A 57,671-nucleotide genomic window follows, 5' to 3' on the forward strand; every position below is an offset into this window, starting at 1 on the left:
ACCGTCTCCCTGGATATCTCACCTTCCCGGAGCATCTCCGCCACCGATTCGAGAACCGATTCCAGGGGGCCCACCTTCAGGCCCGTCATCTCCCCCTTTTCGTTGAAGGAGGGCATGGACCCGTTGCCGTCGGAGCTCAGGGTGATGTTCCCCGCCGGAACGCCCCTCTCCAGGAGGGTGGCCACCACCGCTGCCGTGGCGAGGCCGAACAGGGGGTTTTTCCCCGGGGCGGCGGTGATGTCCAGGTACCCGCCCCGGAGCCCGAAGGCCGCGGACTGCTCCACCAGGGCCTCGCACCTGGAAATATGGGTGGGAGCGAACTGGGTGATGGGGATGTCCGTTCCCTCCATGGCGTCGAGAAGAGGCGTCAGCCCCGAGGCCTCGCTCCCCATGTGGACGCAGAGGCAGCCCGCCTTGCCGGAGAGGATGCCCCCCACCCGGACGTTGGAGGCGGCCCGCCGGATCTCCTCCACAGAGGGGTGGGAACTCCGATGGTCCGACACGGCCAGCTTGAGGCCGATCACCTTGTCGATGAGGCAAAGGTCCCTCGCCACGGAGCCCGTGAGGGTCGGCGAGGGAAGGCCGTAACTCCCCGTGAGGATCCACGTGGAAATGCCCTCCTCCTCGAGTCCCCTGGCCTTCATGAGGAGTTCCTCCAGGGCGCGGCAGGTGCCGTCGGTCCCCAGCATCCCTACGGCGGAGGTGACCCCCGCCCGGACGAAGGAGGAAAGCTGGAGGGGCGGGGTCCTGTTGGCCGGTCCCCCTTCGCCTCCGGCACCGTTGAAGTGGACGTGCCTGTCGAGAATACCCGGCATGGTGAGGTTTCCCCCGGCGTCTACCGTCCTAAAATCGGCGGAGAGGCCTGACAGGGCCGCCGGGTCCGCCGTTCCGGCGGGGTATACGGACAAAATGCGGCCGGCGGCCATAAGAATGTCGCACAGCCCCTTGTGTTCAGGGTCATACAGGTCGGCGTTCCGAATCAGAAGCATGAAATGGGTTCTCCTTTCCTCCGTCCCGCCTTGGCGGGGGAAGACAAACTTTTTCTTCTTGGGTCAGTGTACCGGAAGGTGTAGGGAAGGGCAACGGTCCCCGGGGAGCCGGGGCTCCCCGGGGAACCGGGTGGATCAGGCGGTTTTCTTTTTGTCCGACGGCCAGATGGCGATGCCGGTGAAGCCGTAGAACCAGGCCGTCAGGAAGCCGAGGTAGCACAGAATGGCCCAGGGCACGTACTCGAAGACGGACACCCCGAGAACGGTGGACATGTAGATGCCCGCCGCCGACCACGGAATGAGGGGCACCACCACGGTGCCGGAGTCCTCGAGGGTCCTCGAGAGCACCCTGCGGGAGATGTTCATGTCGTCGGCAAGATCCTTGTACATGGTGCCCGGGACGATCTCGCTCAGGTAGGAATTTCCCGTGCCGAGGCCGGTGAGAATGCCCGTGACGGACGCGGACACGACAAACCGTCCCTTGCTGTTGCCGATGAAGCTCTCCTTCAGGGAGGAGCAGATCTTCCGGAAAGTGCCCGTGTACTCAAGCTGCCCGGCGAAGATGTAGGCGAAGAAGACCACCACCACCGAACCTGACATGAAGGCCAGACCGCCTCTGCTCAGGAGCTTGTCCAGGCTCGCCACCTCGGTGACGATCTTCGGACCGGAGGCCATGGACTTCACGATGGTGGTGAGATCATAGCCCTGCATCATGGCAAGGGGCACGGCGAGGACGATGGCGATCCACAGCACAGGAAGGGTGGGATAGCGCCGGTAGGCCAGCACCAGCACCGCCAGGGGCGGAACCAGCACGAGGGGGGTCATTTTGAAGGTCTTGGAAATGCCGCCGAGAATTTCATTGACGGACGTAAGGTCGATCTCGCCGGAGGCGTTCGACCCCACGTAGCCGTACACCGCGAGGCTCACGAGGAATGCCGGGATGGTGGTCCAGAGCATGGAGCGGATGTGGTCCACCACCTCAACCTCGGCCACCGCAGCCGCAAGGACCGTGGTGTCCGACACGGGGCTGAGCTTGTCGCCGAAATAGGCTCCGGCCACCACCGCTCCCGCAGCGGCAGCCAGGGGCACGCCGAGGCCCTGGGCGATGCCCATGAAGGCCACGCCGAAGGTGGCGGCGGTTCCCCAGGATGTTCCCGTCATGGTGGACGACAGGGCGCAGATCACGAAGGCAGCCATGAGGAAGGATTTCGGGCTGAGAAGCTGAAGGCCGGTATAAATCAGGTAGGGAATGGTCCCCGACAGCATCCATGCTGCGATGAGGGGGCCCACCGTGAGCAGGATCATGATGGCGCCGGACGCCCGGGCGATCATGGGAACGACGCCCTTGTCGAAAAGCTCCTCCCACGTAAACCTGTAGTGGAACACGTACACGGCCGTGGTGAACATGCCGATGAACATCAGGAGCAGGGCCACGTCAAAGCCCAGTATCAGCCGTCCGACGACGATGATCGAGAGAATGATTCCGAAGATAAGAACTGCTCCGCCGAGAGAAATATCCCTGTGTTTCCGTTCTTCAGGCACTGAATTCTCCTCCTTTTTTCCCCTGTGGGGATGGGTTTCGTTCACTTCCCCTTCAGACACGTTTTTCCCGGATCTTTCGCTGCCCCCTTCCTGCGAATCCTAAAATGGATACGTTTATGGATATCATTGTGCTTTCGTTTCCTTCTGTCAAGATGATTTAATTTTAGAATTTTATAAATCAAATATTAATTGAACATTTTTACAGGCAATGCGTTTGTCCGGAATATCTGGTACACTCATGGGCAGCTCTTTTTATCCGATGCGCTTTTGAGGTGATCCGTGGTCATGGAATCTCTTTCAGCTACCGACAAGGCCGGCAGGGAGATCGTCCGTCTTATTGCAGCCCACCGCTTCTCCCCAGGCGAGCGTCTTCTCGAGACGGCCCTCGCCAGGGAACTCGGCATGAGCAGGACCCCCGTGCGGGAGGCCCTGGGGCAGCTCGCGTCCACAGGGTTTCTCGTCAAGTCCGAGGGATCGAGGGGATACCAGATTCCCCTCCTCACGCCCAAGGACATCGAGGACGTCTTCTTCATGCGGGGAATCCTGGAAAGCAAGGCCGCCATGCTCTGCGCCCGCTCAGCTTCGAAAGAAACGGTCCTGGAGCTCCGGAGGATCAACGCCCGGGAAGAGGAGACCTTCAGGGCCAACCTGAAGGGGGAATATGCGGAGCTGAACGAAGACTTCCACATGCTCCTGGCTGATTCGTCGGACAATCCCTACATGAAGATGTATATCCGGCAGCTCTACTGGAGGTCGAACCTGTACGTCCTGTTTTTCATGAGTTTTTACTGCCTGGAGTCGGACTACGACACGAAGCGCCTGAGCTACCTGGAGCACAGGAAGATAGTGGACGCCGTGGAAGGGGGGGACCCCGGCGCCGCCGAGGCCGCCATGAGGGACCACATCCTCAGCAGCTACAACCACCTGCTGTTCCCGAAGAAACCCCTCGAAGGAATGTCCTGATCCGGCACGAACACAACGCCCGGGGCTCATCGCCCCGGGCGTTGTTTTTCTTCCCGCCGGTCCGACGGCCAGAGGGCGATCCCCGAAAAGGCGAACAGCCATGCCGCCGGCACGCCGGAGTAGCATATCACCGCCCAGGGAAGATATTCCCCCGCTGAAACGCCGAGCACCGCTGACATGTAGACCGCAGCGGCAGACCACGGAACGAGAGGGACCACCACCGTTCCCGAGTCCTCCAGGGTGCGGGAGAGAACCCTCCTGGAGATGTCCATCTCGTCGGCGAGGCGCCGGAACATGGTACCGGGGAGGATCTCGCTCAGGTAGGAGTTTCCCGTGGCGACGGCCACCGTCATCCCCGTGAGGGAGACGGAGAGGACGAATTTTCCCCTGCTGCGGCCGATGAACCGCCTCTGGAGAAGGCCGCTGACCCGACGGAAGGTTCCCGTGGCTTCAAGCTGCCCGGCGAAGACATAGGCGGCGCAGACCACTGCGGCCACCCCTGCCAGGAAGAGCAGCCCTCCCCTGCCGAGAAGGTCGTCCACCGCCGGGTTTCCGGTGACCACCCGGGGACCGGCGGCCATGGCGGCCAAAATCTCCCATGGGCCGTACCCCTGGAACAGGGCCAGGGGGAGGGCAAGCCCCACGGATGTCCACAGGGCCGCCAGGGTGGGAAACCGTTTCCATGCCATGACCAAAAGGACCAGGGGAGGAAGGAGCAGAACGGGGCTGAGGAAAAACCGTCCAGAAAGGGCCGATGTCATTGCCGCGATTCCAGCCATGTCCATGGCTCCTCCGGCCCCTGACCCCGCCGCGGCGTAGACGGCCACGCTCAGGACCGCTCCGGGGATGGTGGTCCAGAGGGTGGACCTGATATGGTCCATGACGTCCACTTCCGCCACAGCGGCGGCGAGGACCGTGGTGTCCGAGACGGGACTGAGCTTGTCGCCGAAGTAGGCGCCCCCCACGATGGCCCCGGCGGCGGCGGCGGCGGGAATGCCGAGGCCGCCGGCGACGGCGGTGAGGGCTACGCCGAAGGTGGCCGCAGTACCCCAGGACGTGCCCGTGAGCAGGGAGGCGAAGGAGCAGAGGAGAAAGGCCGCGGGCAGGAAAATCCGGGGAGTGAGAAGATCAAGCCCTGTGGAGACAAGGTAGGGAATGGTGCCGGAGAGGGTCCATGCGGCGATGAGGGGCCCCACGCTGAGAAGGATACCAAGGGCCCCGGACGCCCGGGAGAACATGGGGAGCACTCCGTCGACGAAGAGGAGCCTCCACCCGAAGCCGTACTGCAGCCGGAAAAAAGCCGTGGTGAATATCCCGCAGAGGGCCAGCAGCACGGCGATATGAATTCCGAACGCCAGGGTGCCCCCGGCGAGGATGGCAAGGATGCCGCCGAGGGCGGTCAGCGCCCCGGCAGCGGAAATGTCGCCCTGCTGTTCCTCTTTCGCCATGCCCGTCCATCCCCTTCCGTAAAGCTTCCGGAAGACCACTATACCAGAGAAGGAGGGTGCCGGCGGGAATAAAAAATGGTAGGATGTCCGGAAGAAGAGCGAAGGAGGGTTCCCCGTGGCAGATTTTCAGGACAGGCTTCCCCCCTACGGCGTGGAATTCAGCAGCCGGAAAACTCTGCAGATTTCAGTCCACCCCGGCGGCCGGGTGACGGTGAAGGCTCCGATGTTTCTGGACCGGGCCGCCGTGGACAGGGCTGTAGAGGAAAAAAGGGAGTGGATACTGAAAAAACTGGAGTATTTCCGCTCCGTCCCCGCCCCCGTTTCCCGTGCTCCCCTGGGGCAGGGAAGCCCGATCCCCTTTCTGGGAAAAATCTACCCGCTTGATATCAGGGAGGGGAAACGGTTTGACGCCCTGATCGAGGGCGGTACCCTGCGGGTCACCCTGCGCAAGGGCACGGAGCCCCAGGCGTCCCTGCCCGGGCTTCTGAACCGGTGGTATTCCCTCAAGGCCGCTGAGGAGTTTCCCCTCGCCATGAAGCGGTGTCTTCCCATGTGCTCTTCTTTTCTGAAGGATGAGCCGCCCCTCCGGATCCGGACCATGCGCTCCCGGTGGGGAAGCTGCACCGGAAAAGGTGTCGTCACCCTGAATACCCTGCTGGTGAAGGCTTCTCCCGACTGCATCGACTACGTGCTGCTCCACGAACTCTGCCATACCGTCCATCCGGACCACGGCAGGGGATTTTACTCTCTGCTGGAAAGTGTCCTCCCGGAATGGAAGGACCGAAGAAAGGAACTCCGGGAACGGGCGAAGGACCTTCTTTTCGTCTGAAAAAATTATCTTTTCCGCTCAAAAATTCTGCGGGCCAATTGCGAAAGAGGCTCATTCTGATACAATAAATCTGCATCTCAGGATATTAACCGTTTACTCATACTGCCCTGCAGCCCTTTGCCCCGGAACGGGGCGCCCGCAGCAGGATGAATTATATTCAGCGCTGTTATATTTTTTATTTATTTGTTTTTTCTTGAAATACTGTTTCATATAATGATAAAATACCGTGGTCTGTACCGGTCCCTCCCGATGGATCCTGTACCTTTTCCAGGAGGGGCACCATCCACCCGGGAGGCGGGGTAGTGACAAAGCGCTGGGTAGTTTTTTCCGCGGCTTTTTTGTGTATAATTTCACTTTTTCTCTGGCGTGGTACGCCTGAGATTGTGCCGGTGGCACTTCTCTTCGACGAGCGGGACACTACCGGAGCGGTGGTTTCCCGGCAGGCCCTCCAGTCCGTGGTGCTGGCCATGGAATATTTCAATTCCCGCTCATCCTCCAGAAAATTTCAGCCGGTCCTCCTTTCGGAGACCGACCCCTCCTCCGCCCTCCGGACAGCCGCTGAACGGAACGTCTCGGCCGTGGTGGGGGGAATTTCCGTGCCATCCCCGTCCCTTCTCTCCGAAGCCTCAAACCGCTTCGGGATTACCGTCATCTCCCTCGCACCGGGATCATTCCTCGCCAAGGGGGACGATCTTGTCTTTCGGCCCAGGCCGGACAGCGGCGGCCGTTCTCTTGGATCGGAGGCTAAAAAGCGGGGCATGACAAACTATTCCGCCATCGTGAGCGGCTTCGAGAGCGGCTACGTACAGGAGTTCATCCGGGACTTCGAGGCAGGAGCCGGTGCTCCTCCCCGGAGGACCATGATTTTCAGCGGCGACCTGAACAAGCAGATCGAAGATTTCGGACGGGTCGCCTCCGGGATGGACGCCATGCTCCTCGTCCTGCCCGACTGGCTGGCTGCCATCGCCCTCAGGGAGCTCCGCCTCAGAACGCCCGGGCTGCCTGTCTACGCTTCCAACAGGGCCGTATCCCACCGGACACCCCTCCTCGCGGGCGATACCGGTGAAGGACTGCTCACCGCCGCCGTCCTTCCCCGGGAATGGTTCCCCGGAGGAAGCGGTTTCCCCGGTTTCGTGGCTGATACCTACGGGGAACACATCCCCCCCATCACCCTCTCCATCGGGTACGACGCCATTGCCATGCTCGACGCCGTCCTTGACCGGGCGGGAACGACGGATGCCGGGGCCGTGGCCCGCGCCATGGCCGGACTGGAGCGGGTTGAATCTTCCGCCGGGCCTGCATCCCTCGACGCCGGGGGCGACCTGCCCCTGCCCCAGGGAATCTTCTCCCTGACGAAACAGGGATGGATTCCCGTCTCCGGGTCTTCCTCCCCCCGTTTTTCCTCCGTCACTCCGGGAGAAATCCCGCGATGAAACGGAAGACCATTTCCCTCGGCGGCTTTTTCACCGCCATTCTCCTGTTCTTTCTGTGCATCATTCTCCTCGAGGGAGGGCTCACCGCCTACTTCCGGATCAGTTCCCAGCTTCAGGAGTTCACCGAGCGGGGGGAGACCTTTACCAGGGTGGGCTCCCACTTTCTGAAGCAGCAGGTCCGCCGGGGAGAGGCCTCCGTCCGGGGGCTCGTCAGGGGATGGTCATCCCCCGACAGGGAAAACGGCGTGCTCCTGGCCGCCGTTATGGAAGACAGCGCCATTGCCTCCGTCCTGAAGGGCTGGCTGCCCGAGGGGATGATCCTTCCCCGTGAAATCCTCGCTCCCGGCTGGAAAATGAACGATCTCCTCGACCAGTTCGGGAGGAACCTTCTCACCGGCACCATGACCGTGGACGGAAAAACCGTGTTCGCCGCCCTGGACCTGGATCTCAACGAGCTGAACGTGGCGGGGACGCCGGACATCCTTCCGGTCCTCTCCACCCCCACGGGATCGGTGGTCTGGACAGGCTCCGGGGAAGAGTCGCCGGGCCTGGTCTCCCACATCCGCGCCCGGGGCCTCGTGGCCAGAAAAGAAAGCGCCGAGGGCGCCTGGTCCCTCCTCCCGTCACACTACGGCGAGCGGGTGGTCCTCCGGCAGGAACCCTTTCTTTACGGTCTTCAGCTGAGTCTCGTCTATCCCCTGTCAAGCCTTATCCGCAGCGCCATGTACGGCGCCGCCTTCTCCGGCTCCGCCACCGTGGCCGCCCTGCTGGCCATTTTCCTCATCTGGTTCGTCTGGAGACGGGGAATCTACAGCAGCATCAGGGACATCACGTCCCTCGCCGAGGACATGAGCGCCAGGCTGGGAGACCTTGAGGGAGGGGACCACATCAGGGCCGCCGAGGCCATGTATTCCCTTTCGAGACGCTTCGCCGACCTGAAGGAAACCTTCGTCCTCGAGATGAACGCCTTCACCGGCAATCTGCGGAACCTTTTCCAGGTCATCTCCCAGCAGCAGGAGGAACTCACCGCCTTCAACGAGGAGACGGAGGCCATGAACCAGGAGCTTGAGAATGTGAACAACCGCCTCGTCATGAGGGAGGCCCTGTGGGAGAGAACCCTGGAGTTCTCCCACACCTTCGCCCGGAGCGAGGATTCCCACCAGGCCATTTCCTCCACCCTCCACACCATACGGAGGGACGTGGGGGCCTTCGGCGTGCTCCTCTCGTCAGTGGAGGGAGACCACTACCGGCTCACCGCGTCGAGCGGGTACAACGGCGAACTCGCCCCCTTCACCATCCCGAAGAACGGCATTGCCGCCACGGAAAGCGTTCTCACCGGCGCCCCCCTGTGGGTGGAGGACATTTCCCGGCACCCTTCGGCAAGCCCCGTACACCCCTCCGTGAAAAGCGAGCTCCTCGTTCCCCTCTTCCAGAGCGGGGAGGAGGAGGGAGTGCTGGAGATCGCCTTCGACCGGGTCTCGAAGAAGGATCCCTTCCTCATCGAAACCCTCGTTCCTGTGGCCTCCTACCTCGGCGGGCTTGTCCACGGAGAGAAGATGCGCCGGGAGGTGGAGGCATCCTACTCCTACCTCGCGGAAAAGCTCCAGTTCGTCACGGGGATCTACCATGACGAGACGGAAAACCACATCGCCCGCATCGGGGAGTACTGCCGGATTCTCGCGGGAGAGCTGGGCAAAAGCCATGCGGAACAGGAAAAAATAGCCCTCTTCGCGAGGCTGCACGACATCGGCAAGCTCAAGGTCCCGAGGGAGATCCTCTCAAAGCCGGACATTCTCACCGCCGAGGAGTTCAGGGTCATCACGGGCCATCCGGCCTGGGGCGCTGATATTCTCGGCGACGCGGCGTGGCTTGCCATGGCCAGGAGGATCTGCCTCACCCACCACGAAAAATGGGACGGAAGCGGTTACCCCAGAGGCCTGAAAGGCAGGCAGATTCCCTGGGAGGGACAGGTCACCGCCCTGGCCGACGTGTACGACGCCCTCCGGTCGTCCAGGGCCTACAAGCCCCCCTTCTCCCACGAACAGGCGGTGGAGATCATCACCAGGGGCGACGGCAGGGTGGAGCCCGGTCATTTCTCTCCGGAAGTCCTCCTGGCCTTCATCAGGCGGAGCGGAACCTTCAGGGAGATTTTCGAAACCATGAAGGACAGGGAGTTCTCTCCCGGGGAGCGGGAGCTTTCTCCTGACCGTTCCTGAAGTTTTTTGTGGATAACCTTCCCACACTGTCCACATTCCCGCCCGGATTGTTTCAAAATAAGCTCTTTCCTGTATCATGGAATGACAGAATTCCGGAAAGAACTCTGGGAGGAGGTCCGTCCATGAAGGGAAAAACGCTCTTAATCCTTGCGCTCGCCTGCATTCTGGTCCTGCCTGCACCCTCCGCCGGCTCGCCGGAGGCAACCGGTCCCGTTCCCTTTGTGTTTTCAAGGGGTGACGGGCTGTTCCTCACCGACACGGAAGGAAACAGCCCGGCTCTTATTAGAAAAGGATACGATCCGGAGATCTCCCCCGACGGAACCGAAGTGGCCTTCACCGTCGCGACGGGAAAGGACGGGGGCGGAAGGCAGATCGGCCTGTACACCATCTCCACCGCGAAATCGAGAAACTACAGGTCCGTCATCCCCGGGGAGAACAGCTACGGTCCGAGGTGGTCCCCCGACGGAACCATGATCGTCTTCAACCACTGGGACCCGGAGCAGTCCGACTGGGTCCTGGGGCTCCTCACCCTCACCGACGGAACCTTCCGGGTGCTCGCTCCCGAACTGAAGGGGGTCTACTCTCCCTTCTGGTCCGACGACAGCGCCTCGGTCTACTGCCACGACCTGGAGAACTTTTTCCGCGTCTCCGTGGAGACGGGACGCACGGCGGCCCTCCGGAGGTTCTCGGAGATTCTCGGCGAAGCCATGCCCACCAGCGCCATCCGCTTCGCCGTCTCTCCCGACGGAACCCGCTGGCTTTTCGACGGTGAAGTGAAGGACACGTCCGACTGGCTGAAAAGCGGCGACGGTCTCATCTCCGCCCTTTTCCTCCATACCCCCGCCGACGGGACGACCCGCCGGATCACCGGCGACCGCATATGCGCCATCGGCCCGGCATGGCTGCCGGGAGGGAAGGACTTCCTGTTCTACGGGTACACGGAGAAGGAGATCAGCGGAGAAGGCTCGGGTTTCGCCGTCTTCCGGGGCACCCTGCCGGAAGGAAAGACAACCCTTTTGGTGCCCGACGGAGGAACCCCCTCGGCACGGATCCGCTGACAGGAAAGATTTATCCGAGGAGCGCCGGATTCAGCCTCCAGACCGAATAGGCGAGGACAGCGGCGAAGGTGGTCCAGGCGAGATAGGGAACCAGCAGCAGCGCGGCCGCCGGGCGTATTCTGCGAAATTGTTCCATGGTGGCCGCAAGGAGAACCAAAAGCAGGAGAATCTCCGTGAAGGCAAGGGCCCCGCGCCGCCAGAAAAAGAATATCCAGCTCCAGAGGGCGTTTGCCCCGAGCTGGAGAAAAAAGAGGCCGAAAGCGGCGGGAGCTTCGCGGAACCCCCTCTCCCGCCAGGCCGTCCATGCGGAGAGCCCCATCATCAGGTACAGGACCGTCCATACGGGGCCGAAAATCCATGCAGGAGGGGCCCATGAGGGCCTGGACAGCTCCCCGTAAAAGGAGGGTGCGGCCGCCGTCGCCGCCCCACCGGCCGCCGCGGCGGCGAAACAGAGGGCAATCCAGCCTGCAAGCCCGGCAGCGTCCTTCAACCCGGTCACCCGTCGTTTTTCAATCATTGTTCGCCCCTCCTTGCCAACGGACCGGGATCACGTCCCGGAACAGGGAATGCACACGGTCCGGCCGTCAGGAAGGGAAAGAAGCCGCGTTTCCATGGCTCTCTCGCCGCAGAGGGCACAGACCCCCGATTTTCTGATCACGGCCTTTTCGGGCATGGGTTCCTTCGGCTCCCCCACGGTGAACAGAACTTCATCGGCCTCCTCCAGAAGTCGCGCCGCCGACTCCTCCCTCGTGAGCTCCCTTTCCGGGGCGTTGAGGACAAGCCGGACCCCCTTGCCGTCGGAGCGCCTGAAAACGGTGAAGGCTTGCTTGCCGTAGTCCCGGAAATGGAGATTGCCCTTGCCGAAAGTGCATCCGAGGATGAACTGCACCGCGTCCACGCCGCAGGCGTCGTTCTCCGTCACGGCCACCATCTCCTCGTCCCTGTCGCGGGACATGCCGAGAAGCTTCAGGGCAAGATTTGAGGCCCGCCACCCGATAAGCACGCCGGGGCAGAAATGCCCGTGAAAATCCACAAGGGGTTTCAGTTCTTCGGGAAGAGGAAAATCGTTTATATCCATTGTTGGTCTCCTTGAAATCATTCGGGGTGTAATGCCACGTTTTTAAAATTTCGTAGCATCATTGTATCACCTTTTTACCGGGCGCCACCCGGAATTTCTGATTTTCACAGTTTTTTTCTCTTTTTTTCTCCGGGAAAGAGAAAAAAACAAAATCAGTAATTTTACTGAGAAGAACCCGCCGCCTGTCCGATACCATAACGTAATCATCGGTAATGCATCCTTATCGAGGGAGGCGATCCTGTGCCTTTTTTCCGGCGTTTCGCTTTCTTATCCGTTCTTTCATTCTTTTTTTCCGTTCTTGCAGTTCTTTCCTTTTCTCCGGCCGTTTCGGCCAATTCCCTTCCGTGGGTGGAACATTCGGTTCGCAGCGGTGAATCCGTGGCCTTCATCGCGGGAAGATACGGCGTATCCCCCCGGACCATCGAACGGGCCAACGAACTGTCCGTCCGGGAGGATGACGTCCTCCCCGGCGAGAAGCTGCTCGTTCCAAGGAAGGATTCGGATCTCCTGGCCACCATGGCGGAGTACAGGGCCCGCCAGAGAGGGGAAACCCTCGTTCCGCTGATCCGCATCGAAGAACCCCTTCCTCCGCCCCCTCCGCCGAAAAAAGCGGAAGCGGACCTGGCAGACGGAATCGAGCCCCTGATCAGGCCTCTCGAGGGAAGGGTGACCTCACCCTTCGGGAAAAGAGGAGGCAGGCTTCATGACGGCATCGACATCCCGGCCAGGCCGGGAACTCCCATTCTGGCCGTCCGGTCGGGAAGGGTCATTTTTTCAGGTGTCATCCGCGGTTTCGGGAATACAGTGACCATCGACCACGGCAACGGGTTCGTCACCCGGTACAGCCACAACAGCACCAACCTCGTCAAAAAAGGAGCCTGGGTCCGTCGGGGACAGCCGGTCGCCAAGGTGGGAAAAACCGGACGGACAAACTGCCATCACCTTCATTTCAGCGTTCTGGTCAACGGAAAACCAGTGAATCCCGAAAAATACCTGCCGAAGTGACTGAAGCGGCAGGCACCTCCCCCGCTTTTTTCGTCAATAACAGAAAACCCCGGACCTGTCCGGGGTTTTCTGTTATCAGTCCCAGGGAATGAAGAAGGGATCCCTTTCCTCCACCACGGCGTAGATCCTTCCCCTCTTCCGGTCCCAGGCGTACCTTCCGTTGGACTGAGGGCTCCCCGCGCCGTCAAGAAAGACCATATCCTCCGAAAGGGCTCTTCCATAGGTCACCCAGCCGCGGACCGGGGCGGCGAAAGGCAGCGTGCCCGCCACGGTGCTCTCCGGCCATTTTCCGAAGGAGGGAAGAAGGCCACGGGCGGTCATTTCCGACGCCAGGGTATCGTACTCCGCCGGTCCCGTGGTGAGAAAGAAGTGCTTTGCCCGGGACGACTGGAGAAGTCCTTCGAAGAGAGAGGCCGCCAGGTGACCAGCCATGTCCTCCTCCATGCGGAGGAGATACAGGGCTGCCATGTAGACCGCATCGGCAGCGGCAAGGGGTTTCGGCGTCTCGGAAGGGTAGAAGAAGCCGGAGGCTGTGTCCCACAGGGCAGGATCCCCGTCCTTCACAAGAAGGGAGAGAAGGGAGAGGGCGTTTGCCGCCCCTTTCTCCGGCTCCGTCCCGGGGCGGAAAAGGGACCGCCAGAGTTCGTAGGGCGACATCCTGTCGGCCCGGGACTCGAGAGCGTCCCGGTACTCCGCGGCCCCTGCCCTGGCTTCGGTCCGGGCGCCGTACCGGAGGACAAGATCCTCAAACCGCTTTTCCACCGTTTCCGCCGCCGCACCTCCCGCAAAGGCCAGGAAAACAGCCGTCATGGCAATCCACGAGAAGAAGCGAATTCTCCCTTTCTTTTCCATCGCTGCCGCCTCCTCCATATTCATCAGGTATGATCAGTCATTATACCCTCTTTCAATGTTAAATCCCATTGCGGAAAACCCTGTTTTCGTGCAGAAGAGTGTATTTTCAGGTAGAATTTCAATACTTCTCCGCTGGAAGGGTGGGATCATGATGGAAGAAAACCGTTCCCGGCAGCCCGACACAGTGCTTTCCGGCATTCTGGCCGTTCAGCCCCTGCTTGATTCCCTGGGGCACGAACTCTCCCTCCTGGACACGAACATGAGGTACCTCTGGGTTTCTTCGTCCATGGCCGGGCGGGCAGGAAAACCGAGAGAGGACCTTATAGGCATGACCTGCCATTCCCTCCACCACCGCTCCTCCGCCCCGTGCGGCGGCTGCCCCGTCCATGAAGCCCTCGTCACCGGTGAACCCGGGGAAAGGGTTATCATCTCCAACGGAAAAGTTTTCCTTTCCCGCGGGATTCCCGTAAAAGACGAATCCGGTACTGTGTGCGCGGTCTTCGAATGCGAGCGGGACATCACCCTGGAAAAAGAAAAGGAGAAGAGTTACGTCGATCTGGAAAACCGCTACATCGAACTGGTGGAGAACGCCCCCATCGGCATGTACAGGGTCACCTTCGACGGAAAATACCTCTCGGCCAACATCCACCACGCCCGGATTCTCGGCTACCCTTCCCCCGCCGTCCTCATGGAGGAAGTCAACAGGACGTCGGCAACGGTCCACTATGCCGAGCCGGAAGCCCGGAAAGGGGTGGTGGACCATCTGCGCAGCAATCCGAACCGGTGGCTGGAACGGGAGACCGTCTTTCTTCGGAGGGACCGCTCCCCCATCCACGTGCACCTGTACCACCGGAGCGTCTTTTCTCCGGACGGGGAGCCCCTGTACATCGACGGCTTCCTGGAGGACATCACGGAAAGGAAAAAGCTGGAGGAAAAGGTCCGTTCCGAACTGGAGCTGAGGCAGCAGATCTTCGACGCCGTTCCCGTCCATCTTTACCTGAAGGACAGGGAGGGAAGGTACACCTTCGGGAACAGGGCCTTCACGGAGTTCCGGAACCTGCGGAACGAGGACATTATCGGCAGGACGACCTTCGGTGTCCTTGGTGAGCCCGCCGCATCCATAGCCCGAGAGGAGGACAGGGAAGTGCTCCGCACGGGCAGGCCGCTCCGGGACCGGGAGCGGCGGGTGGAGGGCCGCGGAGGGGAATTCTGGTACAGGATCACCAAGAGCCCCATCCTCGATGAAAAAGGAAACGTGGAGGGCATCGTGGGGTGCGGGTACGACATCACCTCCCTCAAGGAGATTTCCCAGTCCCTGGCCGAGAGCGAAAAGCGGTTCCGGTCCCTGGCCGAGGATATGCCGATCCTCATCTCCACCATCCTTCCCGACGGTACAATCCTCTACGCCAACTCCGCGTACTGCCGGTGGTTCGGCAGGGAACACCAGGATATCCTGGGAGTTTCCTTCCTGGATTTCCTTCATCCCGACGACCGGGCGGCAGTGGAGAAAACCCGTTCTTCTCTCTCTCCGGAACAACCGTCCTTTTCCATGGAGCAGAGGGTGTTCGCCCCCGACGGTTCCCTGCGGTGGCAGCGCTGGATCAACAGGGCTTTCTTCGACTCATCGGGAAAGCTCCAGTTCCTCCAGGCCGTGGGGGAGGACATCACCGAGAGAAAAAACGCAGAGGAAGAGATCAGGGCCGCCAGGGACGAGGCAGAAAGGGCGAGCGCTGCCAAATCGGAGTTCGTGGCCAACATAAGCCACGAGATCCGGACGCCCATGAACGGCGTCCTCGGCATGTCGGAACTTCTTCTGCAGACACCTCTCGACCCGTCCCAGCACAATCTTGCCGGGATGATCCACGAGAGTGCCGAGCACCTCCTTACCGTCCTCAACGACCTTCTCGACTTCTCCAAGATCGAGTCGGGGACTTTCGGCCTCTCGGTGCTTCCCTTCCCCATCCGCAGAACACTGGAAGATACGGTCGTCCCCTTTCTGCCCGAGGCGGCGGAAAAGGGACTGCCTCTCTCCCTGGAAGCGGACCCTGCTCTCCCGGCCGTCCTGATTGGGGATCCCATCCGGATACGGCAGATACTCACGAACCTTCTCAGCAATGCCCTGAAATTCACGGAAAAGGGATCCGTCACCCTTTCGGTCCGGCTCCTCGGCAGGGAAGACGGGGAGGCAAAAATAGCCTTTTCGGTCACCGACACGGGCATCGGTATCCCGGAAGAATTTCTGGGTGAAATTTTCACGCCCTTCAGGCAGGGGGAAGCGTTCCGGACCAGAAAGTACGGCGGCACGGGGCTCGGTCTCTCAATTTCCCGGAAACTCGTGGAGATGATGGGGAGCGGCCTGTCGGTGGAAAGCACTCCCGGAAAGGGTTCCGCCTTTTCCTTCGTCCTGTCGCTGAAGACAGGGGATTCCGCCGGCGAGAGCGACAAACCCTGGCAAAGTTCCTTCGTTCCGGCGTTCGGAAAGGAAGCGGGGGTAAAGAAACCATCCGTTCTCGTGGTGGATGACAACAGGGTGAACAGGGAACTGGTGCGGCTGCTTCTGGAAAAAGGGGGCTATCTGGCTGAGACTGCCTCCGACGGAAGGACGGCAGTTGAACGGCTTTCCCGGACACGGTTCGACCTGGTGCTCATGGATATCCAGATGCCCGAGATGGACGGCTACGAAGCCACCGCATTCATCCGGGATCCCGGGTCTCCCGTGCTGGACCACCAGGTTCCCGTGGTGGCCCTCACAGCCCATGCGGGAAAAGGGTTCGCCGAGGAGTGCCTGAAAAAGGGAATGAACGACTACCTTCCCAAGCCCTTTTCATCGAACGAACTCCTGGGACTGCTCTACAAGTGGATTCCTCCTTCGGGAACTCCGGTCCGGGATACCGGGTCGCCTCCCTTTTCGCAGGAGGAACTGAAAAAGGAAGAAAATACCCTTTTCGACGGGGACAGTTTCTTCGCCAAGCTCCTGGGAGACAGGGACGAGGGGAAAATGCTCCTCGAACTGTTTCTGGAGGCGGTGCCGGAGGACCTGGAGGCCCTGGGCGACGCCATTGAAAGGGAGGATGTGCGTGCCTGCGCGAAAATAGCCCATACCATCAAGGGAACGGCCTCCAACGGGTGCGCCCCGGAACTCAGCCGAGTAGCGAAATCCATCCAGGCGGAGGCGGAAAACGGCCGTCCGGAAGAGCTTCCTGAGCTGTTTTCCAGGCTCCGGTTTTATTTCTCCCTCACGGCGGAGGCCATGAGAAAAGAGCTGGACCGCTGAAAAAAGCTCCCTACTTGTCGGGAAACCGCATGCGGTAGAGGGTCATGAGGGAAGCAAACCTCCGGGCGAGGTTCTCCCGCTCCGGAGAAAACTTCTCCTTCACTTCTTCGAAAGCCCTGTCCACATCCTCTTTTTTCGGCTTCACCAGTGCCGGTTTCCCGCGCTTTCCGGCCCTGGGAGGGGGAGAGGTCTTCCCCACCACCACTTTCACGGCGGTCACTTTCACTCCCGAAATTTTCGAGGCCTCCCGGGCCACGGAGGCCCCCCTCATGGAGAGGGCCTTCGCCGAAGAGGGGCTGTCCGCCTTCACGAGCAGAACGCCTTTTTCAATGTCGTCCGGCCAGGTTTTTTTCGCCAGCATGGGGCCCACCGCGGAGGCCCATTTGTCCCTCAGGCCGGGAAGGGCGAGCTTTTCCTCCGCTCCCCTGGGCATGACCAAATCCAGGAGGGCGGCCACAGGTCCCGGAACTCCTTTACTGCGCCTGATATTCCTCATCGTCCGCTTCCCTCCGCGACAGAGAATTGAGGTACACCGACAGAAGGTGAATGTCCGTGGGAGTCACGCCGGAAATGCGCCCCGCCTGCCCCAGGGTGAGGGGACGGAGGGCCTCCAGCTTCTGCCTGCTTTCGGCGAGGAGGCCGGAAATGGAGGAATAGTCGAGACCGGATGGAAGACGTACTTCTTCCATCCTCGAGAGCCGTGCCACCTGCCGGTGCTGTCGTTCGATATACCCCTCGTATTTGATTTCCACCTCGAGGGCCTGCACTTCCTCCCCCCGGGGAGGTTCCGGCGACGGAGAAAACCGCTCCACCAGGGAATAGGGAACCCTCGGCCGGCGCAGCAGGTCAGCCGCCGACACCGTCTCCGAAAGGGGAGCCGATCCCAGGGCCGCCAGGGCGGCGTTCAGTCCCTCAGAAGGGGAAACCTTCGTTTTTTCGAGCCTTTCCGCTTCAGTATCGATCCGCTTCCACCTGGCAAGGAGGACATTCCACCGTTCATCCCCGATGAGGCCGATCTTCCTCCCGATGGGAGAGAGCCTTCGGTCGGCATTGTCATGGCGCAGGAGCAGCCTGTGTTCGCACCGGCTGGTGAGCATCCGGTAGGGTTCCTTCGTTCCCTTGGTGACCAGGTCGTCCACAAGCACCCCGAGATAGGCCTCGGAGCGGGAAAGAACCACCGGCTCCTCTCCCCTGGATTTCAGGGCGGCGTTGATGCCCGCCAGGAGCCCCTGGGCGGCGGCCTCCTCGTACCCCGACGTGCCGTTGATCTGCCCGGCGCAGAAAAGCCCTTCCACCCTCTTTGTCTCCAAATAGGGGTGGAGCTGGGTAGGGATGACGTAATCGTACTCTATGGCGTACCCGGGCCGGGTGATGTGGGCAGAGGCGCACCCGGGAAGGGAATGGACCATGGCAAGCTGTACATCGTAGGGAAGGCTCGTGGAGAAATTCTGCACGTAGACCTCCCTGTTTCCCCGGGACACAGGCTCCAGGAAGATGAGATGGCTTTCCTTCTCCGGAAACTTGATGACCTTGTCCTCGATGGAAGGGCAGTACCGCGGTCCCGATCCCTCCATCCAGCCCATGTAGAGGGGAGACCTGTGGAGGTTTTCCCTGATGATGCCGTGGGTCCGGGGATTGCTCCTCGTAAGGTGGCAGAAATACCCCTCGTGGATCTTTCCCTTCCCCCAGAGGGAGAAGGCCAGAGGTTCCGCTGCGCTGCCCTGGGCGGTAAGGGAAGAAAGGTCCAGGGTATCCATATGAAGCCGGGGAGTGGTATCGGTACGGGTCCTCGCCGTCTCAAGACCCGCTTCCCGGATGGACCGGGAGAGTTCCTCCGCGGGAACCTGCCCGAGAGGACCGGAAGCAAAACTGTCCTCCCCGATGTAGACCTTGCCTCCGAGATAGGTTCCCGTGGCGAGCACTACCGTTTTTCCCTCGTAGACAAGACCGTACTTCGTCCGGACACCCCTGATCCTGCCCTTTTCCGTCCAGAGATCCGTCACCACGTCCTGGTGGATGTCCAGGTTCTTCTGGGTCTCCACGGCGAGGGTGTAATGGGCAGCATAATCCCGGAGGTCGCACTGGGCCCGGAGAGCCCGGACGGCAGGTCCCTTGGACGTGTTCAGCCAACGGACCAGCATGGCGGAGCTGTCGGCGGCCTCTGCCTGCTCTCCTCCGAGGGCGCTTCCTTCCCTGACGAGGTGCCCCTTTGCCGGCCCCCCTATGGAGGGATTGCATGGCATGAGGGCCGTGTTGTCCAGGTAGAGGTTGAGCTGGAGCACCGCCGCTCCCATCCGTGCCGCGGCAAGAGCCGCCTCGCACCCGGCATGGCCTCCTCCCACCACGATGACATCATATTTTTTATCGCACACTGCTGCCATTCCGTTCTCTTCCTTTCAGGATCCCATTTCTTTTCTCAGCGGCAGGGGAGCACGGCTCCCTCCTCCACTTTCCACATGCTGCCCGGCCACTCGTCTGCCGTCATCTCCGCCGCAGCGGCCACTACCTGCCATCCCGTTCCCGCCAGGGAGGCCATGGTGATCTTCCGTCCCTCCCGGTCAAGCTCGGAGGCTATTTCATCGAGAAGGATCAGGGGCTTCCGTCTCAGCCGTGCCTCCACGGCCTTGCCCGCCGCGAGCATAAGGGCGACGGAGGCCCTCCGTATCTGGCCCCTGCTGAAAAAAGCCGCCGCTTCCCGTCCGCCCGTCCGGACCATAAGGTCGTCCCGGTGAGGCCCCACCAGGGAAAGGCAGCTTCTCCTTTCCCTCTCGCTCCAGGTTTCCAGGGACTTCCACCAGTCATCGAGGGGATTTTCCGTTCCCGAACCCCCTCCCCGGACATGGGCAAGCTCCAGGGGAGCGGGGGAAAGGTCAGGAAAATGGGCCAGCCCGAGGGAAAGAAGCCCCGCCGCCTCGTCCCTGCACGACCATATCCATGCCGCCAGGGGAGCCATGGCCCTGGATACGGACTCCGTTCTTTTTCCCGCCCTGAGGAGAAGGGTCCTGTGACGGACCACCCTCCGGAAATCGCTGATTCTCCTGGCGTACAGGGGGAAGAGGAGGGCACATAATTTATCCAGAAAATTCCGACGAATAGTAGGAGATCCGTCCAGCAGAGCCATATCCCCGGGAAGGAAGGCCAGAGCGGGCACCCTCGCCCTGACCTCGGGAAAAGAAACCCGCTTTCCGTCGCACTTCACCACGGTGGAACCGCCGACGGCCATGGCGAGAAACAGGTCTTCCTCGCCGCAGAAGGTACCGGTGATATACGCCCTGTCTCCTTCATTCCGCCATGAGGGAAGGTCTTTTCTTTCGCCGAAAGGACCCCATCCCGTCAGCAGATGGAGTCCTTCAAGGCAGTTGGTTTTACCCGCCCCGTTTTTTCCCGTGACCAGGTTCAGGCCGGGATCCCAGGAAATCCGGACCGGAGAAAGATTGCGGAAATTCCGGACGAGATACTCGGAACACCACATGCCCTATTCTGTGGGAAAATCCTCCTCTTCCCCGGCGTCTTCCTCGAAGGAGAGGTCGCTTTCCGTCAGCTTGATGGGCATAACCATGTACAGAAAGTCCTTCTGGTCCGGCCGGAGCATGGTCATCTGTCCCTCGGGGCCGTTGAAGCTGATGAAGGCCCGGTCGCCGTAGAGGGCTTTCAGACCGTCGAGGAGAAAACCCACGTTGAAGGCCACCGTCAGGGGCTCGCCTTCGATCTTTCCGTCAAGAATTTCTTCCACCGCTCCCGTTTCAGGAGCTTTACCCGTGAGGACGAGATCTCCCTGGGGTGAGAGGCGGAAAAGTACCATGCGGCTGAATTCCCTGACGATAACATCCACCCGCTCAAGGGCGGCCGCAAGGACGTTTCTGTCTATGTCCAGGCTTGTGGTGCTCTGAGGGTTCAGAATCTTTTCGTAGTTGGGGAATGCCGCCTCCACCCTCCGGACGGAAAATTCCAGGCTGCCCATCTGGAAGAACACCAGGGTGGTATCGGCGAGAACCCGTACGTGAGTTTCACCGTCCATGGAGGAAAGCAGACGCTGAAGCTCCTTCAGGCCGGTGATCGGCAGGAGAAAATCACCGTCTTCTCCTTTTTCCGCCGGATAGCATTTGGACAGGGAGAGCCGCCGTCCGTCCGTAGAAATGACCCGGAGCTCCCCGTCCTTCATCTGGAAGAATGCTGTGCCGAGATACTTGGGAAATTCCTCGCCGACGGTGCTGGCCACTGTTCCTTCCGAAATGGTCCGGAGCAGCTCCGAGGCGCTTATGGAACAGAAAAAAGGAGCGCTTTCCGATATGGGAAGAGTGGGAAATTCCCTGGAAGGGTAAGTGGTGAACTTGTACCGGTTCCTTCCCGCGATGATCAGCCCCTTCCCGTCGGTGACGGAGACGGTGAAGACGCTTGTGGGCGCTTTTTTGAAGAGTTCCCCCACCACCTTGACCGGCAGGACCGCTTCTCCCTCTTCTTCCACCAGGATTCCCCTGGAGATGCATTTTACAGATGTTTTCAGGTCGGTGGCCTCGAGACGGACTGTGTTTTCGTCGTCCTCGCCGGAGGCTTTCAGCAGTATGCCCGTAAGAGAGCTGATGGTGCTTTTCGAGCTGGTGCTCCTTTCGGCAATCTGCCAGTTTTTCATGAACTCTCCCTTGTTGATCTGAAGTCTCACAATGTTTCCCTCCCCGAAGTACATCTTTTATTGTTTTTTGGTTTTAGTGACAGTAATGATAATAGGTGGTGTGAATACTGTGGATAACCTGACGGCCGGGCCGGATGACGGGATTTCCTCCTGTGGATAAGATTCCATCCGGACGGCAAAGTTATTCACAGTATCCACAGGAAAAATTAAAACCGTTCCATACCGGTCAGGTTATCCACACACAGGAAGGTTCATTCACAGTTTCCCCTCGATAGTATCCACAATCTGCCGGATCCGGGGCTGTTCCTTCACCATCTGGCTGATCTTCCTGTGCGCGTGGAGTACGGTGGTGTGATCCTTTTTCCTGAAGGAAAGGCCGATCTGCTGCAGGCTGACCTCGGTGAGCTTGCGGCAGAGGAACATGGCGATCTGCCTGGCGAGGGCCAGGTCGGATGTTCTCTTGGCGCTCAGGAGATCGTCCACGCTCATGCTGAAAAATTCGGCCGTCGCGTGCTGGATGGCATCCACGCTCACAGGCCCGCGGATATCCTTGCGGATCACGTCCTTGAGCCACTCTCCCGTGTTTTCCTCCGTGATGGGCTCGCTGGAAAGCTCGGCGCACGCCACCACCCTGTTGAGGGCGCCCTCCAGCTCCCGGATGTTGCTCGGGATATTGACGGCGAGAAAGTTGATCACCTCGTCGGGGATGTCATACCGCCGGAGCTGGGCTTTTTTCTGCAGGATGGCTATCCTGGTCTCCAGGTCCGGGGACTGGATGTCCGTGACAAGCCCCCACTCGAAGCGGCTCACGAGCCGGTCCTCGATGCTCTGGATATCCTTCGGGGGTCTGTCGGAACAGATGACGATCTGCTTTTTGGAGGTGTGGAGCTGGTTGAAGGTGTGGAAAAATTCCTCCTGGCTGCTCCCCTTGTTTCCCAGGAACTGGATGTCGTCGATGAGGAGGATGTCCACGCTCCTGTACTTGGACTTGAACTCCTGGGTCTTGTTGTTCTTGATGGACTGAATGAACTCGTTGATGAACTTTTCCGAGCTCACGTAGGTCACCTTGTGGTTCGGGTTCCTGTCGAGGACGTAATGGCCGATAGCGTGCATGAGATGGGTCTTTCCCAGGCCGACGCCTCCCCAGATGAAGAGGGGGTTGTAGGCTTCCCCCGGGGTTTCCGCCACGGCGAGACTTGCCGCGTGGGCCAGCCTGTTGGACTTTCCCACCACGAAGGAGTTGAAAAGATAGCCCTGATTGAGCCCTCCCCGTGATTCGGCTGAGCCGCCCGAGGCAGCCTTCTGGGCCCGCTTCTGCTCGTCCTTTTTCGTTTCCGACCCCACCCGGAGCTCGATGTCGTCGCTTTTGCCCGTCTCCCTGCAGATGCGGACCAGGTCCTTCAGAAACCGGGAGGAAATCTGCTCTTTCACGAAAACGTTGGGAACGTCGAGAACGAGGGATCCCTCCACAAGGTCGGTGGGGATACAGGTTTTTAGCCAAAGGTCAGCGGTTCCCGCGGGAAGGGACTGGGACGCTTCCGCCAGAATTTCTTCCCACAGCCGGTTGAGATCTTTTTCCACAATGCTTCACCTCATGCTGAGAATGGCACCATATTATCACAAGGAGCGGAATGTGGATAACTCGGGAAGAAGGCATCCGCAGGAAAAGAAGAGTTTTTTCCTTTCCGGTTCTGTGGATGAAAGGAGGATGGAGAATATGTTGTCCACAATACTTGTCCACATATCCACAATCGGGGTTTATTTTTGTGGATAGGTAAAAATACGGATGCTGTCCGCTGGAACAAAGTTGTTACAAAATTCTCCGTCCGTCACACAAATTTTGAGCCGCTTACGGGAACAGGTCTTGCGGGTTATCCACAACTTGCCCACAGTTGTGCACAAGTTCATTTTTCCTCCCTCCCCGCAGGCGGAGAAAACCGCCTGTGGACAACTTTCGCTTCATGATGGAAAATGAACTCGGTCTTCGGATAAGAAACTCACTTTGGTTATTTCGGAGGAGAAAGAGATATGAGTTCTTCCCTTCTTCATGTAATAAGTCACACGGACCTCGACGGCATCGCTGCGGCGGCGGTTGCATGGCACCGGTGGCGGCGGGAGCGTCCCCTGAAGGTCTCCCTGGCCGGGTACGGGTCAGTGGACGGCCTGATCCTGGAAAGCATCGCCGCAGGGCAGGAATTCCTCGTGGCGGATCTCTTCTGCCAGGACAGCCGGACCGTGGATGCTCTCGACAGGCATTATTCCGAGGGGGAAGACCCCTTCGTCTTCGACCACCACGAAACCACGGCGGCCCGGTACGGGGGCCGTCCCTGGGCGGTGGTGGATACGGCCTTCTGCGCGGCGAAGGTCTATTACCGCTGGCTTGTCGGAAGGGGAGACCCGGGAATGGAGCGGCTCTCTCCCCTGGTGGAGCTTGCCAACGACAGGGATCTCTGGATCAACGAAAATCCCGACAGCCGCCTCTGGCAGGCCCTCATCACCCTCTGCGGCCCCTACAGCCTCCTGGCAAGGCTGGCGGAAAACCCGGACCCCTCTCTCGCTCCCCACGAGCGGGCCACGGGGGAGGATTTCGTGGAAAAGCAGGAAAAACGGTTCGCCCTCGCTGTGGAAAAAATGGGGAAGGGCTCGGGTGACCTGGCCTTCGTCGAGCCGGGAGTTCTGGAGTTCGGCGACGTGTCCGATTTCGGCGGCCTCGTGCTGGACCGGATGGCGGAACCGCCTCTTCTGGTGGCCGTGGCGGCGAAGCGGTTTTCCGGCGAATGGGCCGTCTCCCTCCGCAGCCGGAGCGAGATGGCGGGCAAGGTGGTCGGCATGCTCCGGGACGGAAAAAAGGTGCGGGGTGGGGGGCACGACGATTCGGCGGCCCTCTATTTTCCGCCCTCCTATAGCCCGGACCAGATCTGGACCACCCTCCAGGCGGCCATGCGGACCATCCGGGACCAGGAGCGCCCCACGGGAGTCACCCTGGGAGACCTTTTCAAGACCGGCGGCCAGAACGAATCAGGCGGCTGAAGAGAAACGGGCTGCGGCCTGAAGGAGGATTCCATCATGAAAGTGCTTGTTACGGGCTTCGACCCCTTCGGGGGCGAGCCGGTCAATCCCGCCTTCGAGGCGGTGAAGCTCCTGCCCAGGACAACTGCCGGGGCGGACGTGGACATCCTGGAGATTCCCACGGTGTTCCACAAGTCCATCGAGGCGGTAGTGAAGAGGGCAGAGGAAATGTGCGCGGACAGGATCCTCATGGTCGGCCAGGCCGGAGGGCGCTTCGAGATCACCGTGGAACGGGTGGGCATCAACGTGGACGACGCCCGGATCCCGGACAACGAGGGCAACCGGCCCGTCGACGTGCCCATCGACCCCGACGGCCCGGCGGCATATTTCGCCACCCTTCCGGTAAAGGCCATGACGGAGCGGATCCGTTCCCGGGGCATTCCAGCGAAGGTGTCCAACACCGCGGGGACCTTTGTGTGCAACCACGTGCTCTACGGCGTGCTGAACGCCGCAGCGAAGAAGGGTCTCCCGGTGAAGGCGGGCTTCATCCATGTTCCCTATCTTCCGGAACAGGCTGCGGGAAAGGACAGCGTCCCGTCCATGTCCGCGGTCACCATCGCCGCGGCCCTGGAAGCCGCCGTGGAGGCCATGGCGACCACAGGCGAGGACGTGAAGGTCTCCGGCGGAAGGGAACACTGAGGAGGAGGAATCTTTCGGCCTTCCCGTTTTTTCTGGGCGGCGAAAGTGCTAGAATAACGGCGCCGGCTAAGGACCCGACACAGACAAATACCGGTTATGTATAGTTTTTTCGATGCCATTCCTGCGGGGAGGTTTTCACCGGCCATGCAGCTCTTCTTTGAGCAGTTGCTCAACGGCGTCGCCATGGGGGCGATCTATTCCCTCATCACCCTCGGCCTCGCCCTGGTGTACGGCGTCATGCGCATTCTCCACGTGGCCCACGCCGCGGTGTACACAGCGGGCGCCTACGTGGGACTGTACGTTTTTTCGATTACCGGCAGCCTGCTACCGGCAGTGCCCGCGGCCATGGCGGCCTGCGCCCTTCTGGGAACTGCCATCGAGCGGCTGGTCTACACTCCCCTGCTGAAATACCCGCCCTTCGTGCCCCTCATCGGGAGCATCGCCGTCTTTCTCGGCCTGGAGGAGATCTTTCGCCTCGTGGGCGGCCCGTACATCCTCTCCTTCCCCGCCGAGTTCCCCTTTCCGGGGATCACCGTCCGGGGGGTGGTCATCTCCCCGGCCATCATTTCCATCTACGCCGTCAGCGCGGCGGTGCTGCTGCTCCTCTGGTTCATCGTGACGAAGACGGAGCTCGGCCTCGCCATGCGGGCCACGTCCCAGGACCGGGAGATCGCCGGCGCCATGGGCATCAACAGCTCCTACACCATCAGCATGACCTTCGTCCTCGGATCGGCGGTGGCCGCGGTGGCAGGAATCCTCGTGGGGATCTACTTCAACCAGGTCTACCCCACCATGGGAGCCGTCCCCGCCTACAAGTGCCTCGCCCTCATCGTGGTGGGGGGCCTCGGGTCCCTGCCCGGCGCGGTGCTCGCCTCTCTGCTTCTCGGGGTGGGGGAGACGCTGCTCATCGGGTACGCCAATATCCCCCTGCCGAGGGATTCCCTGGCCTTCATCGCCATGATCGCCGTGCTCCTCTGGCGTCCCCAGGGACTCCTGGGCAACAGGTAGGGAGGGAAGGATCATGAACGACTATTCCATCACCATCCTGACCTTCATCGCCATCCAGGCCATCGTGGCCTGCGGCCTCAACGTCATCGTGGGGTACGCCGGGCAGATATCCCTCGGCCACGCCGCCTTTTTCGGCATCGGGGCCTACTCCTCCGCCCTCCTCACCACGAAGGCCGGCCTCACGTTCTGGACGGCCCTCCCGCTGGTGATCCTTCTCACGGGCGCCATCGGGCTGGTGCTCGGCATGCCGAGCCTCCGGCTCCGGGAGGACTTCCTGGCGGTGACCACCATCGGCATCAACTTCATCGTGGAATCGGTCTTCCTGTACGTCCCCTTCTTCGGGGGGGCCCTGGGGCTGGGGGGAATACCGAGCATCACCCTCCTCGGCACGAGGCTCCGGGGACCGAATTTCCTGTACCTATGCCTCGCCTTCCTGGCCGTGGTCCTCTTTCTCTCCCGGCGGTTCACCAGGAGCTGGGGGGGCCTTGCCTGCTTCGCCCTCCGGGAGGAGGAGACGGCGGCCTCCAGCATGGGGGTCTCCCCCATCCGCTTCAAGCTGCTGGCCTTTGTCATCGGAACGGCCATGGCGGGATTGGGCGGTGCACTGTACGCACACCTCATGCGGTTCATCAGCGCCACGGACTTCGGCTTCACCCTCTCGGTCTCCATGATGTCCATGGTGGTCCTGGGGGGGATCGGCACCCTCTGGGGCCCGGTGCTCGGCGCCCTGATCCTCGGCGTCCTGCCCGAGGTCTTCCGTCCGCTGATCGACTACCGCATGCTGCTCAACGCCGCCATCCTGCTGCTTATGATCCGGTTCCAGCCCGCGGGGCTCCTCGGCGAGGGAAGCCTTCTGCGGCGGCTGTTCCGTCCGGGGAGGGATTCGGCTCATGAATGACATCCTGCTCCGCCTCGAAGGCGTTTCGCGCCATTTCGGCGGCCTGAAGGCCGTGGACGACGTCTCCTTCTCCCTCGCCCGGGGGGAGATCCTGGGCCTCATCGGCCCCAACGGCGCGGGAAAGACCACCTGCTTCAACCTCATCTCCGGCGTCTACGCCCCCACGAAGGGGGACATCGTGCTTGAGGGAATCTCCACCGCCGGCTTTCCTCCCTACCGCATGGCGGCCATGGGAGTGGGGCGGACCTTCCAGGTGGTGAAGCCCTTCTCCACCCTTTCCGTGCTGAACAACGTGCAGGTGGCCCTCGGCCTGACCCGCTACGGGAGCGTCCTCTCCTCCCTGGGCCCCTGGGACACAAAGGCCTCCAGGAACGAAGCCCTGGAGATCCTGGAGGAGGTGGGCATCGCCCATCTCGCCGGAACGCCTTCCGGGCAGCTTCCCCTGGGAAACCAGAGGCGCCTCGAGCTCGCCCGGGCCCTGGCCCTGAAGCCGAAGCTCCTGCTGCTGGACGAGACCTTTTCCGGCCTCCGCCACGAGGAAGCGGCCATGCTCTCGAAGCTGGTGCTCGGGGTGCGGGCCAGGGGTATTTCCGTCCTCCTCATCGAACACAACATGAAAGTGGCCATGGGGCTCTCGGACCGCCTCGTGGTCCTCGACCACGGCAGGCTTCTCGCCGAGGGAAAACCGGAAGACATCCGGTCCGATCCCCGGGTCGTGGAAGCCTACCTCGGGAAGGGGGCATCCTCCCATGCTTCTTGAACTGCGGGATCTCCAGGTCTTCTACGGGGACATCCACGCCCTGGACGGTATCTCCCTGTCCGTGGCGGAGGGAGAGCTCGTTTCAGTCATAGGCGCCAACGGCGCCGGGAAAAGCTCCCTGCTGAACTGCCTCATGGGGGTCGTTCCCGCGAAGGGCGGCTCGGTGACCTTCGCGGGGAAGGATATTTCCTCCATGCCGGTCCACGGGCGGGCCCGGAGCGGCATCCGCATTGTTCCGGAACGGGCAAGGGTCTTTCCCAGGCTGTCCGTGTATGAAAACCTCCTCACAGGGTGCTTCGGAATGAGAAACACCATCGACCTCGCCGGCAAGCTGTCCTGGCTCTACTCCCTCTTCCCCGTCCTGGAGGAGCGGAAATCCCAGCTCGCCTCAACCCTTTCGGGAGGGGAACAACAGATGCTGGCCATCTCCAGGGCACTCATCGCGGACCCGAAACTCCTGCTGGTGGACGAGGTCTCCATGGGGCTCATGCCCATGCTGGTGGACAAGGTTTTCGAGGTGCTCTCCATGCTCAACCGGGACCACGGCCTCACCATCCTGCTGGTGGAGCAGAACGCCCTGGCCTCCCTGGGCATTTCCTCGAGGTCCTACGTCCTCGAGACGGGCAGGATCGTCCTCGAAGGACCTTCCGGCCGGCTTCTCGAGGATCCCAGGGTCCGGGAGGCCTACCTCGGCCTGTAGTGAAAAACGGCTGTACGGGACAGGATGGCCTGTCCCGGGAGAATAGAACGGCAACTCTCAAATTTTCGGAGGTGGGAAAATGCGTATTCTGAAAACGGCAGTACTGGCTCTGTGCGCGGTGCTTCTTGTCTCGTCCGCGGGCTTCGCCGCGGATACGGTGAAGATCGGCCTGCTCGTTCCCCTGACCGGCCCGGCGGCGGCCGACGGCACGAGCGCCCTCTATTCGGTCCAGATCGCCCTCGACCAGGTCAACGCGGCGGGAGGCGTCCTGGGCAAACAGGTGGAACTGGTGTACTACGACGACAGGGCCGACGCCAAGGAAGCGGTCGCCCTGGCCCACAAGCTCATCGAGCAGGATAAGATAGCAGCCTTCGTGGCTGGGTCGTACAGCCTTCCCACCCGGGCCGTGGCCCCCATCTTCCAGGAGGAGGAAATTCCCCTCGTGGCGGCCTACGCCATTCACCCCGACGTGACCCGGGCCGGAGATTTTTGCTTCCGGAACGGCTTCCTGGGCATGGTGGAGGGAAAGGCGGCGGGATACACCGCCCACAAGCTCCTCGGCGGAAAGACCGTTGCCCTTCTGACCAGCGACAACGACTTCGGCCGGACCCTCGTGGAGGGCTTCAAGGAGTACGCCTCCAAGTTCGCCCCCGACCTCAAGATCGTCAGCGAGCAGGCCTACCCCTTCTCCGAGAAGGACTACAAGCCCTATCTCTCGAAAATCAAGGAACTCAACCCCGACGTGATCTTCGCCAGCGGATACTACTTCCAGACCGGCCCGCTTCTCCGCCAGGCCAGGGAGCTGGGCATCCAGTCCAAGATCCTCGGCGAGGAGGGCGCCGACTCCCCGAAGCTCATGGAGATCGCCGGCGACGCCGCTGAAGGGTTCTATATCGTCACCAACTTCGACCGGGACGACCCCCGTCCCGTGGTGCAGGGCTTCCTCGCGGAATTCCGGAACCGCCACAAGTTCGAGCCCGACATGGTGGGTGCCTCCGCCTACGATGCCTTCATGATCATCATGGACGGAATGAAGACGGCAGGGAGCACCGACGGCAAAAAGGTCCGGGACGCCATCGCCGCCGTGAAGGACTATAACGGTCTCACCGGCATCATCGGCGGCTTCGACGAGATTGGTGAAGTCGTCAAGCCCGTCCAGGTGCAGGTGGTAAAGGAAGGGCTCTTCCGGCACTTCGGCGTGGTCACCGACCCCGAGCTCATCAAGCCCTGACCTGAACGGTTCTGCGGCGGAAGCGATTATAAAAAAAGCGTCCCCCCCTGGGGGGCGCTTTTTTTAGGGAATCCGTTTTTCAAAGGACAGGATTCGCCGCCCGCCTTCATTTTACGCGGCGCTCCAGGGATTCCTTTGTTGGAAAAACCCCGGCAAGGGACCCGCAGGGGTGATTATCGGGGTTTCCATTTATTTCCCGGTTGTGAGGACAGCATTGTTCACGGCAGTCTTCAGCTCGCTCCATAATTCCTCGGACGCGTCGTCGATATTCTCCCAGGCCTCGTCTCCAGCTTCGAAAAGCTCATTCAGTCGCTCTCTCGTCTCTCCTATTTTCTTTTCAAGATCACGTATTTCCTTGGGACTCCCGGCAGCCGAATGTGCGTTCTTCTCCTTCAATTCCTTTAATTTTAACAGTGCGTGAGCAAAACCCAATTGAGCCTGTATTTTACGTCTGTAGGCTGCCTTTGTAATTGCATACATTGCGCCATCTCCTCTTATCGCTTCCCAAGTCCTTTCCAGATTTTCCCGATACGCCTGAAACCGAGCCACCCTGACCGGGCATCCGATGTACCGGGATATTGTGATCGTTTTCCTGTCTCCAAAAACGGAGGCACTCTCCTGGGCCGGAATAGTGTTCGACACCGCCGGAAAACAGCACGAAATCATATCCAGCCTTTTTTCTGTAACCCGGACCTATGGGACAGGAGAGGTCCGAAAAAAAACCTCGGCAAGCCCCCCGAGGAGGCGCCGGCCGAGGTTTCCTTATAACGTATCTTCTGAGATTTTCCTTTTACTTACTTATGAAACCTGGCGGCGGCATTGCTGACGGAAGTCTTCAAAGCGCTCCAGGCGTGGTCCGCACCCTCTTTGAAATCTGTCCAGGCGGTATCGTCAGCCGCTGACAGTTCCTTTATCCTGGTCTTCGTGTTGCTCACGTTCTTTTCAAGATCCTGAATCTCTTTGGTGAATTCGATAGCCGCATCAGCCGAAGAAATCTTTGCCTGAGCCTTCAGTTGATCCAATTGAGCCTGGGCCAGTTCCAGTTCCGCCTCGATCTTATTTTTATAGGCTTCCCTTGTACTCACACCAATCATCTCCCTTTTTCGATGCCCTCTTTTTCAAAAAACGCACCTCTCCATCCGCCCCAAAGACATCATCTTGGAGGGTACTCAACATGCGGGGGTTAGAGAAATTTCCCTCCGAAGAACAGAGCCACGCCGCCGACAGCGATCGACGTCATGCTGATCCACACCGGGATGGAGACACTGCGATTCTCGTCCACAGATACTCCGATCGGTCCCAACTGGGCCTCATGGGTTGCCTGCGTATAGGTGAAACCTCCGTAGGCCAATCCCAGCACGCCGGCCACGATCAACAGTATTGCCAAAGTTTTCATTATACCCATTTCACTTCCTCCTTCAGGAGAAAACCTTCGATTACGCTTTGAACGCCGGAACGACAGCATCATCGTTCGTGCGGAAGCGAACGAGCCGCTATATAACCCTTCTGCCTTGAATCACGCGAATCACAATTACCACGGCTGCTATGACAAGGAGGGCATGTATCAGTCCCCCCATGGTGGTGGATGAGACCATACCCAGAATCCAGAGTACAATCAGTACAACAACAACTGTTTCAAGCATGTCTTTTCTCCCCTTTCCATCGAAAGCGTACGATACGTTCACGGGTTAATGCGACTTCCTTCGATAGCATTTGTCGGTTCAGTACGTTCGCTTCTAAGAAAATAATTATACACTATTTAGAAAATAAAGTCAAGAATAATAAGTCAGTTGTGTTTAAATAAATAATTGACATTATATTTTTACTGTTGCGGCGAAAGTCCTTTGGGGAGGGATTTTGAAGGGGGTATCTTTATGGAGATTCATTTCATTGTCGGCCCTTTTTATGGGTCCGTCAATTCCGGGGACGGAAACAGCCGGAATTCACTCGCAGGACGGTGGCGCGGGCTCTTGAGTGAAAGGCTCCCCTGAAGACAGGAGAGCCTTTTTCTTCCGCGTTCGAGGTGCTCATTCCGTTACTTTTTCAGCAGCAGGAACCCCATGGGAATAAGAAGGAAAAGCATGGCGGGCGTCGGGATTCCCGCGGTGCATCCCCCTCCGCCGCCCGAGGGAGGAGCCGGGGTAGCAGGGTCGCTCGTCAGCCATGGATTATAGTCTACATAGGACGAGACCCTGTTGCCGGTACCGTTGGGGTTGTTGTAGTTCGGTGTCCCGGGAAGCGTTTTCTGGTCCCTGGGTCCGCTGGAGTGGCCCCACCAGTTTCCTCTTGAATCGATCGTTTTCGTATCGCAGTACATACCGTACTGCGTGTTTCCGACGATGCTGTTCCCTTCGGCAGTAACCGAGGATGTTGTATCGTTCGCCACGTAGATGCCGTATTCCCCGTCCCTGACGATGTTGTCGTTAATGGAGACCGTTGACGAGAGGAACACGCCGATATCTATTCCCGTGCCCGATCCTTCGAAGGTGTTGCCGTCGATCCGGATCGTGCATTGAGACAATCTTTCAAGAAATACCCCGGTCGCGGAATTCTTCACGGTATTGCCGGTGAAGGAAAATGTGTTGTCCGTCATGTACCCTACGCCTTCAATGCCCCAGACACCGTGGAAACCGTAGGAGGTGAAGCCATCGAGGGAATTGTTCTTGATCGTGACCGCGTTTGCAGGATTGCCGCCCGTGTGGACGATGCCCGATGCGTTCAGGACGGATCCGGGAGTGATGGAAAATCCGTCGATGGTAACTCCGAGGCTGGGGCCGATGAATATGGTCGCTCCACCGTCGGGAATCGCCTCGGGTTTCAGACCGGAAAAGGCAGTTATCGACGATCCCCGAAGTACGGCTTTTCCCGGTCCGTCGATCGAGACGAGCGTGAGGTTATCAGTGGAAATATAGATACTTTCATTGTAGGTCCCTGTTCTCACCTGGATCACGTCACCCTGACCAGCCGCATTAACGGCTCCCTGGATCGTGGAGTAGGTGTCGGGAACCACCCTGTTCGCCGCATGGACACCCCCTACGAGAGTTAAAACAAACAGTGCGAGAGTCGCCGCGAAAAGCAAAAGCGTTCTTTTGGCATATCGTTTCATGCCACACTCCTCCTTCTTTTTTCGGGAACCTCTGAAAAACCCCGTCTTCCCGGGCGCGATATCCTGTTGACCGGATAACGCCGGGATCCTTTCCCGTTTTTCAAAGCGGGAATGAAGAGCATTTGCTCTCCATCCCCGCTTTTTCACCGTCAGCTTGTCGCTGTAGTCACGGTGCCGTCGCTCCATGTCACGGAGATTCTGAAGTTCGACGCGCCCTGGCGGAGGCTGCCGTTATCCTCCATGAACAGCTGGAGGTTGTGGTTGGGAGGAACCTCGAAAGATACGGATCCGTCGTAGTTGTTCAACAGTCCCTTCCCCCCTTTTCCGGGAAGAACCACGCCAAGAGCCCAGTTGCCGTTTCCGGGAACGGTGTCCCAGACGCCGGAGGCCGTGCCGATGCATTCAACCATAATCGCTTTCACTTGTCCCTTTCCCGTGATCTGAAACTCGAAGAGCCAGTCAAAGCTGCCGTCCGGTCCGATGCGCTCGCGAGCGCCGACGTAATCGCTGCTGGAGGCCCGTCTGGGACCGGAGAAGCGCACCTCTCTCCTGCCGTCCTGCCTCTCTCCCCGGGCCGGACGATCCGACCCGACCCGGCGGACGATCTCCCGTGAAAGCGTCCTTCCGTCGTCATACATCAGCGTTATGTGCGACACGACGTCGCGGTCGCCGAGAGAACCGTTGTCCTCTATCCAGAGGACGAGTTCGGTTTCCCTGGAAATGGAGATCAGGACTGATCCGTCGGACCGGTTCAGGATGGTGCCGTTCGGTTCCGTAACCCCGATGAGCCAGCGCCCGTTTCCGGGGATCGTGTCCCAGTGTCCGGCGGAACCGGAGGCGTTTTCGATTTTCATCCCCTTCAGAGTACCCGGGGTGCTCACCTTGAGATCCACCTTCCAGTCGTTCGTGCCGTTGCCTCTCCTGTGTTCGTTATTACCTACCAGATCACGCGTACCGGAGCCGCTGAGAACCGCCGATCCGGAAAACGTCCCTTCCGAAGCACTCGCCCCTTCGGTTTCCACAACTCGTGCAGCAACGGCTCCATCCGAGAATGTGAAACTGACTTCAAAACGGGACTTCCCGTTCGCAATGGCGCCGTTGTCCGTTACCAGCAGATCGAGAGCGGATTTTCCTCGAAGCTGTATATTTATGCTCCCGTCGGGCTTGTTCAGCACTTTATCGGACTGCATGACAGCCACAAGCCATGAATTGCTGTTCGTAAAGGTGTCCCATTGTGCCGATTCCCCTTCGATACTTCGTACGGTCACTCCCGTGAGGGTTCCCGCCCCCTGGAGGACAACCTGCATGCCGTAATCCGCGGTGCCGTCGCCGCGAAGCCGCTTGTTGCGCCCCGTGAGATCTCTCGTTCCTTTTCCCGTCATTCGGGCGTACACAATTTCAACATCGCCGGCTGCCGGTGAAACTGCTTTTGCGGTGCCGGGAACCGAAATTGTGGAATGGCTTTCGGAACCGTCCACAAATCTCGCCGTGACGGTGAATTTCCCGCCCCTGGCGATCGATCCGTCGTCAGGGACAATGAGCGTAATTCCCATTCCCATAAGGAACGGCGTCAGGGACATTCCTCCGCTGCTCTCCGCTATCACTTTACCTCCGCTTTCCGTTACCTTTATTCCGGGGATGCCGTTGCCTGCGACGGTGTCCCAGGATGACCGACCATCCTCATACTGCAGAGAGATGCCGGAGAGAGCACCTCCGATTCCCGACAGATTGAGGGAAAACGATGCATCCGGGTTGCCGTCGGGGGTGGCATTTTCACCCGAACCGAGGACATCTTCCGGTCCTATCCCGTGAAATGTAAAGTTCTGCACCTCTCCCATGGCGGCCCATCCGAACGACGCCGTCAGCAGAAGGAATAGAACCGAACCCACCATGATGTGAATATATTTTTTTCTCAATTCTTCCAGCTCCTTTTTTCTCTTTGTTGCTGTTGTTTCAGGTATTTGCTGAGAATATGGCTATGCCGCCGAACAGGGCGGAGTCTATTCGAATGCGTAGACTTTTCCGTCAAAACCGCCGAAATAGAGCACGCCGTCCACAACTACAGGATCCGACATAATCTCCCTGCCCGATTCGAACTTCCATACTTCCCGCCCGCTTGCGGCGTCAAGGCCGTAAAAATTGCCTCCGTCGCTTCCAAAGAAAACTATTCCATCGTGCACCGCCGGTGTGGAGTGAATGCCCCCCGGAACGGCGAACTCCCAGATCCGGTTGCCAGAGGCTTTATCGAGAGCGATCATCTTTCCGTTTATCGTGCCGAAGAAAAGCCGCCCTCCGGCTGCCGCGGCGGACGTTGTAATGGATTCGCCCGCGTCAAATTTCCACTGGGGAACCACTCCCTTGATGAGTACGGCTTGAAGTGTGCCGTCCCAACTGCCGAAGTACACCACCCCATCGGATACTGCCGCGGCTGAACCTATTGCACCGCCGCTTCCGCCGCCCCACTCCCTGTGGCCGGTTTTCGCGCTCAGGGCGTGGAAGACGCCTTCGTACGCTCCGATGAAAACAAGGCCGTCGCTGTACGCCGGAGCGGATCGGAGCCCCCTGCCCGTGTCGTAGTTCCAGAGAAGATCCCCCGTGCTGCCGCTGAGGGCATACACTTTGCCGTCGACGCTGTTAAAATAGACGCGCCCGTCGCCTGCCGCCGGGGATGACCATGATCCTCCCGGAGTGTTGGCTTCCTTCGGACTGTAGCGCCAGCGTTCGGTCCCGGAATTCACATCCAGGGCAAAAAAGGTTCCGTTCGTACCGCCGAAATAGACGGTTTTTTCGATGACTGCGGGCCGGCCTTTGATTGAAGCCCCCGTGTTGAATGACCACAGCGCCTTGCCCGAATTCTTGTCGAGGGCGTACAGTTTCCCGTTGTTGTCCCCTATAAGAAGAATGTTTCCTGCGACGATGGGGGACCCGGAGACGCTTGTTTCCGCGCCATAGACCCATTTCTGCACTCCCTGCCATGCCTGAGCCGGAGCGGAGCAAAGTAAACCGATGACCGCCGCCGCTAAAACCAACCCGTACATCGGGCGCCTTGTGACCTTCTTCATGGTATCACCTCTTCCTTCATAAATTTCCAATATTCCTAAATTTCAGAACTACACTATAGCACGAAATTTAACTCTTGTATATCTTTATAATAGTAGAATGGTTTGTATATTTAATACTTATATTCATTTTCTTTTGGTTCTGGTGTTGTTTTTGTCCTGAAATCCGACGTATTGGAGGTATTCCCGCTGGCCTTTTAATTCATTAAACAGCTCTCTGCAAGGCTTTCTTTAAAAATACGGAAAATAAAAAATTTTTAACTTCTTAATACTATGTTGTGGTATAATATGGAACGTGTCAGAGATTGAAAACGAATGGGGGCTTCACTGATGAAACGTAACACAAGAATGTTTTTGGCGGCCGTTTTCTCGTTCGCGCTGATTTCCTGCGCCGGTTCCGCGGGCAGGGCTTTTGCTGCCGCACCGAAAGGGCTGATACAGGACTCGGTGACAATCCTGCGTGAGATGTCTGCGCAGGAGGATGCGGGAACAATGGGTGACCTTCTCCATCACGCCAGGGGCGTGGCGATTTTTCCGTCCGTTCTCAAAGCGGCTTTTGTGTTCGGCGCCCAATACGGTGAAGGGCTGGTGCTCCGCCGCGACCCCGATACCGGCAAGTGGTTCGGACCTTCCTTCGCCTCGGTGACGGGTGTTTCCTACGGGCTGCAGATAGGCGCTCAGTCCATCTCTCTGGTTCTTGTGATCACCAACGACCCCGGTTTCAAAGGATTTATGGAGAACAACGTAACCCTCGGAGGCGATATCGCAGTGGCCGCAGGCCCCGTGGGACGCAGGGGAGAGCTTGGAACCGACTATAAGTTCGACGCGTCGATTTACAGCTATTCCATGACAAAGGGATTGTTCGCCGGAATATCTCTCAAGGGAGCTGCCGTCGGAGTGAGCGACCAGACGAACGAAGCCTATTGGGGAAAGCCCATTACCGCCGAAGAAGCCTTAAACAGACCGGCTTCCTCCGCTGACATGCAGCCTCTTATCGCAGAACTGAACAAGCTGATCCGGGAAGCGAAGTAGTCTTTCGCGTACAACAAGACGGAGCCCGCCTCTTAAGAGGCGGGCTCCGTCTTGTTGTACGCGGTTGCCGGGAGGGAAGAATACCGGGCGGCTGTCCGTTTGGAGGGATTCGGGCCTTTTCCCTCCCGGCGGGCTTGGAGTACAATATCCTGCAGGCTGGCAGAATGCAGCCGGTACCTTTTTCCGGTTCCGGCACTGAAGTGCCGGGTTTCCAGAGGAGGTCGGGCAATGATAGGAGAGTGGGGGGCGCTTCGCCGCCTTGAAGAGAAGGAAGGAATTGACGTTTTCGACGAGAGGAGCGTGGACAGCTTTCTCTCGGACGCCCACGTGGGAGCGGCCGTTATCTCTCCCGACCTGAAGGTGCTGTGGGCGAACTCCTTTTTCCGGGAAGTCTTCGGCGCTGCGGAAGGGCGCTTCTGTCATAGTGTTTTTTTCGGCGAGGATGGGCCCTGTGGCGAGTGCGGCGTCCGGGAGGTGACTGAGGGCGGGGCCGGGCGGTACGTGGCCAGGAAGAGGCCGCGGGTATCGGGGGAATGGTTCCAGGTGGTGTACACCCCCCTCCGTTCGCCGTCGGGGAAGGTGGTGGCCGCCCGGGCTCTCGCTCTGCCCATTACGGACCTTCTCCGCACCGAGGAGGCCCTCCGGACGACCCAGTCCAATCTTCTCGCCATGCTCAACAACTCCCTCCAGAGTTTCGTCCTTCTCGACAGGGATCTCCGCATCCTCGCCTTCAACCTTGAGGCGGAGGGTGACCTTGTGCGGCTTTTCGATGCCCGCCCCGCGGAAGGGGTTCCCTTTCTCGAGCTTGTTTCTCCGCCCGTGGCCAGGACGCTCTCCTCCATGTTCTCCTTTTCTCCCGGCGAGGGAAGGAAACGGGAGAATTTGGCGGTCTCATCCTACAGCGGCGAAATTTTTCATTACGAGGTGGAGACCATTCCCATCCTGGACGGGGAAGGAAACCGGACCGCCTGCCTTCTGTGCGCCCGGAACGTTACCGAAAAAGAGCAGAACAGGCAGCATCTCGAGGACCTTCTGGCTCTCCTGCCCCTGGTGATGTGGTCCTGGGACCTGCGCTCCTCCCGCCTGGTGCAGGTTTCCGGAGCCTGCGAGGAAATTCTCGGCTTCGCACCGGAGCGATTGCCCCGGGAGGGAATTCCCCCGGAGGCGTTCCTCTGTGATGAGGACCGGCCTGGTATAAGGGCTTTCCTCGACTCCATCCTCAGGGAAGGGAAGGCTTCGGGAGAATACAGGGTGCGCCGGGCCGACGGGACCTTCCGGTGGCTCTTCTCCCGGGCTTCTCTCGCCCGGGGGAATGACGGCGCCCCTCTCCGGGTGAACGGGGTGAGTTACGATATCACTTCCGTCAGGGATCTGGCTTCCCGCCTCTCGAAGACGGAGGCGAGATATCGTGCCGTGATCGGCACCACGTCCCAGGGCTTCCTTCTCCACGACCTCTCCGTGGTGGAGTCGGTGAACGACGCTTTTTGCGCCATGCTCGGAATGAACCCCGGAGAAATCATCGGAAAGAGCCCCGGCGACATCGTCTATCCGGAAGACTATCCCCTGTGGGAAGAGGCCCGGAAAAAGATTACCGTCACCGATCACAGAAATTACCCCATCCGGCTCATGCGAAAGGACGGGTCCCCCCTCCCGGTCCAGGTGAGCGCCACCACCCTCCGGGACGGCGCCGGAAAAGCCGTGGGAGCTTTCTCATTCTTCACCGACCTGTCGGAACGGACGGCCATGGAGGAAAAGCTTCGGGAGGCCCTGGCCGCGGCGGAAGAGGCAAACCGGGCGAAGAGCGCCTTCCTGGCCAACATGAGCCACGAGATCCGGACGCCAATGAACGCCATCCTCGGCATGACGTCCCTCGTCCTGGAAACGGATCTCTCCCCGGAGCAGAGGGAGCTCCTGGAGATGGTGGACGCCTCGGGAAAAAAGCTCATGACCCTGCTGAACGACATACTGGACCTCTCCCGCATCGAGGCCGGAAAGCTGAGCCTGGCCAGGGAGCCCTTTTCCCTCCGGAAGACGGTGGACCAGGTGGTGAAGCCCCTGTTCCTCCCGGCGGTGCAGAAGGGGCTGTTCTTCACAGCGGACGTGGATCCCTCCCTGGGCGACAGGTTTCTCGGCGATTCCCTCAGGCTGAGCCAGGTGCTCCTGAATCTCTGCAGCAACGCCCTGAAGTTCACGTCCCGGGGCGGTGTCTCCGTGGACGTGCGCCCTGAAGAACCGGGGCGGACGGGGATGGTCCTTTTTTCCGTGGCGGATACGGGTATAGGAATACGGGAAAACCAGAAGGAAAAACTCTTCCAGTTTTTCTCCCAGCTCGACCAGTCACGATCGAAGCAGTTCGAGGGGACGGGGCTCGGACTCGCCATCTCCAGGGAGCTGGTGACCGCCATGGGGGGGCGCATCTGGGCCGAAAGCAGGGAAGGACAGGGAAGCATTTTCCATTTCACCATCCCCCTCGAACCGGCTGAAAGTCCCCTGCCCGCCGGGCCGGAGAAAGGAACATCCGGCCCGGCGGTCCCCGGGAAGAAGAAAAAAACCGGCGCTCCGGCAGTCATGCCCGAAAAGGAAGGCAGAAGAATTCTCCTTGCGGAGGACAATCCCGTGAACGCCATCTTCGCAGAAAAGGTCCTGACGTCGGCAGGGCACACCGTGGTCCGGGCGTCGTCGGGGCAGGAGGCCCTTGATGTCCTGTCCGGAGACGGCCCCTTCGACCTGGTCCTCATGGATGTCCAGATGCCGGGAATGGACGGGCTGGAAGCGGTGAAGCGCATCCGGGCCATGGAACAGGATTCGGGAGCCCGTCTCCCGGTGGCCGCCCTCACCGCCTATGCCCTGGGTGAGGACAGGGAACTCTGCCTTGCGGCGGGCATGGACGACTGCATCACGAAGCCGGTGTCACGGGACGCTCTCCTCGCCGCGGTGGACAGGCTCTCTTCCGGCAGCGGGGAAAGGCAAGGCTGACGGGGCAGTTCCCGGTCATGTATACCCGGAAGGGGATGGCGTTTTTTCTCCGGATGGGGTATGGTATCGGCGCTATCAATGGGCCCGGAACGAAGGGGCCGGCGGAGGGAATGAAAGAGTGAAGATTGTCGTCGTTGGCGGAGGAGAAGTGGGCTACAGCGTGGCGGAGACCCTTTCCGAAGAAGGGCACGACGTCACCGTGGTGGAGGAGGACGAGGAACGGGCGGCCAGGGTCGACAATGAACTGGACGTGATCACCGTCAAGGGAAATGGAGCCAGGCCCCAGGTTCTCGAGGAGGCCGGAATCGTTCCCGGGTGCGATGTGGACATCCTCGTGGCCTGCACCGATCATGACGAAGTGAACATCCTCGCCTGCTGGATCGCCAAGCGCGCCGGGGTGAAGCGGGTCATCTCCCGGGCCAGGGGGCTCGAGTTCACCGACAGCCCCACCTGGGCGAAGGACCTGGGAATTGACGTGATGAATTCTCCCGAGCGGTCCGTGGCGAGGGAGATCCTGGAGCTGCTGTTCGTCAGCTCCGCCGTCCACACGGCAGAGCTTCTCGACGGCCGTTCAGGCATATATGCCTTCCGGGTGGCCCCGGATTCCGCTCTCGTGGGGGTGGCTCTGAAGGAACTCCGGACCCTCTACCCCCATTTCGTCGCCATCATCGTCTACATCGAGCGGAACGGCACCGGCTACATACCCTACGGCGACATGAGGATCGAGGCAGGAGACCTCTGCTATATCGTCACCTCCAGGGAACAGGCCTGGAAGATGGAAGAAATCTACCAGAAGAAGAAGAGCCGGCCCCTGAAGAAGGTCATCATCATCGGCGGCGGAAAGCTTGGCTTCCAGGTGGCCTGGAAGCTGGAAAACCAGTTCCGCAACCTGGACATCCGCCTCATCGACCATAACAGGGAGAAATGCGAACGCCTGGCCGGCGAACTGAAGCGGACCCTGGTGCTGTGCGGCGACGGAGCCGATGAAAACCTGCTCCGCCAGGAAGGCATCGAGGAGGCCGACGGCCTGGTGTGCGCCACGGAGAGCGACGAGACGAACCTCCTCTTCTCGGTGATCGGCAAGGCCCTCGGCGCCCGGAAAACCATCGCCGTGGTGCGCCACAAGATCTACATGAAGCTGGACAACTACATGTCCGTGGATTCCATCGTGAACCCCAACAGCGCCCTGGCATCGGTGATCCTCCGGTACGCCCGCTACCCCACCGGTTCCGGCGTGCTTTCCATCATCGAGAAAATCGACGCCGAGATGCTTGAAGTGGTCATTCCCGAGCGGAGCCCCGCGGTCGGTCGGACCATCATGAGTCTGGGCCTCCCAAAGGGAATTCTCATCGCCCTCATCGTGAGGAAGGGAGACACGTTCGTACCCGTGGGGGCCACGGTACTTCAGAAGGGAGACAAAGTCATCGTCTTTGCCACGTCGGACCTCATGTCCGAGGCGATGGAATCCCTTGGAGTGATCTGACCGTGCATTTTCCCGTCGTTTTCAGGGTTCTTTCCCTTCTCTCGGCCATAGTATCTCTCTCGATGATTCTCCCCCTGGGGTGGGTCGCATGGGACGGGAGCGCCGACGGAAAAGCCTTTCTGCTGTCCATTGCCGCCGGACTTCTGGTTTCAGGAGCCTTCTTTCTTGCAGGAAAGAAGGCCGGCAGTTACGACCTCGGCATAAAGGACAGCTTTCTCGTCGTCGCCCTCATCTGGATCCTGGCGTCCTTTATCGGAGCCCTCCCCTTTTATCTCAGCGGAACCGTTCCTACCTTTACCGACGCTTTCTTCGAATCATCCTCGGGCTTCACCACCACCGGAGCGTCGGTCCTCTCCGACATCGAGGCCGTTCCCCGGGGAATCCTTTTCTGGAGAAGCCTGACCCACTGGCTCGGAGGCATGGGTATCATCGTCCTCAGCCTGGCGATTCTCCCCTTCCTCGGGGTGGGGGGGATGGAACTGTTCAAGGCGGAAGTGCCGGGTCCCATACCGGAAAAAATCACTCCCCGGATACAGCAGACAGCCCTGTACCTCTGGGGCGTGTATGCCTTTCTCACCGCGGCGGAAACGGCGCTTCTCCTTCTGGGGGGGATGAACCTTTTCGAGGCGCTGACCCACACCTTCGGCACCGTGGCCACGGGAGGCTTTTCCCCGCTCAACAGGAGCGTGGGGCAGTATGGCTCCGCCTACTTCGAATGGGTCATCACCATTTTCATGTTTCTTTCCGGGGTAAATTTTGTCCTTCATTACCGCATGCTCCGAAGGGATTTCCGCCCCTTAGCCAGGGACGAGGAGTTCAGGCTCTACCTCTGGATCGTCCTGGGCTGCACCGCCGTCATTTCAGCGGTTCTGCTATTCGGGGGGCATTACGACTCCATAACCGAAGCCGTCCGGTACAGCGCCTTCCAGGTGGTGAGCATCATCACCACTACCGGGTTCGCTACCGCTGACTTTGAGCTCTGGCCCGTTTTCGTCCAGATTGTCCTTCTGCTCCTCATGTTTGCCGGGGCATGCGCCGGATCCACGGGAGGGGGCATGAAGATCCTCCGGCTCCTGGTCCTCGGGAGGCACACCCGGGCGGAACTGAAGCGGGTTCTCCACCCCAGCGCCGTGGTGTCGGTAAAAGTGGGAGGAAAAGCGATCGACGACAGTATCCAGTCATCGGTGACCTCCTTTCTGATACTCTACGTGACCATTTTTATCGCCGGGGTTTTTTTCATCGCATCTCTCGGCATGGACCTGCTTTCAGCCATCTCGGGAGTGGCCGCTTCACTGGGCAACGTGGGTCCGGGCCTAGGGTCCCTGGGCCCCATGGACAACTACGGCGCCGTTCCCGCAGCAGGCAAATGGGTCTTTTCTTTCCTGATGATCACCGGACGCCTGGAACTCTACACGGTAATCCTTCTCTTTCTTCCGGAGACGTGGAGAAAATAGCGTCATGATGAACAATGTCCGGGGGGGTGCCGGTAAAGCATGAACGGATTCCTGGTGGCCAAATTTCTGTCCTTCATCACAGGGATCGTCTCAGTCTTCATGATATGGCCCATCCTGTGGGCTCATTTCGACGGGAGCGGCGAGGTCAGGAGCCTTGTCTACTCCATGGTTCTCGGCCTTACCTTTTCAGGCCTTCTCTTTGCCGCGGGAAGGCACCATACCAATTACAAAAGCGTCGGGATCCGCGACGCCTTCGCCGTGGTCTCCCTTTCCTGGGTGTGCGCGTCTTTTATCGGGGCTCTCCCCTACTATATCTATGGAATGACCCCCACCTTCACCGACGCTTTTTTCGAGGCCATGTCCGGGTTTACCACCACCGGGGCCTCGATCCTGACAGACATAGAGATCCATCCGAAAAGCCTCCTCTTCTGGAGGGGACTGACCCACTGGATCGGAGGCATGGGGATCATCGTCCTCAGCCTCGCCATACTGCCCTTTATCGGCGTGGGAGGGGTCCATCTCTTCAAGGCGGAAGTTCCGGGCTTCGGTCTTGAAAAAATGACGCCGAGGCTCCACCAGATGGCCATCAGGCTGTGGGGCATCTATTTCGGCCTGACGGCGGCGCAGACGCTCCTCCTCCTTCTTGGAGGGGTGAGCCTCTTCGAAGCTCTCACCCACTCCTTCAGCACCATCGCCACCGGGGGCCTTTCTCCGCTGAACAAAAGCATCGGCCATTACAATTCACCCTACATCGAATGGGTGACCACCTTTTTCATGTTTTTTTCAGGGGTGAATTTCGTCCTCCACTACCGTTTTATTCTCAGGCAGCCCGGGGCGTACCGCGACGACGAGGAATATCGGCTCTACGCCTTCATCGTCCTTTTCAGCATTCTCTTCACCGCTGCGGTGCTTCTGCTCAGGGGATATTACGGTTCCGTCGAGGAGGCCCTCCGCTACAGCGCCTTCCAGGTGATCAGCATCATCACCTCCACGGGTTTTTGTACTGCCGATTACGAGCTCTGGCCGGTATCGGTCCATTTTCTGTTCATCCTCCTCATGTTCGCGGGAGGATGCACCGGTTCCACCGCCGGAGGCATCAAGAGCCTCCGGATTCTCGCCCTCGCCCGGCACGTAAAATCAGGTCTTGTCATGTCTCTCCACCCCAGGGGGATGTTCCGGATAAAAATCCGGGGAAAAACCGTGGGGCAGGACGCGGTAGCCTCGGTGACCGCCTTTTTTATCATCTACCTGCTGGTCTTCCTGGGAGGAGCCCTGTTCATGGGAGCCCTGGGCGTGGATTTCGTCACGGCCGTGAGCAGCGCTGCGGCATCCATCGGGAACACGGGTCCCGGGTTCGGAACGGTCGGTCCCACCGAGAATTTTTACCACATCCCGGCGGCAGGGAAATGGGTTCTCTCTCTCCTCATGCTTATGGGAAGACTTGAACTCTACACCATGGTTCTCCTGTTCTTTCCCGGGACGTGGAGAAAATAGATTTTCAGGTACCTGTATTTCCTCCCGGATGATATAATATATTCCAACAATTAAACAGGGGAGGGATTTTCCTTGAAACTCGTCGACATGAACCGGCTGGAAAAGGAAAACGTTCTTCCCGGCCTCAGGGCCAGGTTCGTCCACTCGGAGAACATGACGGTGGCTTACTGGGACATGGATGCGGGAGCGGTTTTCCCCCTTCATGACCACTCCCACGAACAGGTGGTGAACGTGGTATCCGGAAAGGTGGAGATCTCCGTCAGGGGAGAGAAGATTCTCCTCGACGAAGGATGTGTCCTGGTTCTCGCGCCGGGGGAGCCCCACGCGGTGCACGCCGTGACAGAAAGCTTTGTGATCGACGTGTTCCATCCCATCCGCCAGGACTACAAAAGAGCGTGAAAACCTCGGGAGAGCGGCTTTCTGCCTGCTCTCCCTTTTTTTACTCTTTTTCAGGACCGTCCCCTTGACATATTCAGGAATTAAGGTACCATAATGCCTGAATTAAGAAAGGGGCCCTGAAAATGAGCGGAGTGGTTGCTGTGTCGGAAGCGGTATCCCTGGCCTTTCACGGAATGGGTCTTCTCGCTTCCGGAAAGCGGATGAGCGCGAAGGAAATGGCGGAAGCCGTGAACGTCTCCGAGGCCCACCTGGCCAAGGTCTTCCAGAAACTGGTGAAGGAAGGGCTGGTGACCTCCGTCCGGGGGCCGGGAGGCGGATTTCAGCTTGCCCGTGATCCCGGAGAGACCTCCCTTTTCCACATCTACACCGCCATCGAAGGCGTTCCTAAACACGACTACTGCCTGCTCCACAGCGAGAGATGCCCCTTCGGCGGCTGCATTTTCGGTTCACTGCTCGGGAAAATGACGGACGAATTCGTGGAGTACCTGAAAAATACCACCCTGAAGGATCTACAGAGAGGAGAAACCCGATGACCAAGGTAATGCGGAGAATCATAACTATCGACGAGGACAAGTGCGACGGCTGCGGCATCTGCGCCGAAGCCTGCCACGAGGGAGCCATCCGGATCATTGGCGGCAAGGCGAAGCTGGTCAGCGAAACCTACTGCGACGGTCTCGGCGACTGCATCGGCGAATGCCCCGTGGGCGCCATCACCTTCGAGGAGAGAGAGGCCGACCCCTACGACGAGGAAGCGGTGAAGAAGCACATGGCGGCGAAGGCCGCGGCCGGGCCGCTCCCCTGCGGCTGCCCCGGGTCCATGGCCCGGGATCTCCGGAAAAAGGAACCGGAGCCCTGCGCGGCTTCCCAGGCGTCCCCCGCTCCCGCAGCCCTGAAATCCGCCCTTGCCAACTGGCCCGTCCAGATCCGGCTGGTGCCGGAGACGGCTCCCTATCTCAGGAAGGCGGACCTCGTGATCGCCGCGGACTGCACCCCTTTCGCCTTCGCCGATTTCCACCGGACTTTTCTCGCCGGAGAGAACACGGTCTGCCTCATAGGCTGCCCCAAGCTCGACGACGCCCAGGCCTACGTGGAGAAGCTCACCAGGCTGATCTCCTACAATGAAATCAGTTCCGTCACCGTGGTCCGCATGGAAGTCCCGTGCTGCGGCGGCATGACCAGGATTCTCGAGGCGGCCTGCGGGGCGGCCGAACATAACGTCTCGCTGAAAATCGTCACCATCGGAGTGGGCGGAGAAATTACGGACAGGGAGACCATCAGGTTCTCCGTGAAGAAGTAAACAATACCAAGGAGGAGATGCGAGCCATGTTTTGTTACCAGTGTGAACAGACGGCAAAGGGAACCGGATGCACCGCGTTCGGAGTCTGCGGCAAGAGCCCCGAGGTGGCGGACCTTCAGGATCTTCTGATTTATCTCGCCAAGGGAGTTTCCATGTACGCCCACCGGGCAAGGCAGCTCGGCGCTGTGGACAGGAACGTGGACGTCTTCGTCGTGGAAGCCCTCTTCACCACCATCACCAACGTGAACTTCGACGAAGCCCGCATGGAAGCCATGATCCGGAAGGCAGGAGAAGTCCGCGAGGCGGCGAAGAAACTCTACGAGGATGCCTGCAGGAAAGCCGGGAAGACCCCCGAGACCCTCGGCGGCCCGGCGGTCTTCCCCGTGCCCTCCTCCAGGAGCGAGATGATTAACGCCGGGGAGAAGGTCAACCCCGAGGCGGGCAGCGAGGTGCACGGAGAAGTGGTCCAGGGGCTGCGGGACCTTGTTCTGCTCGGCCTCAAGGGCAGCGCTGCCTACATGGACCATGCCAAGGTCCTCGGCTACGAAAAGGACGAGCTCTACGGATTCATCCACGAGAAGATGGACTTTCTCGCCGGCGAGTCCTTCACCGTTGACGGCCTCGTGGGCCAGGCCATGGATGCGGGCAAGTGGAACATCTCCGTCATGGAGCTCCTCGATGCGGCCAACACCGGCGTGTACGGCCATCCGGAACCCACGAAGGCCCGGGTCACCGGCGTGAAGGGCAAGGCCATCCTCGTCTCCGGCCATGACCTCAAGGACCTCGATCTCCTCCTCCAGCAGACGGAAGGAAAGGGCATCAACATCTACACCCACGGTGAAATGCTTCCCTGCCTCGCCTATCCCGGGCTGAAGAAGTACAAACACCTCGTGGGGAACTACGGCAGCGCATGGCAGAACCAGCGGGAGGAGTTCGAAAAGTTCCCCGGCGCCATCCTCATGACCACCAACTGCATCCAGAAGCCCAAGGATTCCTACCTTGCCCGCATCTTCACCACCGGGCTCGTGGCCTGGCCGGGCGCCACCCACATCGGTGACGGCAAGGACTTCTCCCCCGTGATCGAGGCCGCCCTCGCCGCCCCCGGCTTCGACGAGGATGAGGAACCCCACTTCATCAACGTGGGTTTTGCCCGGAACACCGTCATGTCCGTGGCCGGCAAGGTCATCGACCTCGTGAAGGCCGGAAAGCTCCGCCACTTCTTCCTCATCGGCGGCTGCGACGGCGCCAAGCCGGGACGGAGCTACTACACCGACTTCGCCACTTCCGTGCCGGACGACTGCGTGATCCTCACCCTGGCCTGCGGCAAGTACCGGTTCAACAAACTCGAGTTCGGCGACATCGACGGCATTCCCAGGCTCCTTGACGCCGGCCAGTGCAACGACGCCTACTCTGCGGTGCGCATCGCCCTCGCCCTCGCCGACGCCTTCAAGACGGACATCAACGGACTGCCCCTGTCCCTGATCCTGTCCTGGTACGAGCAGAAGGCCGTCTGCATCCTCCTCTCCCTCCTGTACCTGGGAGTGAAAAACATGAGGATCGGACCCACCCTTCCCGCCTTCGTGAAGGAACCCGTCTTCAAGGTCCTCCAGGAGAAGTTCAACCTCCAGCCCGTCACCACGGTGGAGCAGGACCTGAAGGCAATCCTCGGCTAAACGGCCCCGAAGAAACAAACAAGCAGGGAAAAGGCTTTGCGCCTTTTTCCTGCTTTTATTATTTTCCCCGGAAAATTTCGGTCCGCCTCAGGGAAAATGAGCAGGATTTTACAGCCTCACCTTTTCCGTAATTGCCGAAGACTTGCCGAAAGGTTATAATAATTTTCCTGTTTGTTTGGTTTCACCACTCTGAAGGGGTCTCCCCAAAGGTCCCGGAGAGCGAAAGAATGGAATCGATTTCCCTTACAGCATTCAAAGGAGGACTGAGAATGAATTTCTTCAGTAACACGAGCACCAGGGGAAAAATCCTGGCGCTGGTCGCGGTGATGGCGTTTCTCCTCGTATCGGTGGGGTACATTGGATACCGTTTCACCACAAAGGGGGCTGAAGATACGAGATTTATGTACTACGACCGCCTCCTGCCGGTGGACTGGCTGAACAACACCGCCACCAACGCCACGGGCATCAAGGCTAACGTCTTCGCCCTCATGACTGCGGCGGACGAGACCGTCAGGAAAAACCTCAACGACGAAATATCCGAGTTCGTCCGCCGGAACGACCGCAATCTGGAACAGATCGGCCGCCTGGAACTGGAAACGGCTGACCGGGAGAACCTCTCAAGGATTCTGGCGGCCCTGGAGGTCTGGCGCAGGGAATGGGGGCATACCCGCACCCTTATCGGGGAGAACAAAAGGGAAGAGGCTCTGGACTATTTCCTGAAAAACGGCCTTGCCGCAATTTCGGCCTTCCAGGGGGAGATTCAGAAACTGCTTGACCGCTACCATTCCCTCGGGGAGAAAGCCTACCGGGAAACTGCGGACGATGCTGCTGCGGCCATCAGCCTCATCCTCGGGATCTCGGCAGGGGCCGTGATTTTTGCCGTGCTCCTGGGGCTGTTCATCGCCTCCCGCATCGCGGGGCCCCTCAACCGTCTCCGGGCGGGGGTCGAGAAGTTCGCCGGCGGAGATCTCACCGTGCATTTCGAGGCAAGGACGAAGGACGAAATCGGCCGCATGGGGGCGTCTCTCGAGGAGATGGCAGAAACGCTTCGGGACTCTATGAAATCCATCGCCGCAGCGGCAGACCGCCTCGGGAACAACGCCGAGGACTTTTCGGCCATCGCCGAGGAGTCCAACGCCGGGGTGGAGGAATCCAGGGCAGGGGTTGACGACGTCTCCTCCCAGATGGACAGCCTTGCTGCCGCCAGTGAAGAGATCAATGCCTCCGTGGAGGAAGTGGCGAGCGGCGCCCAGTCCTCCGCCCAGAAGAGCACCGAGATGGCCACGGAAGTGGAACACGCCCGCATGGCGGGGGAAGAGGGAATGAAGGCCGTCAACCAGGTGGTGTCCAGCGTGGCCGGAGTGGCGTCTGAATCGGAGCAGGCGGCGAAGGAAGTGAAGAGCCTCGGCGACCGTGCCCGGGAGATCCAGAGCTTCGTCTCCCGGATCGGCGGCATCGCCGACCAGACCAACCTGCTGGCCCTGAACGCGGCCATCGAGGCGGCCCGGGCCGGAGAGGCCGGACGGGGATTCGCCGTGGTGGCGGAGGAAGTGCGGAAGCTCGCCGAGGAGAGCAACGAGGCGGCGAAGAAGATCGCGGAGCTTGCGGGAGTCATCACCAAGGATCTGGACAGAGTGGTTGCAACGTCTGAAAAGAGCGCGAAGAACTCTCATACCTCGGCGGGACTCGCCGAGGGGACCCGGGAGACCATAGGGAAGATGATGGAGGCGCTGTCGCTCATTTCATCGGCGACCCAGGATCTTGCGGCGGTTTCCCAGGAACAGGCGGCGTCGAGCGAGGAGATCGCCGGGGCGGTTCAGAACATAGTGTCCAGAGTGAGCGCCGCGGCTGCGTCTTCGGACATTGTCCGGGACCAGATGGGTGAAGTGGCCGCATCGGCGGAGCGGGTGGCTCAGGGTTCCGAGGATCTTGCGAAACTGTCGGTGGAACTGCGGAAGCTGGTAGAGCGTTTCCGGTTCGACCACGGAACGGAGAGCCGGGGGCTGGTCCCCGCTGCACACAAGCCTGTCCGCGGGAAAAAATAACCGTCCCCCTGCGTGAGAATTAAGAGACTGAGGCGGAGATTCTTTCCGCCTCAGTTTCTTTTTGCAGGGAACCGGCGGTCCTCTTCTCCTGATCCCGACAATGAAGTGTTCATCGGGATTCAGGGAATCAGGAAGCCGGAAATCGACACCGAAGAGGCGTGGGAGCCGGCGGTCCTGTCTCCGGTTCACCTTTTTTCTGTTCCTTTATCAAACTCACCGGCATATTTCCATGAAGAAAAAACTTTTTGAGAGCTTTTCCATTTTTAGGAGTTGCCGGAGAGAAGACTGCAGGTGTAAAATGAATCCGAATTTTCAAGTGTTCCGTGTTTTTATTCCCTGAAATACCACCTCATAAACCCCGAGAATCACGGAGCTTCACAGGATATGCAAGAATGCACCGCATCCAAAGGAGGACGAAAGAGATGAGCAGTTTCGGAAACATGAACACCAGGAGCAAAATCCTGGCGCTGGTGGCGGTGATGGCGGTGCTTCTCGGTTCGGTAGGGTACATAGGGTACGTTTCCGAGAAAGAGGCGGTGGAGGATATGGGGGTACTCTACGCTGACTCCCTCGTCCCCATCGCCCTGGTCTACGACAGCCTCGTCCACGGCAGGGCCATCCAGGCGAACCTCTACGCCCTCATGCTCACCACCGACGAAAAGGAGAACCAGGCACTGCTCGCCGACAATCAGAGGCGCAGGGACACGGTGGACAGCAATATCGCCGCCTACGAAAAAACCAACCTCACGGATTTTGAAAAAGAACACCTTCCGAAGGCGAAGGAGTTTCTGATGCAATACCGCCCTCTTCTCGCAAAAGCCACGGAACTGGCAGTAGCGAACAAAAACGCTGAAGCCTACGAACTCTTCAAAACCCAGGCCCTTCCGGTCTTCGCCAAGTACCAGGCGGAGATGCGGGCCCTGGGGGAGTTCAACAGAAAGAACGCGGAGGAGGTCTTCAGGGAGAATCAGCGGCAAGCCCAGCTGGCCCTTCGCCTCATCCTCTGGATCTCCATCGGCGCTGTTATCCTTGCCGTACTTTTAGGCCTCTTCATAGCCTCCCGGATCGCGGGGCCCCTCAACCGTCTCCGGGCAGGGGTAGAGCAGTTCGCCGGCGGCAACCTCACGGTTGCCTTCGAGGCGAAAACAAAGGACGAAATCGGCCGTATGGGCGCAGCCCTTGAGGAAATGGGGGAAAAGCTCCGGGACTCCATGAAGGCCATCGCCGCGGCCGCCGAGCGCCTGGGAAGCAACTCCGAGGAGTTCTCCGCCCTCGCGGAGGAATCCAACGCCGGGGTGGAGGAATCCAGGGCCGGTGTGGACGACGTCACTTCCCAGATGGAAAGCCTGGCCGCAGCAAGCCAGGAAATCAACGCCTCCGTGGAGGAAGTGGCCAGCGGCGCCCAGTCCTCCGCCCAGAAGAGCACCGAGATGGCCACAGAAGTGGAGCACGCCCGCATGGCGGGGGAAGAGGGCATGAAGGCCGTCAACCAGGTGGTGTCGAGCGTGGCCGGAGTGGCCTCCGAATCGGAGCAGGCGGCGAAGGAAGTGAAGAGCCTCGGCGACCGTGCCCGGGAGATCCAGAGCTTCGTGTCCCAGATCGGCGGCATCGCCGACCAGACCAACCTTCTGGCCCTGAACGCCGCCATCGAAGCGGCCCGGGCCGGAGAGGCCGGACGGGGGTTCGCCGTGGTGGCGGAAGAAGTGCGGAAGCTCGCCGAGGAGAGCAACGAGGCGGCGAAGAAGATCGCGGAGCTTGCGGGGATGATTACAAAGGATCTGGACCAGGTGGTCTCCGCGGCGGAAAAGAGCGCGAAGAACTCCCACGCCTCGGCGGGGCTTGCCGAGGGAACCCGGAAGACCATAGGGAAGATGATGGAGGCGCTGTCGAAGATATCGTCAGCCACCCAGGACCTTGCGGCTGTCTCGGAGGAACAGGCGGCGTCGAGCGAGGAGATCGCCGGGGCTGTGCAGAACATCGCGTCCCGTGTCAGCGCCGCCGCGGCTTCGTCTGACATGGTCCGGGGACAGATGGCGGAGGTTGCGACGTCGGCGGAACGGGTGGCCCAGGGGTCCGAAGAACTGGCAAACCTTTCCATGGAGCTGCGCAAGCTGGTGGGGTACTTCCGGTTCGAGCACGAAGGGGAAAAACGGGGGCTGGTCCCCGCTGCACACAAGCCTGTCCGCGGGAAAAAATAACCGTCCCCCTGCGTGAGAAGTGAAAAAGGCTGAGGCGGAGATTCTTTCCGCCTCAGCCTCTTTTTGCAGGGAACCGGCGGTCCTCTTCTCCCGATGTCTCAGGAGAGAAGAAGCAGTAGGTGTTTCTCCCCCGGGACTTGGCCATGTACATTGCCAGGTCGGCGTTCTTCAGAAGGGATTTCGGGTCACGGCCGTCCCCGGGGAAGAGGCTGATGCCTATGGAGGGACTGATTCCCAGATCATTGCCGTCAATGTTGAATGTTTCGGACAGGGCAAGGATGATCTTTTCCGCCAGGCGGGAGGCGAAAGGAGCCGCGGGAAGGCCGGGAAGGACTATGATGAACTCGTCTCCTCCTATCCTTGCCACGGGGTCGGATTTCCTCACCTGCGCCCTCAGGCGGCCCGCGACCAGAACGAGGAGCCTGTCCCCCGTCTCATGCCCCAGCGTGTCATTGATGGTCTTGAAAAAGTCCAGGTCGATATAGAGAACGGCCAGCTCCTGTTTCTGAATCCCGGCCTCGGAGAGGAGCCTGTCCAGCCGTATGTCGAGAGAGCGCCTGTTGAGCAGGCCCGTCAGGGGATCTTTGTTCGCCATGGACCGGAGTTCCCGCTCCAGGGCCTTCCGGCGTTCGATGTCTTTCGCGAGAAGAGCGTTGCTCTCCTCCAGCTGCTCCGTCCTCATCCTGACCACGGACTCGAGGTTTTCGTTCTGCTTCAGCAGTTCGGCCCTCGCCTCGAAGATTCGGCTGAGCAGCTGCTCAAGGGCTCCGTATACCCGGCCGATGTCGTCGGGGCCTTTTTTTGCCCTCAGCGAGGCAATCTGCGCCATCGACAGGCTGCCTATGGAATCCGCCGTCCTGACCAGTTCGGCGAGAGGCTCCTCCACAATTCGGCGGAACAGGCGATTCTGGATGATCAGGACGCCGGCAAGCATCAATATTCCTGCCGCGGCAAGCCTGAAGACGGAGCGAAGGGTGTTGCGGAGGATGGCCCCGCGGTTGACGGACACCGCTGCAAAACCGAAGAGGGTATTATCAGTCCCCGTGATGGCATGCAGGACAACTTGCTCCATTGTGCCCTTCCCTTCCTGCAGGGTGCGGGTAACCTCGCCGCATGGAAGTTCCGGCGGAACGCCGTACCCGGCCTCACTTCCGTAGAGCAGGCGGCACTGCGTGTCATAAACAGCCGCACTCAGCAGCAGGGGGTTGTTCGCCGTGGTGCCTTCGCAGACTTCGTCAAAGGCCAGAAAATCAGTTAGGCTGAGTCCCATCCGCAGAAGCTGCCCGGCCTTGCCGGCCAGTTCCGCCGCGGCGAGCCTTGCGTGGGATGCCCCATGTTCCTGGTGGAGCCGGTAATGTATCGCTCCGCCCCCGGCGATGATGAACAGGGCCACCATGGCCGAGAACATCAGGGAGAGAAGGTTGAGTCTCCTGTGAATTCGCAGGGTACTGAGCAAACTCCAGCCGCCTTTCAGAAAGTCGCGGCGCGTCAGGCTGATCATTGATCCCAGGAAAAACCGGACAGCACCGTCGAGCCGAGCAGCAGGCCGGAACGGATCCTGATGCCGAGTTTTTTTGCCCTGGCAAGGGAGATCATCGGCCGTCCCTTTGACGATGCTTCCGGGGGAATGTCCGAAGGGGGGATTTTTTCGAGAAGAATCCTCCTGGCCATTCGTCCGGCAGCAAGTCCCTGCTCCGTTCCGCTCACGGTGAGGGCGCAGAGGGTACCCCGCTCCACCCTGGTATCCCAGAAGGAGAAATCCGGCAGGCTGCTGTTTTCCGTCACCCAGCGCAGCACCGTTTCGTAGTCGGTGAAGCCTCCCCCGTCCGCGGCAAAGCGAAAAATACCAAGGAGTCCTACGGCGTCAACGGTTTGTTCGAGGCGGCTCATGACAGTCTTGAATTCCTCGAAGCTTTCGGGCTGAATCCATTCGACCGATTCCAGTCCGAGATCCTCACAGGCGGCGACGGATTCCCCGATGCGCTGCCGGACACCTTTCCAGGTCGGATCATCGTCGGTGACCACTGCGATCCGGCGTATTTCTCCGGGCCAGATTTCCCGGAGGAGCCGAAGGGTACCGGCGAAGTGTTCCCTTTCGAAGACGCCGGTGACATTGGGCGCACCGGAAAGGCCCAAATCTCCGGGAGTCTTGTTCACTCCCGAGAAGACGAAGGGGATGGGGCCATTGACGAAATGGACCGTGACCTCGGCCTGTGCGGCATCATCAGTGACGAAGACAAGGTGAGGTCCCCAGCCTTCGATAAGCTCACGGGCTCTCTGCGCAGCCGCTCCCACGGACTCGTCGGTCTGGTTTTTCACATCCATGTCCACGGTTCTGAATTCGGCGTCCACCCCGCCAAGACCGGCTTTGAAGCCGTCAGTCTGTTCCCGGACCCAGATCCAGTCCGAGCTGTAGCTGTTCACGATGAGGATGCGGAAAGGGGCGGCTGCCGAAAAAGCAGGCAGAGCCATCGCCAGGAGAAGGCCTGCCGTGAAGGATGTTATTGAAAATGAAAACAACCGTTTTAATGCCGGGCTGCTCAAAGAAGACACCAGAAGAAACGGGAATATACATAATGTAAAATTTCTGACCGCATATCAAAAACTCCCGAAAACAAAGCTGAATTTATATAGCGAATATTTAAATTACTCCTGACAAATTGCTCCCGAAAAAGATAGCACTTTTTTCCGCAAAAATAAAGAGGGAGCTGATGCTCCCTCTGTAAAAGGGTGCCGGCTGCTTTCCCGGTCCGGAACGCTCGCCGGGCACGGGTGCTCGGACCTGCAAAAGATCCCCTCCCCTGAGGATAAAGGGAAAAAAGCCGGAGTTGGCAAATCACTCCAGCTCCGGTTTTTTATTCTGTCCGTGAAACCGGATCTGCCGCTTTGAGCGGGTCGGGAATGATTTACAGCTTTGCGATCTCCTCGTCCGCGATCTCCTTGTAGGTCTTCAGGCCCGTCACCCTGGCGGCAAGCTCGGTGAGGGGGACGATATCGTTTCTCCCGATATGCTTCAGGGTAAATTTCCTGTTCAGGCCCATCATCTGGCGCAGCCCCGCGGAAATTCTGCGGAGATAGGAGTACACGCCGATCGCCCCCGTGGATATGTCCTTCACATCGTTCCCGTAGAACTCCTTCAGCTCCCGGACGCCCTCGAAAATTTCATCCCGGGTGGAGCCGAAGGCCTGGAGATTCTTGGGGACGTTCCCTTCTTCTATCATTTTGCCGATCTGGCTGCCCGTCATGGCGGCAGCCATGGCAGCCCTGCCCACGCCCACGAGGCCGATATAGGGCGCACCGAGGGCCAGCCCCTTGTATATCTGGTCTTCCAGGGCGAAACCTCCCGCTATGACGACCTGGGGCAGAGGGTAGTTTTTCTCGTCCATTTTCTTCAGCATGTCAAAGAGCAGGCTCTCCATATAAACGGTAGGAATTCCCCATTCATTCATCATCTTGGCGGGGCTGCTGCCCGAGCCGCCCCCGCCGCCGTCGAAGGTGACCATGTCGACGCCGGCTTGTGACGCGGCCTTGAGGATTCGGAGGAGATCCCGGGGATCGAAGGGACCGACTTTGAAGCAAACCCTCTCCGCTCCCAGCTTTCTGAGTTCCGCAACCCTCTGCACCAAAAAGTCTTCGTCCCAGAAAGGAAGCTGCCCCAGCCGCTCAAAGACCTGACCGATGCCCTTTCGATGGTTTTCCGCCACTTGGGGGTCAGAGGGGTCGGGATAGACCAAATATCCTCTTTTCCTGAACTTCAGGGCCTCCCCGAAATCCGTAATGCGGTTCATTCCCTGGATGCCCTTCGAGCCCTGGCCGAATTTCAGCTCCACGGATTTTACGCCCAGCCTGGTGATTCCGTAGTCGAGGGCTTTATGCCTCTCGTCGTCGTAATTGGCCTGGAGGATGATGTCGCCGTATCCCCGGTGGAGTCTGCGGAAAGCCGACAGCATTGCCTCCATTAAAGGAGAGGACTGGACGAGCCCGTTTTCAAGGACGAGATCCCCGTCCTTCGCTATAACGTCTTCACCTATCACCACGGCGACGCCGGCCAGGGCTGCTCCCGCGTAGTAGTCCTGCCAGTTGAGTTTTGCCATGGCGGGAAAGACGATGGGGGCGGTCAGGTTCACTTTGTTTTTCAGCCCGAAGGCGGCATCGAGCTTTACCTTTGCCCAGGCCGCGCTTTCGGCGTTTTCATCCGTTCCGAAGGCGCCGAAGACCCGGCCGTTGATGTTGAAGTGGGAAAAATCCAGGGGGTAGTTCTTTTCCGAGGCGAACTGGTTGATATTCGTCCTGTAGGGGTAGATGGCCTCGGTTCCCCTCACTGCGGACAATCCGATCTCGCAGGGCCCGATGCAGTCTGCGGCGCAGACAGTGCACATTCCGGAGAAAGGGGAGACGTTATCGGGCGTACGCATTCTGGTGTTCGTCATGGAACTTCCTGCGGGGGGGCTGTATGTCACTATGAAAACCTCCTTCAATATTTTTTTTGCCTGGGTACACCGTGGAGTGAAAAAATCCGGTTCGGAGACAGCCGTCACACTTTTTTCCAATCACCTTCTCACCTTTTTTCCGAAAGGGACGATGTTATTTTTCTGACTTTTCCCCAGTATATACCCGGCAGGATATTTTTCAATTCCGGCGTGCATGCCTCAAGACTCCCGCAAAATGATTCTCACTGACGCCGGGTGTCTTTTTCGCCTGAAAAAGAAGGCCGGTAAGGGAAAAGGTAGCGCAGAACAGTCCGTGAATATCGCCCGAAAAATCGAAAAGAGCGGTTGTGGAAGAGGAAGGTACGCTGTCGGACTCCTTTTCCATTTCTCCTTTTATTGTTATAATTCCCATGCCAAAAAATGTATATTCCGGAGGTGAGATCATGGCGCGGTTCTTTACATGACGGGCCTCCCGGTGCACGGGATGCATTTTGGAATACACCGAAGGAGGGGAACCCTATGACCGATTTGAACAACGCCGGGTCCGCCGGCCGTTTTTTTGCCTTCAGGCTCTTTCCGGGGGAGGATCTGCTTGAGGGGATCCGGAAGGCTGTCAGGTCCGAAGGCGTACGGGCAGGTTTCGTGGCGGCCGCCGTGGGCAGCCTGTCCAGGGCCTGCCTCCGGTATGCCGGGAAACCGGACGGAACGATCCTTGAAGGGTGTTTCGAAACGGTCTCCCTCTCGGGAACGGCGGAAGAGGGAGGGGAGCACCTCCACGCTTCCCTCTCCGACCCTGAAGGCAATGTCGTCGGCGGGCATGTTCTCGAGGGGTGCGTCGTGCGCACCACCATGGAGATCATCCTCGGGGAGCTCCCGGAGCTGCGGTTCTCGAGGGAGTACTGCCCGTCGTCAACCTATATGGAGCTGGCGGTTCACCGCCGCACTAACGAAAAAGGAGAATGAAGGATGAAAAACAGAACCCTGGTACTTATCGCCTTGTGCATCGCGCTGAACATCGGCCTCGGGCAGGCGGCCTCAACCCTGAAGCTGCCCATCTTCCTCGATTCCATCGGCACCGTCCTGGCGGCCCTCCTCATGGGCCCGTGGATCGGAATGGCCACGGGGCTCGTCACCAACCTGCTGTGGGGCGTCATTTCCGGGCCCGTGGCGGCGGCCTTCGCTCCCGTGGCCATGGTCATCGGTCTCGTGGCAGGACTGGCGGCCCGGAAGGGGCTGTTCCGCAGCCTCGCGGGCGCCGTGATTGCCGGAGTGGTGATCACCCTTTTCGTGACTCTCGTCGCCACGCCCATACGGACCTACCTGTTCGGCGGCGTGACCGGGTCGGGGGCGGATTTCTTCGTGGCCTACCTGACCGCCGTGGGGCAGAGGCTTCTCCAGTCCGT

49 protein-coding genes (2 of these 49 cut by a window edge) are annotated in these 57,671 nt (G+C 59.8%); 28 read left to right on the forward strand and 21 right to left on the reverse strand.

Translation table 11 applies throughout. The features are described 5' to 3' along the window. On the reverse strand, positions 1-989 hold the 5' portion of the coding sequence (gene iadA, locus C8D99_RS06905) for a beta-aspartyl-peptidase (protein WP_133957407.1). Its footprint begins 184 nt before the window's first position; only the first 989 of its 1,173 coding nucleotides appear in the window; the start codon lies at positions 987-989; the stop codon falls past the left edge of the window. 135 nt (positions 990-1,124) lie between these two features. Beyond that, positions 1,125-2,531 carry a Na+/H+ antiporter NhaC gene (gene nhaC, locus C8D99_RS06910; RefSeq protein ID WP_133957408.1) on the reverse strand — a complete coding sequence of 469 codons (1,407 nt, stop codon included), beginning with the start codon at positions 2,529-2,531 and terminating at the stop codon, positions 1,125-1,127. Between the two features lie 285 nt (positions 2,532-2,816). Between nhaC and C8D99_RS06915 the strand changes: the two genes are divergently transcribed. Next, positions 2,817-3,494, forward strand: coding sequence for a GntR family transcriptional regulator (locus C8D99_RS06915; protein ID WP_133957409.1), 678 nt, complete (start codon positions 2,817-2,819; stop codon positions 3,492-3,494). A 26-nt stretch (positions 3,495-3,520) separates the two neighbouring features. On the opposite strand, the gene C8D99_RS06920 is transcribed toward C8D99_RS06915, so the two are convergent. Beyond that, positions 3,521-4,942, reverse strand: coding sequence for a Na+/H+ antiporter NhaC family protein (locus C8D99_RS06920; protein WP_133957410.1), 1,422 nt, complete (start codon positions 4,940-4,942; stop codon positions 3,521-3,523). Between the two features lie 115 nt (positions 4,943-5,057). Between C8D99_RS06920 and C8D99_RS06925 the strand changes: the two genes are divergently transcribed. From C8D99_RS06925 to C8D99_RS06940, 4 genes are all read left to right on the forward strand, one after another. Further along, on the forward strand, positions 5,058-5,771 hold the full coding sequence (locus C8D99_RS06925; protein ID WP_133957411.1) for a M48 family metallopeptidase: 714 nt from the start codon (positions 5,058-5,060) through the stop codon (positions 5,769-5,771). A gap of 389 nt (positions 5,772-6,160) precedes the next feature. Beyond that, entirely contained in the window at positions 6,161-7,204 is a 1,044-nt protein-coding gene (locus C8D99_RS06930; RefSeq protein WP_208321117.1) for an ABC transporter substrate-binding protein, read from the forward strand. Beyond that, positions 7,201-9,420, forward strand: coding sequence for an HD domain-containing phosphohydrolase (locus C8D99_RS06935; RefSeq protein WP_166670060.1), 2,220 nt, complete (start codon positions 7,201-7,203; stop codon positions 9,418-9,420). The genes C8D99_RS06930 and C8D99_RS06935 overlap by 4 nt, the downstream gene beginning before the upstream one ends. A gap of 122 nt (positions 9,421-9,542) precedes the next feature. Next, a complete protein-coding gene (locus C8D99_RS06940) occupies positions 9,543-10,478 on the forward strand; it encodes a TolB family protein (RefSeq protein ID WP_133957414.1) in 936 nt (311 codons plus the stop codon). 10 nt (positions 10,479-10,488) lie between these two features. Here C8D99_RS06940 and C8D99_RS06945 read toward each other — a convergent pair whose 3' ends face one another. After that, the gene (locus C8D99_RS06945; RefSeq protein WP_133957415.1) at positions 10,489-10,995 is read right to left on the reverse strand and encodes a TspO/MBR family protein; all 507 of its coding nucleotides are present in this window, start codon (positions 10,993-10,995) and stop codon (positions 10,489-10,491) included. Positions 10,996-11,025: 30 nt separating this feature from the next. After that, entirely contained in the window at positions 11,026-11,556 is a 531-nt protein-coding gene (locus tag C8D99_RS06950; RefSeq protein WP_133957416.1) for an FmdE family protein, read from the reverse strand. Positions 11,557-11,796: 240 nt separating this feature from the next. Here C8D99_RS06950 and C8D99_RS06955 point away from each other — a divergent pair, with 240 nt between their 5' ends. Beyond that, positions 11,797-12,561: a peptidoglycan DD-metalloendopeptidase family protein gene (locus C8D99_RS06955; protein ID WP_133957417.1), complete on the forward strand. Its 765-nt coding sequence runs from the start codon at positions 11,797-11,799 to the stop codon at positions 12,559-12,561. Between the two features lie 75 nt (positions 12,562-12,636). Here the strand turns inward: C8D99_RS06955 and C8D99_RS06960 are convergent, their stop codons facing one another. Next, positions 12,637-13,413 carry a cell division protein FtsL gene (locus C8D99_RS06960; protein ID WP_133957418.1) on the reverse strand — a complete coding sequence of 259 codons (777 nt, stop codon included), beginning with the start codon at positions 13,411-13,413 and terminating at the stop codon, positions 12,637-12,639. Between the two features lie 148 nt (positions 13,414-13,561). Here C8D99_RS06960 and C8D99_RS06965 point away from each other — a divergent pair, with 148 nt between their 5' ends. Further along, positions 13,562-16,687: a PAS domain-containing hybrid sensor histidine kinase/response regulator gene (locus C8D99_RS06965; RefSeq protein WP_166670061.1), complete on the forward strand. Its 3,126-nt coding sequence runs from the start codon at positions 13,562-13,564 to the stop codon at positions 16,685-16,687. Between the two features lie 10 nt (positions 16,688-16,697). Here the strand turns inward: C8D99_RS06965 and C8D99_RS06970 are convergent, their stop codons facing one another. The 5 genes from C8D99_RS06970 to dnaA form a co-directional block, all read right to left on the reverse strand. Next, the gene (locus C8D99_RS06970) at positions 16,698-17,183 is read right to left on the reverse strand and encodes a DciA family protein (protein WP_133957420.1); all 486 of its coding nucleotides are present in this window, start codon (positions 17,181-17,183) and stop codon (positions 16,698-16,700) included. Next, positions 17,161-19,068 carry a tRNA uridine-5-carboxymethylaminomethyl(34) synthesis enzyme MnmG gene (gene mnmG / locus C8D99_RS06975; RefSeq protein WP_133957421.1) on the reverse strand — a complete coding sequence of 636 codons (1,908 nt, stop codon included), beginning with the start codon at positions 19,066-19,068 and terminating at the stop codon, positions 17,161-17,163. Before mnmG ends, C8D99_RS06970 begins: the two co-directional genes overlap by 23 nt. A 35-nt stretch (positions 19,069-19,103) precedes the next feature. After that, on the reverse strand, positions 19,104-20,159 hold the full coding sequence (gene recF, locus C8D99_RS06980; RefSeq protein WP_133957422.1) for a DNA replication/repair protein RecF: 1,056 nt from the start codon (positions 20,157-20,159) through the stop codon (positions 19,104-19,106). A gap of 3 nt (positions 20,160-20,162) precedes the next feature. Next, entirely contained in the window at positions 20,163-21,347 is a 1,185-nt protein-coding gene (gene dnaN / locus C8D99_RS06985; RefSeq protein WP_133957423.1) for a DNA polymerase III subunit beta, read from the reverse strand. A gap of 225 nt (positions 21,348-21,572) precedes the next feature. After that, on the reverse strand, positions 21,573-22,901 hold the full coding sequence (gene dnaA, locus C8D99_RS06990; RefSeq protein WP_166670072.1) for a chromosomal replication initiator protein DnaA: 1,329 nt from the start codon (positions 22,899-22,901) through the stop codon (positions 21,573-21,575). Positions 22,902-23,345: 444 nt separating this feature from the next. On the opposite strand from dnaA, the gene C8D99_RS06995 reads away from it, so the two are divergent. The 7 genes from C8D99_RS06995 (at position 23,346) to C8D99_RS07025 (ending at position 29,622) form a co-directional block, all read left to right on the forward strand. After that, positions 23,346-24,347 (forward strand): DHH family phosphoesterase, encoded by a 1,002-nt coding sequence (locus C8D99_RS06995; RefSeq protein ID WP_133957425.1) that lies wholly within the window; start codon positions 23,346-23,348, stop codon positions 24,345-24,347. Positions 24,348-24,383: 36 nt separating this feature from the next. Beyond that, positions 24,384-25,025: a pyroglutamyl-peptidase I gene (pcp, locus tag C8D99_RS07000; protein WP_133957426.1), complete on the forward strand. Its 642-nt coding sequence runs from the start codon at positions 24,384-24,386 to the stop codon at positions 25,023-25,025. 144 nt (positions 25,026-25,169) lie between these two features. Next, on the forward strand, positions 25,170-26,033 hold the full coding sequence (locus tag C8D99_RS07005; protein ID WP_133957427.1) for a branched-chain amino acid ABC transporter permease: 864 nt from the start codon (positions 25,170-25,172) through the stop codon (positions 26,031-26,033). Between the two features lie 13 nt (positions 26,034-26,046). After that, positions 26,047-26,931: a branched-chain amino acid ABC transporter permease gene (locus C8D99_RS07010; protein WP_133957428.1), complete on the forward strand. Its 885-nt coding sequence runs from the start codon at positions 26,047-26,049 to the stop codon at positions 26,929-26,931. After that, positions 26,924-27,691, forward strand: coding sequence for an ABC transporter ATP-binding protein (locus C8D99_RS07015; protein ID WP_133957429.1), 768 nt, complete (start codon positions 26,924-26,926; stop codon positions 27,689-27,691). The genes C8D99_RS07010 and C8D99_RS07015 overlap by 8 nt, the downstream gene beginning before the upstream one ends. Next, positions 27,681-28,391 (forward strand): ABC transporter ATP-binding protein, encoded by a 711-nt coding sequence (locus tag C8D99_RS07020; RefSeq protein ID WP_133957430.1) that lies wholly within the window; start codon positions 27,681-27,683, stop codon positions 28,389-28,391. The genes C8D99_RS07015 and C8D99_RS07020 overlap by 11 nt, the downstream gene beginning before the upstream one ends. Before the next feature lie 79 nt (positions 28,392-28,470). Further along, on the forward strand, positions 28,471-29,622 hold the full coding sequence (locus tag C8D99_RS07025; RefSeq protein ID WP_133957431.1) for an ABC transporter substrate-binding protein: 1,152 nt from the start codon (positions 28,471-28,473) through the stop codon (positions 29,620-29,622). A 189-nt stretch (positions 29,623-29,811) separates the two neighbouring features. Here C8D99_RS07025 and C8D99_RS15405 read toward each other — a convergent pair whose 3' ends face one another. The 7 genes from C8D99_RS15405 to C8D99_RS07060 all read right to left on the reverse strand — a co-directional run bounded on the left by C8D99_RS15405 (position 29,812) and on the right by C8D99_RS07060 (position 35,790). After that, positions 29,812-30,264 carry a sll1863 family stress response protein gene (locus tag C8D99_RS15405; protein WP_208321118.1) on the reverse strand — a complete coding sequence of 151 codons (453 nt, stop codon included), beginning with the start codon at positions 30,262-30,264 and terminating at the stop codon, positions 29,812-29,814. 152 nt (positions 30,265-30,416) lie between these two features. Next, a complete protein-coding gene (locus C8D99_RS07035; protein WP_133957433.1) occupies positions 30,417-30,707 on the reverse strand; it encodes a sll1863 family stress response protein in 291 nt (96 codons plus the stop codon). A gap of 98 nt (positions 30,708-30,805) precedes the next feature. Then, positions 30,806-31,027 carry a hypothetical protein gene (locus C8D99_RS07040; protein WP_133957434.1) on the reverse strand — a complete coding sequence of 74 codons (222 nt, stop codon included), beginning with the start codon at positions 31,025-31,027 and terminating at the stop codon, positions 30,806-30,808. Between the two features lie 88 nt (positions 31,028-31,115). Further along, positions 31,116-31,307, reverse strand: a complete 192-nt coding sequence (locus C8D99_RS07045; protein WP_243833857.1) for a lmo0937 family membrane protein — start codon at positions 31,305-31,307, stop codon at positions 31,116-31,118. A 350-nt stretch (positions 31,308-31,657) separates the two neighbouring features. Continuing rightward, entirely contained in the window at positions 31,658-32,728 is a 1,071-nt protein-coding gene (locus C8D99_RS07050; RefSeq protein ID WP_166670062.1) for a right-handed parallel beta-helix repeat-containing protein, read from the reverse strand. A 149-nt stretch (positions 32,729-32,877) separates the two neighbouring features. Continuing rightward, positions 32,878-34,644: a hypothetical protein gene (locus tag C8D99_RS07055; protein WP_133957435.1), complete on the reverse strand. Its 1,767-nt coding sequence runs from the start codon at positions 34,642-34,644 to the stop codon at positions 32,878-32,880. A gap of 84 nt (positions 34,645-34,728) precedes the next feature. Continuing rightward, the gene (locus C8D99_RS07060; protein WP_133957436.1) at positions 34,729-35,790 is read right to left on the reverse strand and encodes an outer membrane protein assembly factor BamB family protein; all 1,062 of its coding nucleotides are present in this window, start codon (positions 35,788-35,790) and stop codon (positions 34,729-34,731) included. A gap of 489 nt (positions 35,791-36,279) precedes the next feature. On the opposite strand from C8D99_RS07060, the gene C8D99_RS07065 reads away from it, so the two are divergent. From C8D99_RS07065 to C8D99_RS07115, 11 genes are all read left to right on the forward strand, one after another. Continuing rightward, a complete protein-coding gene (locus C8D99_RS07065) occupies positions 36,280-36,819 on the forward strand; it encodes a lipid-binding SYLF domain-containing protein (protein ID WP_243833858.1) in 540 nt (179 codons plus the stop codon). Positions 36,820-37,047: 228 nt separating this feature from the next. Continuing rightward, positions 37,048-39,795 carry a PAS domain-containing protein gene (locus tag C8D99_RS07070; protein ID WP_133957438.1) on the forward strand — a complete coding sequence of 916 codons (2,748 nt, stop codon included), beginning with the start codon at positions 37,048-37,050 and terminating at the stop codon, positions 39,793-39,795. Between the two features lie 118 nt (positions 39,796-39,913). After that, positions 39,914-41,278, forward strand: coding sequence for a Trk system potassium transporter TrkA (gene trkA, locus C8D99_RS07075; RefSeq protein ID WP_133957439.1), 1,365 nt, complete (start codon positions 39,914-39,916; stop codon positions 41,276-41,278). A gap of 2 nt (positions 41,279-41,280) precedes the next feature. Next, on the forward strand, positions 41,281-42,732 hold the full coding sequence (locus C8D99_RS07080; RefSeq protein ID WP_133957440.1) for a TrkH family potassium uptake protein: 1,452 nt from the start codon (positions 41,281-41,283) through the stop codon (positions 42,730-42,732). Positions 42,733-42,771: 39 nt separating this feature from the next. Then, on the forward strand, positions 42,772-44,226 hold the full coding sequence (locus C8D99_RS07085) for a TrkH family potassium uptake protein (RefSeq protein WP_133957441.1): 1,455 nt from the start codon (positions 42,772-42,774) through the stop codon (positions 44,224-44,226). A 72-nt stretch (positions 44,227-44,298) separates the two neighbouring features. Beyond that, positions 44,299-44,625 (forward strand): cupin domain-containing protein, encoded by a 327-nt coding sequence (locus tag C8D99_RS07090; protein WP_133957442.1) that lies wholly within the window; start codon positions 44,299-44,301, stop codon positions 44,623-44,625. Positions 44,626-44,747: 122 nt separating this feature from the next. Beyond that, entirely contained in the window at positions 44,748-45,158 is a 411-nt protein-coding gene (locus C8D99_RS07095) for an RrF2 family transcriptional regulator (RefSeq protein ID WP_133957443.1), read from the forward strand. Then, entirely contained in the window at positions 45,155-45,922 is a 768-nt protein-coding gene (locus tag C8D99_RS07100) for an ATP-binding protein (protein ID WP_133957444.1), read from the forward strand. Before C8D99_RS07095 ends, C8D99_RS07100 begins: the two co-directional genes overlap by 4 nt. Before the next feature lie 26 nt (positions 45,923-45,948). Next, positions 45,949-47,595: a hydroxylamine reductase gene (gene hcp / locus C8D99_RS07105; protein ID WP_133957445.1), complete on the forward strand. Its 1,647-nt coding sequence runs from the start codon at positions 45,949-45,951 to the stop codon at positions 47,593-47,595. Between the two features lie 269 nt (positions 47,596-47,864). Beyond that, a complete protein-coding gene (locus C8D99_RS07110; RefSeq protein WP_166670063.1) occupies positions 47,865-49,640 on the forward strand; it encodes a methyl-accepting chemotaxis protein in 1,776 nt (591 codons plus the stop codon). 422 nt (positions 49,641-50,062) lie between these two features. Beyond that, positions 50,063-51,838 carry a methyl-accepting chemotaxis protein gene (locus C8D99_RS07115; protein WP_166670064.1) on the forward strand — a complete coding sequence of 592 codons (1,776 nt, stop codon included), beginning with the start codon at positions 50,063-50,065 and terminating at the stop codon, positions 51,836-51,838. A 52-nt stretch (positions 51,839-51,890) separates the two neighbouring features. Here C8D99_RS07115 and C8D99_RS07120 read toward each other — a convergent pair whose 3' ends face one another. Continuing rightward, positions 51,891-53,339 carry a GGDEF domain-containing protein gene (locus tag C8D99_RS07120; protein ID WP_133957448.1) on the reverse strand — a complete coding sequence of 483 codons (1,449 nt, stop codon included), beginning with the start codon at positions 53,337-53,339 and terminating at the stop codon, positions 51,891-51,893. Further along, positions 53,336-54,310, reverse strand: a complete 975-nt coding sequence (locus C8D99_RS07125; RefSeq protein ID WP_133957449.1) for an ABC transporter substrate-binding protein — start codon at positions 54,308-54,310, stop codon at positions 53,336-53,338. The genes C8D99_RS07120 and C8D99_RS07125 overlap by 4 nt, the downstream gene beginning before the upstream one ends. Positions 54,311-54,329: 19 nt before the next feature. On the opposite strand from C8D99_RS07125, the gene C8D99_RS15180 reads away from it, so the two are divergent. Beyond that, positions 54,330-54,494, forward strand: a complete 165-nt coding sequence (locus tag C8D99_RS15180) for a hypothetical protein (protein ID WP_166670066.1) — start codon at positions 54,330-54,332, stop codon at positions 54,492-54,494. A 250-nt stretch (positions 54,495-54,744) separates the two neighbouring features. Here C8D99_RS15180 and C8D99_RS07130 read toward each other — a convergent pair whose 3' ends face one another. After that, positions 54,745-56,298 (reverse strand): glutamate synthase-related protein, encoded by a 1,554-nt coding sequence (locus tag C8D99_RS07130; RefSeq protein WP_133957450.1) that lies wholly within the window; start codon positions 56,296-56,298, stop codon positions 54,745-54,747. Between the two features lie 489 nt (positions 56,299-56,787). Here C8D99_RS07130 and C8D99_RS07135 point away from each other — a divergent pair, with 489 nt between their 5' ends. After that, on the forward strand, positions 56,788-57,231 hold the full coding sequence (locus tag C8D99_RS07135; RefSeq protein ID WP_133957451.1) for a PPC domain-containing DNA-binding protein: 444 nt from the start codon (positions 56,788-56,790) through the stop codon (positions 57,229-57,231). A 3-nt stretch (positions 57,232-57,234) separates the two neighbouring features. Next, positions 57,235-57,671: the 5' portion of an ECF transporter S component gene (locus tag C8D99_RS07140; protein WP_133957452.1), read on the forward strand. The gene runs 127 nt beyond the window's last position; only the first 437 of its 564 coding nucleotides appear in the window; its start codon is at positions 57,235-57,237; the stop codon falls past the right edge of the window.

It is taken from the genome of Aminivibrio pyruvatiphilus, assembly GCF_004366815.1.
Classification (GTDB): Bacteria; Synergistota; Synergistia; order Synergistales; family Aminobacteriaceae; genus Aminivibrio; species Aminivibrio pyruvatiphilus.

Excerpts from the sequence above, each read along its gene's own strand:
- C8D99_RS06915 (WP_133957409.1), top strand. The coding sequence starts at position 2,817 with ATGGAATCTCTTTCAGCTACCGACAAGGCCGGCAGGGAGATCGTCCGT.
- C8D99_RS06920 (WP_133957410.1), bottom strand. The coding sequence starts at position 4,942 with ATGGCGAAAGAGGAACAGCAGGGCGACATTTCCGCTGCCGGGGCGCTG.
- C8D99_RS06935 (WP_166670060.1), top strand. The coding sequence starts at position 7,201 with ATGAAACGGAAGACCATTTCCCTCGGCGGCTTTTTCACCGCCATTCTC.
- C8D99_RS06940 (WP_133957414.1), top strand. The coding sequence starts at position 9,543 with ATGAAGGGAAAAACGCTCTTAATCCTTGCGCTCGCCTGCATTCTGGTC.
- C8D99_RS06945 (WP_133957415.1), bottom strand. The coding sequence starts at position 10,995 with ATGATTGAAAAACGACGGGTGACCGGGTTGAAGGACGCTGCCGGGCTT.
- C8D99_RS06950 (WP_133957416.1), bottom strand. The coding sequence starts at position 11,556 with ATGGATATAAACGATTTTCCTCTTCCCGAAGAACTGAAACCCCTTGTG.
- C8D99_RS06960 (WP_133957418.1), bottom strand. The coding sequence starts at position 13,413 with ATGGAAAAGAAAGGGAGAATTCGCTTCTTCTCGTGGATTGCCATGACG.
- C8D99_RS06965 (WP_166670061.1), top strand. The coding sequence starts at position 13,562 with ATGATGGAAGAAAACCGTTCCCGGCAGCCCGACACAGTGCTTTCCGGC.
- C8D99_RS06970 (WP_133957420.1), bottom strand. The coding sequence starts at position 17,183 with ATGAGGAATATCAGGCGCAGTAAAGGAGTTCCGGGACCTGTGGCCGCC.
- mnmG (WP_133957421.1), bottom strand. The coding sequence starts at position 19,068 with ATGGCAGCAGTGTGCGATAAAAAATATGATGTCATCGTGGTGGGAGGA.
- recF (WP_133957422.1), bottom strand. The coding sequence starts at position 20,159 with ATGTGGTGTTCCGAGTATCTCGTCCGGAATTTCCGCAATCTTTCTCCG.
- C8D99_RS06995 (WP_133957425.1), top strand. The coding sequence starts at position 23,346 with ATGAGTTCTTCCCTTCTTCATGTAATAAGTCACACGGACCTCGACGGC.
- pcp (WP_133957426.1), top strand. The coding sequence starts at position 24,384 with ATGAAAGTGCTTGTTACGGGCTTCGACCCCTTCGGGGGCGAGCCGGTC.
- C8D99_RS07005 (WP_133957427.1), top strand. The coding sequence starts at position 25,170 with ATGCAGCTCTTCTTTGAGCAGTTGCTCAACGGCGTCGCCATGGGGGCG.
- C8D99_RS07010 (WP_133957428.1), top strand. The coding sequence starts at position 26,047 with ATGAACGACTATTCCATCACCATCCTGACCTTCATCGCCATCCAGGCC.
- C8D99_RS07015 (WP_133957429.1), top strand. The coding sequence starts at position 26,924 with ATGAATGACATCCTGCTCCGCCTCGAAGGCGTTTCGCGCCATTTCGGC.
- C8D99_RS07020 (WP_133957430.1), top strand. The coding sequence starts at position 27,681 with ATGCTTCTTGAACTGCGGGATCTCCAGGTCTTCTACGGGGACATCCAC.
- C8D99_RS07025 (WP_133957431.1), top strand. The coding sequence starts at position 28,471 with ATGCGTATTCTGAAAACGGCAGTACTGGCTCTGTGCGCGGTGCTTCTT.
- C8D99_RS07040 (WP_133957434.1), bottom strand. The coding sequence starts at position 31,027 with ATGGGTATAATGAAAACTTTGGCAATACTGTTGATCGTGGCCGGCGTG.
- C8D99_RS07050 (WP_166670062.1), bottom strand. The coding sequence starts at position 32,728 with ATGAAACGATATGCCAAAAGAACGCTTTTGCTTTTCGCGGCGACTCTC.
- C8D99_RS07060 (WP_133957436.1), bottom strand. The coding sequence starts at position 35,790 with ATGAAGAAGGTCACAAGGCGCCCGATGTACGGGTTGGTTTTAGCGGCG.
- C8D99_RS07065 (WP_243833858.1), top strand. The coding sequence starts at position 36,280 with ATGGGTGACCTTCTCCATCACGCCAGGGGCGTGGCGATTTTTCCGTCC.
- C8D99_RS07070 (WP_133957438.1), top strand. The coding sequence starts at position 37,048 with ATGATAGGAGAGTGGGGGGCGCTTCGCCGCCTTGAAGAGAAGGAAGGA.
- C8D99_RS07085 (WP_133957441.1), top strand. The coding sequence starts at position 42,772 with ATGAACGGATTCCTGGTGGCCAAATTTCTGTCCTTCATCACAGGGATC.
- C8D99_RS07095 (WP_133957443.1), top strand. The coding sequence starts at position 44,748 with ATGAGCGGAGTGGTTGCTGTGTCGGAAGCGGTATCCCTGGCCTTTCAC.
- C8D99_RS07100 (WP_133957444.1), top strand. The coding sequence starts at position 45,155 with ATGACCAAGGTAATGCGGAGAATCATAACTATCGACGAGGACAAGTGC.
- hcp (WP_133957445.1), top strand. The coding sequence starts at position 45,949 with ATGTTTTGTTACCAGTGTGAACAGACGGCAAAGGGAACCGGATGCACC.
- C8D99_RS07110 (WP_166670063.1), top strand. The coding sequence starts at position 47,865 with ATGAATTTCTTCAGTAACACGAGCACCAGGGGAAAAATCCTGGCGCTG.
- C8D99_RS07115 (WP_166670064.1), top strand. The coding sequence starts at position 50,063 with ATGAGCAGTTTCGGAAACATGAACACCAGGAGCAAAATCCTGGCGCTG.
- C8D99_RS07120 (WP_133957448.1), bottom strand. The coding sequence starts at position 53,339 with ATGATCAGCCTGACGCGCCGCGACTTTCTGAAAGGCGGCTGGAGTTTG.
- C8D99_RS07125 (WP_133957449.1), bottom strand. The coding sequence starts at position 54,310 with ATGGCTCTGCCTGCTTTTTCGGCAGCCGCCCCTTTCCGCATCCTCATC.
- C8D99_RS07135 (WP_133957451.1), top strand. The coding sequence starts at position 56,788 with ATGACCGATTTGAACAACGCCGGGTCCGCCGGCCGTTTTTTTGCCTTC.